This is a genomic window from Amycolatopsis sp. CA-128772 (assembly GCF_002904295.1).
Lineage (GTDB): Bacteria > Actinomycetota > Actinomycetes > Mycobacteriales > Pseudonocardiaceae > Amycolatopsis.
The window spans coordinates 1-55,843 of sequence record NZ_PPHG01000082.1; the positions used below are offsets into that span (position 1 = coordinate 1).

At 70.9% G+C, this 55,843-nt stretch carries 53 protein-coding genes, 1 tRNA gene and 3 pseudogenes (1 of these 57 cut by a window edge); 22 read left to right on the forward strand and 35 right to left on the reverse strand.

Annotation, left to right across the window (positions count from 1 at the left end; translation table 11 throughout):
* From C2L59_RS34460 to C2L59_RS34475, 4 genes are all read right to left on the reverse strand, one after another.
* A partial coding sequence (locus tag C2L59_RS34460; protein WP_103350973.1) for an IS110 family transposase occupies positions 1–869 on the reverse strand: 869 nt, incomplete at its 3' end.
* A gap of 293 nt (positions 870–1,162) precedes the next feature.
* Positions 1,163–2,929, reverse strand: coding sequence for a gamma-glutamyltransferase family protein (locus C2L59_RS34465; RefSeq protein ID WP_103353730.1), 1,767 nt, complete (start codon positions 2,927–2,929; stop codon positions 1,163–1,165).
* A 30-nt stretch (positions 2,930–2,959) separates the two neighbouring features.
* Positions 2,960–3,343 (reverse strand): VOC family protein, encoded by a 384-nt coding sequence (locus tag C2L59_RS34470; protein WP_233223838.1) that lies wholly within the window; start codon positions 3,341–3,343, stop codon positions 2,960–2,962.
* 133 nt (positions 3,344–3,476) lie between these two features.
* Positions 3,477–4,781 (reverse strand): UDP-glucose/GDP-mannose dehydrogenase family protein, encoded by a 1,305-nt coding sequence (locus C2L59_RS34475; protein WP_103353732.1) that lies wholly within the window; start codon positions 4,779–4,781, stop codon positions 3,477–3,479.
* A gap of 145 nt (positions 4,782–4,926) precedes the next feature.
* On the opposite strand from C2L59_RS34475, the gene C2L59_RS34480 reads away from it, so the two are divergent.
* Complete coding sequence (locus tag C2L59_RS34480) at positions 4,927–5,685, forward strand: SDR family NAD(P)-dependent oxidoreductase (RefSeq protein WP_103353733.1); 759 nt, start codon at positions 4,927–4,929, stop codon at positions 5,683–5,685.
* A gap of 45 nt (positions 5,686–5,730) precedes the next feature.
* On the opposite strand, the gene C2L59_RS34485 is transcribed toward C2L59_RS34480, so the two are convergent.
* The 3 genes from C2L59_RS34485 to C2L59_RS34495 form a co-directional block, all read right to left on the reverse strand.
* Positions 5,731–6,378: a class I SAM-dependent methyltransferase gene (locus C2L59_RS34485; protein ID WP_103353734.1), complete on the reverse strand. Its 648-nt coding sequence runs from the start codon at positions 6,376–6,378 to the stop codon at positions 5,731–5,733.
* A 132-nt stretch (positions 6,379–6,510) separates the two neighbouring features.
* A complete protein-coding gene (locus C2L59_RS34490; protein ID WP_103353735.1) occupies positions 6,511–7,140 on the reverse strand; it encodes a PadR family transcriptional regulator in 630 nt (209 codons plus the stop codon).
* Positions 7,141–7,222: 82 nt separating this feature from the next.
* Positions 7,223–8,863 (reverse strand): TM0106 family RecB-like putative nuclease, encoded by a 1,641-nt coding sequence (locus C2L59_RS34495; RefSeq protein WP_199199396.1) that lies wholly within the window; start codon positions 8,861–8,863, stop codon positions 7,223–7,225.
* A 90-nt stretch (positions 8,864–8,953) separates the two neighbouring features.
* On the opposite strand from C2L59_RS34495, the gene C2L59_RS34500 reads away from it, so the two are divergent.
* Positions 8,954–9,415, forward strand: a complete 462-nt coding sequence (locus C2L59_RS34500) for a DUF6474 family protein (RefSeq protein ID WP_103353737.1) — start codon at positions 8,954–8,956, stop codon at positions 9,413–9,415.
* Between the two features lie 165 nt (positions 9,416–9,580).
* Here the strand turns inward: C2L59_RS34500 and C2L59_RS34505 are convergent, their stop codons facing one another.
* The 4 genes from C2L59_RS34505 to C2L59_RS34520 are packed head-to-tail and all read right to left on the reverse strand — an operon-like array spanning position 9,581 to position 13,122.
* Entirely contained in the window at positions 9,581–10,540 is a 960-nt protein-coding gene (locus C2L59_RS34505; RefSeq protein WP_103353738.1) for a glycine betaine ABC transporter substrate-binding protein, read from the reverse strand.
* The gene (locus C2L59_RS34510) at positions 10,537–11,319 is read right to left on the reverse strand and encodes an ABC transporter permease (RefSeq protein ID WP_103353739.1); all 783 of its coding nucleotides are present in this window, start codon (positions 11,317–11,319) and stop codon (positions 10,537–10,539) included. The genes C2L59_RS34505 and C2L59_RS34510 overlap by 4 nt, the downstream gene beginning before the upstream one ends.
* Positions 11,316–12,482, reverse strand: a complete 1,167-nt coding sequence (locus C2L59_RS34515) for an ABC transporter ATP-binding protein (RefSeq protein ID WP_103353740.1) — start codon at positions 12,480–12,482, stop codon at positions 11,316–11,318. The genes C2L59_RS34510 and C2L59_RS34515 overlap by 4 nt, the downstream gene beginning before the upstream one ends.
* Complete coding sequence (locus C2L59_RS34520) at positions 12,475–13,122, reverse strand: ABC transporter permease (RefSeq protein ID WP_103353741.1); 648 nt, start codon at positions 13,120–13,122, stop codon at positions 12,475–12,477. The genes C2L59_RS34515 and C2L59_RS34520 overlap by 8 nt, the downstream gene beginning before the upstream one ends.
* A gap of 293 nt (positions 13,123–13,415) precedes the next feature.
* Here C2L59_RS34520 and C2L59_RS34525 point away from each other — a divergent pair, with 293 nt between their 5' ends.
* The 4 genes from C2L59_RS34525 (at position 13,416) to C2L59_RS34540 (ending at position 16,419) form a co-directional block, all read left to right on the forward strand.
* A complete protein-coding gene (locus C2L59_RS34525) occupies positions 13,416–13,910 on the forward strand; it encodes a hypothetical protein (protein ID WP_103353742.1) in 495 nt (164 codons plus the stop codon).
* Positions 13,911–13,981: 71 nt separating this feature from the next.
* Positions 13,982–14,740: a YcnI family protein gene (locus tag C2L59_RS34530; protein WP_103353743.1), complete on the forward strand. Its 759-nt coding sequence runs from the start codon at positions 13,982–13,984 to the stop codon at positions 14,738–14,740.
* A gap of 102 nt (positions 14,741–14,842) precedes the next feature.
* On the forward strand, positions 14,843–15,391 hold the full coding sequence (locus C2L59_RS34535) for a copper resistance CopC family protein (protein ID WP_199199405.1): 549 nt from the start codon (positions 14,843–14,845) through the stop codon (positions 15,389–15,391).
* The gene (locus tag C2L59_RS34540; RefSeq protein WP_103353745.1) at positions 15,391–16,419 is read left to right on the forward strand and encodes a copper resistance D family protein; all 1,029 of its coding nucleotides are present in this window, start codon (positions 15,391–15,393) and stop codon (positions 16,417–16,419) included. The genes C2L59_RS34535 and C2L59_RS34540 overlap by 1 nt, the downstream gene beginning before the upstream one ends.
* A 210-nt stretch (positions 16,420–16,629) precedes the next feature.
* Here the strand turns inward: C2L59_RS34540 and C2L59_RS34545 are convergent, their stop codons facing one another.
* Together C2L59_RS34545 and C2L59_RS34550 are read right to left on the reverse strand one after the other, a co-directional pair.
* The gene (locus C2L59_RS34545) at positions 16,630–17,517 is read right to left on the reverse strand and encodes a phosphotransferase family protein (protein WP_103353746.1); all 888 of its coding nucleotides are present in this window, start codon (positions 17,515–17,517) and stop codon (positions 16,630–16,632) included.
* 22 nt (positions 17,518–17,539) lie between these two features.
* Entirely contained in the window at positions 17,540–18,925 is a 1,386-nt protein-coding gene (locus C2L59_RS34550) for a helix-turn-helix transcriptional regulator (RefSeq protein WP_103353747.1), read from the reverse strand.
* A 318-nt stretch (positions 18,926–19,243) separates the two neighbouring features.
* On the opposite strand from C2L59_RS34550, the gene C2L59_RS34555 reads away from it, so the two are divergent.
* Positions 19,244–19,588, forward strand: a complete 345-nt coding sequence (locus tag C2L59_RS34555) for a hypothetical protein (RefSeq protein WP_103353748.1) — start codon at positions 19,244–19,246, stop codon at positions 19,586–19,588.
* Between the two features lie 12 nt (positions 19,589–19,600).
* Entirely contained in the window at positions 19,601–20,017 is a 417-nt protein-coding gene (locus C2L59_RS34560; protein WP_103353749.1) for a hypothetical protein, read from the forward strand.
* 409 nt (positions 20,018–20,426) lie between these two features.
* Here the strand turns inward: C2L59_RS34560 and C2L59_RS34565 are convergent, their stop codons facing one another.
* Together C2L59_RS34565 and C2L59_RS34570 are read right to left on the reverse strand one after the other, a co-directional pair.
* Positions 20,427–21,686 (reverse strand): MFS transporter, encoded by a 1,260-nt coding sequence (locus C2L59_RS34565; protein WP_103353750.1) that lies wholly within the window; start codon positions 21,684–21,686, stop codon positions 20,427–20,429.
* A complete protein-coding gene (locus tag C2L59_RS34570) occupies positions 21,679–22,995 on the reverse strand; it encodes a GH1 family beta-glucosidase (RefSeq protein ID WP_103353751.1) in 1,317 nt (438 codons plus the stop codon). The genes C2L59_RS34565 and C2L59_RS34570 overlap by 8 nt, the downstream gene beginning before the upstream one ends.
* 130 nt (positions 22,996–23,125) lie before the next feature.
* Here C2L59_RS34570 and C2L59_RS34575 point away from each other — a divergent pair, with 130 nt between their 5' ends.
* The 3 genes and pseudogenes from C2L59_RS34575 to C2L59_RS50485 all read left to right on the forward strand — a co-directional run.
* Positions 23,126–23,773, forward strand: a complete 648-nt coding sequence (locus C2L59_RS34575) for a TetR/AcrR family transcriptional regulator (RefSeq protein ID WP_103353752.1) — start codon at positions 23,126–23,128, stop codon at positions 23,771–23,773.
* 151 nt (positions 23,774–23,924) lie between these two features.
* Positions 23,925–24,005 (forward strand): annotated as a pseudogene (locus C2L59_RS49460) (leucine zipper domain-containing protein); the annotation flags it as partial.
* A gap of 62 nt (positions 24,006–24,067) precedes the next feature.
* A pseudogene (locus C2L59_RS50485) lies at positions 24,068–24,236 on the forward strand (IS481 family transposase); the annotation flags it as partial.
* 153 nt (positions 24,237–24,389) lie between these two features.
* On the opposite strand, the pseudogene C2L59_RS34585 reads toward C2L59_RS50485, so the two are convergent.
* Both C2L59_RS34585 and C2L59_RS34595 read right to left on the reverse strand, forming a co-directional pair.
* Positions 24,390–25,000 (reverse strand): annotated as a pseudogene (locus C2L59_RS34585) (transposase).
* 698 nt (positions 25,001–25,698) lie between these two features.
* On the reverse strand, positions 25,699–26,883 hold the full coding sequence (locus C2L59_RS34595; RefSeq protein ID WP_103353753.1) for an amino acid deaminase/aldolase: 1,185 nt from the start codon (positions 26,881–26,883) through the stop codon (positions 25,699–25,701).
* Positions 26,884–26,967: 84 nt separating this feature from the next.
* On the opposite strand from C2L59_RS34595, the gene C2L59_RS34600 reads away from it, so the two are divergent.
* Entirely contained in the window at positions 26,968–28,263 is a 1,296-nt protein-coding gene (locus C2L59_RS34600; protein ID WP_103353754.1) for a D-arabinono-1,4-lactone oxidase, read from the forward strand.
* On the opposite strand, the gene C2L59_RS34605 is transcribed toward C2L59_RS34600, so the two are convergent.
* Genes C2L59_RS34605 through C2L59_RS34615 form a run of 3 tightly spaced genes read right to left on the reverse strand, consistent with a single transcriptional unit; the run spans position 28,260 to position 30,544 of the window.
* On the reverse strand, positions 28,260–29,210 hold the full coding sequence (locus C2L59_RS34605; RefSeq protein ID WP_103353755.1) for a ribose-phosphate pyrophosphokinase: 951 nt from the start codon (positions 29,208–29,210) through the stop codon (positions 28,260–28,262). The genes C2L59_RS34600 and C2L59_RS34605 overlap by 4 nt on opposite strands.
* Positions 29,207–29,857 (reverse strand): SDR family oxidoreductase, encoded by a 651-nt coding sequence (locus tag C2L59_RS34610; RefSeq protein WP_103353756.1) that lies wholly within the window; start codon positions 29,855–29,857, stop codon positions 29,207–29,209. Before C2L59_RS34610 ends, C2L59_RS34605 begins: the two co-directional genes overlap by 4 nt.
* A gap of 33 nt (positions 29,858–29,890) precedes the next feature.
* Positions 29,891–30,544 carry a hypothetical protein gene (locus C2L59_RS34615; protein WP_103353757.1) on the reverse strand — a complete coding sequence of 218 codons (654 nt, stop codon included), beginning with the start codon at positions 30,542–30,544 and terminating at the stop codon, positions 29,891–29,893.
* 434 nt (positions 30,545–30,978) lie between these two features.
* On the opposite strand from C2L59_RS34615, the gene C2L59_RS34620 reads away from it, so the two are divergent.
* Positions 30,979–32,049: a CoA ester lyase gene (locus C2L59_RS34620; RefSeq protein WP_103353758.1), complete on the forward strand. Its 1,071-nt coding sequence runs from the start codon at positions 30,979–30,981 to the stop codon at positions 32,047–32,049.
* Entirely contained in the window at positions 32,046–32,897 is an 852-nt protein-coding gene (locus C2L59_RS34625) for a CoA ester lyase (RefSeq protein ID WP_103353759.1), read from the forward strand. The genes C2L59_RS34620 and C2L59_RS34625 overlap by 4 nt, the downstream gene beginning before the upstream one ends.
* Positions 32,898–32,933: 36 nt before the next feature.
* Here C2L59_RS34625 and C2L59_RS34630 read toward each other — a convergent pair whose 3' ends face one another.
* The 10 genes from C2L59_RS34630 to C2L59_RS34675 form a co-directional block, all read right to left on the reverse strand.
* Complete coding sequence (locus tag C2L59_RS34630; protein WP_103353760.1) at positions 32,934–33,785, reverse strand: CU044_5270 family protein; 852 nt, start codon at positions 33,783–33,785, stop codon at positions 32,934–32,936.
* Entirely contained in the window at positions 33,778–34,293 is a 516-nt protein-coding gene (locus C2L59_RS34635) for an RNA polymerase sigma factor (protein ID WP_103353761.1), read from the reverse strand. Before C2L59_RS34635 ends, C2L59_RS34630 begins: the two co-directional genes overlap by 8 nt.
* Positions 34,294–34,355: 62 nt before the next feature.
* Entirely contained in the window at positions 34,356–35,741 is a 1,386-nt protein-coding gene (locus C2L59_RS34640; RefSeq protein WP_103353762.1) for an amidase, read from the reverse strand.
* 10 nt (positions 35,742–35,751) lie between these two features.
* Entirely contained in the window at positions 35,752–36,507 is a 756-nt protein-coding gene (locus C2L59_RS34645) for an SDR family NAD(P)-dependent oxidoreductase (protein ID WP_103353763.1), read from the reverse strand.
* Complete coding sequence (locus tag C2L59_RS34650; protein WP_103353764.1) at positions 36,504–37,916, reverse strand: aldehyde dehydrogenase family protein; 1,413 nt, start codon at positions 37,914–37,916, stop codon at positions 36,504–36,506. The genes C2L59_RS34645 and C2L59_RS34650 overlap by 4 nt, the downstream gene beginning before the upstream one ends.
* Positions 37,909–38,679, reverse strand: a complete 771-nt coding sequence (locus C2L59_RS34655; protein WP_103353765.1) for an ABC transporter ATP-binding protein — start codon at positions 38,677–38,679, stop codon at positions 37,909–37,911. Before C2L59_RS34655 ends, C2L59_RS34650 begins: the two co-directional genes overlap by 8 nt.
* Positions 38,676–39,407: an ABC transporter ATP-binding protein gene (locus C2L59_RS34660; protein ID WP_103353766.1), complete on the reverse strand. Its 732-nt coding sequence runs from the start codon at positions 39,405–39,407 to the stop codon at positions 38,676–38,678. The genes C2L59_RS34655 and C2L59_RS34660 overlap by 4 nt, the downstream gene beginning before the upstream one ends.
* The gene (locus C2L59_RS34665; RefSeq protein ID WP_199199397.1) at positions 39,404–40,210 is read right to left on the reverse strand and encodes an ABC transporter permease; all 807 of its coding nucleotides are present in this window, start codon (positions 40,208–40,210) and stop codon (positions 39,404–39,406) included. The genes C2L59_RS34660 and C2L59_RS34665 overlap by 4 nt, the downstream gene beginning before the upstream one ends.
* Positions 40,210–41,154 (reverse strand): ABC transporter permease, encoded by a 945-nt coding sequence (locus C2L59_RS34670; RefSeq protein ID WP_103353768.1) that lies wholly within the window; start codon positions 41,152–41,154, stop codon positions 40,210–40,212. The genes C2L59_RS34665 and C2L59_RS34670 overlap by 1 nt, the downstream gene beginning before the upstream one ends.
* A complete protein-coding gene (locus C2L59_RS34675; RefSeq protein ID WP_199199398.1) occupies positions 41,151–42,641 on the reverse strand; it encodes an ABC transporter substrate-binding protein in 1,491 nt (496 codons plus the stop codon). Before C2L59_RS34675 ends, C2L59_RS34670 begins: the two co-directional genes overlap by 4 nt.
* 66 nt (positions 42,642–42,707) lie before the next feature.
* Between C2L59_RS34675 and C2L59_RS34680 the strand changes: the two genes are divergently transcribed.
* Both C2L59_RS34680 and C2L59_RS34685 read left to right on the forward strand, forming a co-directional pair.
* Complete coding sequence (locus tag C2L59_RS34680; protein ID WP_103353769.1) at positions 42,708–43,451, forward strand: FadR/GntR family transcriptional regulator; 744 nt, start codon at positions 42,708–42,710, stop codon at positions 43,449–43,451.
* A 54-nt stretch (positions 43,452–43,505) separates the two neighbouring features.
* Entirely contained in the window at positions 43,506–44,546 is a 1,041-nt protein-coding gene (locus C2L59_RS34685; RefSeq protein ID WP_103353770.1) for a patatin-like phospholipase family protein, read from the forward strand.
* Here the strand turns inward: C2L59_RS34685 and C2L59_RS34690 are convergent.
* The 4 genes from C2L59_RS34690 to C2L59_RS34705 all read right to left on the reverse strand — a co-directional run bounded on the left by C2L59_RS34690 (position 44,532) and on the right by C2L59_RS34705 (position 50,224).
* Entirely contained in the window at positions 44,532–45,113 is a 582-nt protein-coding gene (locus C2L59_RS34690) for a class F sortase (RefSeq protein ID WP_103353771.1), read from the reverse strand. The genes C2L59_RS34685 and C2L59_RS34690 overlap by 15 nt on opposite strands.
* Positions 45,110–45,844, reverse strand: a complete 735-nt coding sequence (locus C2L59_RS34695; protein WP_233223839.1) for a hypothetical protein — start codon at positions 45,842–45,844, stop codon at positions 45,110–45,112. The genes C2L59_RS34690 and C2L59_RS34695 overlap by 4 nt, the downstream gene beginning before the upstream one ends.
* 61 nt (positions 45,845–45,905) lie before the next feature.
* Positions 45,906–46,946 (reverse strand): PLP-dependent aspartate aminotransferase family protein, encoded by a 1,041-nt coding sequence (locus C2L59_RS34700; protein WP_103353772.1) that lies wholly within the window; start codon positions 46,944–46,946, stop codon positions 45,906–45,908.
* 59 nt (positions 46,947–47,005) lie between these two features.
* A complete protein-coding gene (locus tag C2L59_RS34705) occupies positions 47,006–50,224 on the reverse strand; it encodes a penicillin acylase family protein (RefSeq protein ID WP_199199399.1) in 3,219 nt (1,072 codons plus the stop codon).
* A gap of 141 nt (positions 50,225–50,365) precedes the next feature.
* Here C2L59_RS34705 and C2L59_RS34710 point away from each other — a divergent pair, with 141 nt between their 5' ends.
* Positions 50,366–50,740 carry an FKBP-type peptidyl-prolyl cis-trans isomerase gene (locus C2L59_RS34710; protein ID WP_103353774.1) on the forward strand — a complete coding sequence of 125 codons (375 nt, stop codon included), beginning with the start codon at positions 50,366–50,368 and terminating at the stop codon, positions 50,738–50,740.
* 116 nt (positions 50,741–50,856) lie between these two features.
* On the forward strand, positions 50,857–51,588 hold the full coding sequence (locus tag C2L59_RS34715) for a trypsin-like serine protease (protein WP_103353775.1): 732 nt from the start codon (positions 50,857–50,859) through the stop codon (positions 51,586–51,588).
* Between the two features lie 189 nt (positions 51,589–51,777).
* Here C2L59_RS34715 and C2L59_RS34720 read toward each other — a convergent pair.
* Positions 51,778–51,860, reverse strand: a tRNA-Leu gene (locus C2L59_RS34720).
* Positions 51,861–51,990: 130 nt separating this feature from the next.
* Between C2L59_RS34720 and C2L59_RS34725 the strand changes: the two genes are divergently transcribed.
* The 4 genes from C2L59_RS34725 to C2L59_RS34740 form a co-directional block, all read left to right on the forward strand.
* Entirely contained in the window at positions 51,991–53,238 is a 1,248-nt protein-coding gene (locus tag C2L59_RS34725) for a DUF3662 and FHA domain-containing protein (RefSeq protein WP_103353776.1), read from the forward strand.
* A gap of 100 nt (positions 53,239–53,338) precedes the next feature.
* Positions 53,339–53,800 carry an FHA domain-containing protein gene (locus C2L59_RS34730; RefSeq protein ID WP_003079002.1) on the forward strand — a complete coding sequence of 154 codons (462 nt, stop codon included), beginning with the start codon at positions 53,339–53,341 and terminating at the stop codon, positions 53,798–53,800.
* Positions 53,797–55,194, forward strand: a complete 1,398-nt coding sequence (locus C2L59_RS34735) for a PP2C family serine/threonine-protein phosphatase (RefSeq protein ID WP_103353777.1) — start codon at positions 53,797–53,799, stop codon at positions 55,192–55,194. Before C2L59_RS34730 ends, C2L59_RS34735 begins: the two co-directional genes overlap by 4 nt.
* Positions 55,194–55,843: the beginning of an FtsW/RodA/SpoVE family cell cycle protein gene (locus C2L59_RS34740; protein ID WP_103353778.1), read on the forward strand. 838 nt of this gene lie beyond the right edge of the window; the window shows 650 of its 1,488 coding nt (coding positions 1–650); the start codon lies at positions 55,194–55,196; its stop codon lies beyond the right edge, outside the window. The genes C2L59_RS34735 and C2L59_RS34740 overlap by 1 nt, the downstream gene beginning before the upstream one ends.

Consider the following 55,843-nt stretch of genomic DNA (forward strand, 5'->3'; position numbering starts at 1 on the left):
TCGAGCAGGATGCGGGCTGCGGTCCTGACGCCGATGCCGGGCATCGAGGTCAGGACCCCGGCAAGAGGGTGCGCATCGAGTATCCCCTCGACCTGCTCAGCAACCTGTTTCCGTTGCAGGAGAACTGTTTTGAGGCTGTCGGCCAGCCGAGGCAAGACCGTGTCCGCGGCGGCGGTGCCCGGAACGGTGACGGTCTGCTCGCCCAGCGCGGTCATGATCGCCTCGACCAGCCGCTCGCCGATGCGCGGAGCGTGGGCCTTGGCGATCGCGGTGAGCTTGCGGCGGCCGGCCTTGGCGATGCCGGCCGGGCCTCCGCAGCGAGACAGGATTTCCAGCACGGCCGGGTGGCTGATCCGCGGGCCGATGGCGTGTTCGAGGGCGGGGTGGATGCCGGTGAGCAGCCCGCGGATGCGGTTGCTGATCCGGGTGGCTTCGCCGGCCAGGTCATCGTCGAACCCGACCAGCACCTCCAGCTCCGCCAGCGCCTCATCGCCGACATCAACGGGCCGCAGCGTGTGCGGCAGGGAGCGGGCCGCGTCGGCGATGACGAACGCGTCGCGGGCGTCGGTCTTCGCCCGGCCGGGGTAGAGGTCGGCGATGCGGCGCATCGCCAGGCCGGGCAGGTAGGCGACCTGGTGCCCGGCGGCGCAGGCGACCGCGACCGGCAACGCGCCGATGGTGGCGGGCTGGTCGACCACGACCAGCAGCGTTCCGTGCGCGGCGAGCTTGTCGAACAGGGCCTTCAGTTTGGGTTCGGTGTTGGGCAGCGGCGCGTCGTGCAGCCGGTTGCCGTCCGGGTCGAGACCGACCGCGTGATGGGCGTCCTTGCCGACGTCCAGGCCGAGAAACACGCCGAAAGTGCTGCTCATCCACCATGCCGTTCGTTCGCCGCGAGTGGTCACCGGGTTGGGCATCGATGGCCGGCACCCACGCCTGCGACGAGACCTACCCAGCGGTGGCCATGTCCCTATCAGCGGTCCCTCGGTGCCACCAGACCCGGTGACACCACCCCCCGGATCATGGGTTCGACTGGGGGCGTTAGTCATGCCGGGTCTGGTGACCACAGCTCCTTGATCAGAAACTACGAAAAAGGTAACTGTGATTCTGGGGTGGCAGCCCGGCCTGGTCTGGTTGCTGCCAGGCTCGGCGCCGACTGCTCCGGTTAGCGACCTGCCGCGTAGCCCTGCATCCCGCGTGCGTTCGCCGCCGCCCGCAGGACCCCGTCCGCGCGGGAAACCGCGGACAGGCGGCCCAGCGCCCAGTCGCCCGCGTCCACCACCGAGTGGCCGCGGGCGCGGAGTGCGTCCACAGTGGACGCACCGAGGCGGGACTCCACCACCAGCTCGCGCGGGTTCCAGGACCGCGGGTAGAACGAGCTCGGGAACGCCGTCGTGTGCCAGGCCGGTGCGTCGATCGACTCCTGGAGGTTGAGGCCGCCGTAGACGTGGGCCAGCCAGAAGCACAGCTGCCACTGGTCCTGCTGGTCGCCGCCCGGGGTGCCGAACGCCAATGCCGGGACGCCGTCGCGCAGGGCCAGCGACGGGGACAGCGTGATGCGCGGGCGCTTGCCCGGGGCCAGGGAGTTCGGCAAGCCCTGCTCCAGCCAGAACATCTGGCCGCGGGAATCCAGGCAGAAACCCAGGGAAGGGATCGTCGGGCTCGACTGCAGCCAGCCGCCCGACGGCGTCAGGGACACCAGGTTGCCCGCCGCGTCGACGACGTCCAGGTGGACCGTGTCGCCGCGGGTTTGGCCCTGGGGGCCCACCGTCGGCTCGCCCGTGGCGCCGCCGCCCGCTTCGATGCCCTGCAGGGAGCCCAGGATGGCCGGGAGACGCGCCGGGCCGCGGGCGTCGCCGGGGCGGAGCTCAGCCGAAGCCGACTCACCGATCAGCGCGCGGCGGGCGTCGGTGTATGACGGCGAAAGCAGCACGTCCAGGGGGACGTCGGTGTCGCCGTACCAGGCCTCCCGGTCCGCGAAGGCCAGCTTCGCCGCTTCGGTCGCCAGGTGCACCGTGCGCTCCGACGGGATTCCGTCCACATAGGACAGCTCGGTGCCGAAGCCGTGCAGCAGGAGCGCCTGTTGCAGCAGCGCCGGGCCCTGGGTCCAGCCGCCCATCTTCACCAGGCGCCAGTCGCCGACGTCGACGGATGCGGGGGTCTCGTACGTCGCCGACCACGACGCCAGGTCCTCGCCGGTCAGCAGGCCCGCGTGGTCGCGGCCCGAATCGTCGCGGAACGCGCGACGGCTGAACGCGTCGATCGCTTCCGCCACGAAACCCTGCGACCAGGCCCGACGTCCGGCGTCGATCTGCGCCTCGCGGCCCGATACCGACTCCGCCTCCCGCAGGAGACGCTCCCACGTGTCGGCCAGCGCCGGGTTGCGGTGCAGGCCGGCCGCGGGCTTGCCGTCCGGCATCCAGAGCGCCGCCGACGTCGGCCAGTGCTCGGTGAACAGGCGGGCCACCGCGCTGATCGTGTCGCCGACGCGCGACACCAGCGGGACGCCGTTGCGCGCGTAGCCGATCGCGTACGACAGCACCGTGCGAAGTGGCTTCGTGCCGTAGTCGCGAAGCAGCAGGAGCCAGGCGTCCCAGGCGCCCGGGACGGTCGCCGGGAGCAGGCCGCTGCCGGGGATCAGGTCCAGGCCCAGCGAAGCGAAGTGCGCGGACGTGGCCCCCGCGGGCGACGGGCCCTGTCCGGCCAGCGCCCGCGGGGCCGGGTCGTCCGCCGTCACGAAGAGGCCCGGCACCTGGCCCGCCGGGCCGCACAGGTGCGGCTCGGCGACCTGCAGGACGAAGCCGGCCGCGACCGCCGCGTCGAACGCGTTGCCGCCGTCCTCCAGCACCGCCATCCCGGTGGCCGAAGCCAGCCAGTGCGTCGATGCCACCATCCCGAAGGTGCCGGTCAGCTCCGGCCTCGTCGTGAACATGCCCCGATAGTACGCATTGCTAAGGAACTTTCACCAGGACGACGGCCGCTTCCGGTCCGGCTCGTACGGCTGCGTGATGATTTCCATCCCGTTGCCGCCGGGATCGAGGAAATAGACACCCCGGCCGCCGTGGTTGTGGTTGGTTTCGCCGATCTGCTTTCCCATCGGATCGGCGTGGTAGGTCACGCCCGTTCCGACGAGCCGCGCGAACACGGCGTCGAAGTCGTCTTCCGGAATGAGGAAGCAGTAGTGCTGCAGGCGAAGGTCCTTCTCGGGCACGCTCGCGAAGTCCAGCCGGACGCCGTTGCGCGTCTCGACGGGGATGAACGGGCCCCATTCTTCGCCGACTTCGAGGCCGAGCAGGTTCGCCAGGAATTCGGCGGATTCCCGGTTGTTCCGGGACGGGACGATCAAGTGGTTCAATTCAACGGAAACGGATACCGACACGATTGAAATGCCTCCGGGGCACTCCCGCCACCTCCATGTCTCACCCAGCCGGTGACCGACACGCGATGCCGTACCGATCACCCTAGCGGGCCGCGGAAGATCAGGAAACCTTGATTCGCGCCGCCGCCCGCGGCCGCCCGACGCCCTGCCAGGACAGCCCGGCGGCCACGATCACCCGCGGGTCGAGCAGGTTGCGCGTGTCGACGACGTCGATGCCGTCCATCAGCTCGGCCATCGCGGCCCAGTCGAGGTGCTTGAACTCGGCCCACTCGGTCAGCACGACGACGGCGTCCGCGTCCTTCGCGACCTGGTAGGCGTCGTCGACGACGGTCATCCCGGGGATCTCGCCGTCGACCGCCGGGTCGTAGGCGGTCAGCTCCGCGCCCAGCGCGCCCAGCACCGAGGACACGGCGAGCGCGGGCGAGTCGCGCAGGTCGTTCGTGCCCGCCTTGAACGCCAGGCCCAGCACGCCGATCCGGGCGCCGGCCAGCGTCCCGCCGACCGCGCCGGCGATCTTCGCGACGATCCGGTCGCGCTGGGCGATGTTCTCGTCGATGGCCGAGGTCAGCATGGTGAAGTCGTAGTTCACCGATTCGGCCACCTTGACCAGCGCGCTGGTGTCCTTCGGCAGGCAGGAGCCGCCCCAGCCGGGGCCGGGCTTGAGGAACGTCCGCCCGATGCGCCGGTCGTACCCCATGCCCTCGGTGACGAGGTCGATGTCCGCCCCGAGCCGTTCGCACAGCTCGGCGATCGAGTTGACGTAGGACAGCTTCAGCGCGAGGTAGCAGTTGGCGGCGTACTTGACCAGCTCCGCGCTCGCCGCGTCGGCGACGACGACCGGCGCGTCCAGCTCGGCGTACAGCTCGCCGACCCGGCGCGCGGCGGCGAGGTCGTCCGAGCCGACGACGATCCGGTCCGGCCCCAGGAAGTCGGCGACCGCGGTGCCTTCGCGGAGGAACTCGGGGTTCGACACCACCGGCACGTCGGTCCGGCCGACCAGCGCCTGGATCCGCTTCGACGTGCCGACCGGCACGGTCGACTTGGTGACCAGCGCGCAGCCGGCGGGCAGGACGTCGCCGATCTCGGCCGTCACCGCCTCGACCGCGCGCAGGTCCGCGGAGCCGCCCGCCCCCATCGGCGTCGGCACGCAGAGGAACACCGCCTGCGCGTCGCGGACGGCGTCCCGCGCGCCGACGACGAACCGGAGGCGCCCCGCCGCGAGCCCGCGGTTCACCAGGTCGTCGAGCCCCGGTTCGAGGATGTCGACGCGGCCCGCGGCCAGCCGCGAGACCTTCGCGCGGTCGACGTCCACGCAGGTGACGAAATGCCCGAGGCCGGCCAGGCAGGCCCCCGTGGTCAAGCCGACGTATCCGGTTCCTACCACCACGATCCGAGCTGGCGTCATGGTGCTGAAGGTGACAGCCGGACGTGACCACCGCGCTAACGGAACCGGTCGCGCCCGGGAGCGGTGAGCGAAGACACGAACCGGCCGCATGCGAACGAGCGTTAACCTGTCCCAGCGAATCGGAGCAGCGAAGGGAACGGCAGAGATGCAGATCAACGGCACCGCGGCGCTCGTCACCGGGGGCGCGTCCGGCCTCGGCGGCGCGACGGCGAAGGCCCTCGCGGCCAAGGGCGCGCGGGTGTTCGCGCTGGACCTGGCGTCGTCCATCGATAAGGCCGAGCAGCTCGACGGCATCACCTACGTCGAGGCCGACGTCACCGACGTCGACCAGGTCGAGGCCGCCGTCGCGCAGGCCGCCGGCTCCGGCGTGCCGCTGCGGACCGTGGTGAACTGCGCCGGCATCGGGCCGTCCGCGCGGATCCTGTCCAAGAAGGGCCGCCACGACCTCGCGCTGTACGCGAAGGTCATCCAGATCAACCTGGTCGGCACCTTCAACGTGCTGACCATCGCCTCCGAGGCGATCGCGAAGACCGAGCCCCTCGCGGACGACGCTCGCGGCGTCATCATCAACACCGCCTCGATCGCCGCGTACGACGGCCAGATCGGGCAGGTCGCCTACTCCTCGTCCAAGGGCGGCGTCGTCGGCATGACCCTCCCCGCGGCCCGTGACCTGGCCTCACACGGCATCCGCGTGCTGACCATCGCGCCGGGCATCGTCGACACCCCGATGCTCGCCACGGTCAGCGACGACTTCCGCGCGTCGCTCGCGGCCGGCGTCCCGTTCCCGAAGCGGCTCGCCCGGCCGGACGAGTACGCGCAGCTCGCGCTGTCCCTGATCGACCACGACTACCTGAACGGCGAGGTCGTCCGCATGGACGGCTCGCTCCGGATGGCCCCCCGCTGATCCCGACGGGCGGCACTTTAACGTGAGAGTGCCGCCCTCTGCCGGTCAGCGGGTGAGGCGGACCTCCAGGCCGATGCCGTCGGTGGTGACCGAGCAGCCGCCGAACGCGCTTGCCGCAGCCAGCTCCTCGAACTGCGCCGGCGTGAACGCGCGGCGCCGCAGCCAGGTGAGCGCCTGCCGGGTGGTGAAGCCGGCGACGACACCGACGTTCATCCCGGCCACCACGCGGTCGATGTCCGCGCCGGTGGCTTGATGGTTGAGGTCGTGGATCACCGCGTAGCCGCCCGGGCGCAGCAACCGGTGCATCTCGTTCAGCGCGCTCACCGGTTGCCGGAAGTTCTTGAACGCGGCCTGGCAGACCAGGAAGTCGAACGACTCGTCGGCGAACGGCGCGTGCGTGATGTCGCCCTGGCGGAAGTCGATGTCCGGGCCGTTTTCCCGGGCGATCTCCACCATCGTGTGACTGATGTCGAGCCCGGTGACGCGGTAGCCGCGCTTCGCCAGCTCCACGGCGAAGAAGCCGGGCCCGGGCGCGACCTCCAGGACTTCGGCGCCCTCCGGCCAGCCGGCGGTGACCTCGGCCGCCTGTCGCCGGTACTGCGCGAGCTGGGCTTCGGTCCCGCGGTTCTTGGCGTACCAGCGGGCCTGGAACCCCTCCATTTCGGGCACTCGGTGCTTGCGGGTCGTCTCCATGGATCTCCTCCTCGGTTGGACCGAACCGAAGAGCGCACCCGGTTTATCCTTGCGGTGCCACCTCGTGGCCGGGCGTGCTCGGTTCGGGGTCGAGGACCCCGGGCGGTGTGCCAGCACCTCCCGGGGTCCGTGCTATTTCTCCACGAGCTTCCCGAAGTCGTCAGGAAGCTCGCCGGTCTCGTGCCAGCGCCGCCAGGCTGCGATGCCCGGCATGGTGCCGCTGGTCAGTTCGTCGAGGAAGCCGCGCACCCAGCGCGCCTCGGCCTCCGTCATCGCGATGTCGTACTCGACCTCGATCAGGAACATCCGCGGCATCAGCGGCCGCAGCTGATCGAGCCCGGCCCGCTGCTTCTCGGCCCGCTCGTCGAGCTGATCGAGCCGCTCCCGCAGCCGGCTGATTGCCTGGTCGGGGCCCAGGACGCCGATCATCGACAGCCCGGACCGGAACCGCGGGGGTTCCGGGTCGACCGTGCCGACGAGCTCGCGGACCCAGTCCTCGTACTCCTCGCGTCCGGCCGGGGTGATCCGGTAGACGGTCCGCTCGGGGCGTCCGCCGTCCTTCACGCTCTCGACGGCCTCGATGAAGCCGTGTTTCTCCAGGTTGGCGACGACGGTGTAGAGCGAGCCCCACTTGATCGGCAGGTCGGCGTCCTTGCCGCGTTCCTTCAGCACGGCCGCCATCTCGTACGGGTGCATGGGGCGTTCCTGCACGGCGGACAGTACGGCCAGGCCCAGCAGGTTGCCGACCTTCCGCCGCTTCATTTCGTCTCCTCGCGCACGAGTACTCGCAGACGAGTATTACGCAGAACGCGTCAGCAGGCAAGTGTCTTAGCCGACGCAACACTCAGAGGTCGAACATGTACGGCACTTCGGCCTGCGCCCGCGCGTCGATCCACTCGCGCAGCGCCCGCGTCGCGAGGACGTCGTCCTCGTTGTAGCGCAGGAGCCGCTCGCGCTGGTCGTCGTCCGGCTTCTCGCCGTCCATGCCCACGGCGTCGCGGTACCAGCGCATCGACGCCTCGCCGCCCGCCTCCGGGTCGCGCCAGGCGAACCCGGCGACCGGCGCGATCACCTTCAGGCCCTTGCCGTGGGAGCACAGGAACTGGTCGGTGACGCTGCGGAAGAGGTCCACCCACTGCTCGGAATCCACAAAGGACTGGATGTCCTTTTTCGACGGGACGCCGGGGTGGTCGCCGAAGCGCTCCACCGAGCCGAAGAGCCAGCGGTTCTCGGCGAGCGCGTTGTAGCAGTAGGCGCGGAAGGTCAGGCCGGCCGCTTCGGTGCGCTCGCGGACGTCGGAGAGCCAGGCCCAGAACTCGGCGAAGGAGCGGGCCTCGTCGTCGGTGGGCAGCGGGTCCCACGTCGCGAAGGCGCGGTAACCCTGCTCGACACCGATGTCGGCGCCGGTCAGCAGGCAGCCCCAGAGGTACGCGCCGGCGTCGCCGAAGCTCTCCATGTCGACGTCGACCTCGACGTCGGCGCGCGGCACCTCGACCCGGCCGACCCGGCGCACCAGCGTGAGGTCGGCGAGCCAGGCGCGGGCGAGGACGACGGCATCCGGGAAGGTGACGCCCGTCCAGTTCACCGCCGGCGGCTCGCCCGCCGGGTCGAGCGCGGCCAGCTTGTCCACAGTGGACACGCCGGCCCGGCGCAGCTCGACGGCGTCTTCGCCGCGGACGACGAGGCTGACGTCCCGGGTCTCGGTGAGCACGACCTCGCACGTCGGCCACCACGGGCAGCGGCGGCACTCCAGCACGCGCGACGGCTCGGCGAGCGGCTCCTCGCCGTTCGCGGCCGCGGTGGCGATGGCCAGCCGGTCGGCGAACCGGGCCTGGTACTCGGTGAGCGCGCTGCGCCCGCCCGGCCAGGTGCCCGCGGCGAGGTCGTGCCAGACGACGACGTCGGCGTCGAGCCCGATCACACCGCCGAGCACGAGGCTCTCGTCGGCCTGCCCGAGCGTCTGCAGCATGCGGCGGATGTGCACGAGCCGGAGCTGGTCACGCGGCTGCGAGCGGATCTTGCGGCCTTCGTCGGCCTTCCGGTGCCCCGGGTCGAGGTCGGTCAGCCCGGTGACGATGGCGCCGGCGCCGCGGTCGGTGATGCGGTGGCGCACGACGAGCACCGGGACGTACCCGCGGCCGCTGCGGACCAGCAGGTCGATGCCGCCCCGCCGGTGCCCGGCCGTGTCGACCGGCAGCAGCGCACCCCAGATGTAGCGCGCGCCGTCGGCGAAGGCCTGCAGCGTCTGCTCGACGCGCTCGTGGGCGGGCAGGTCGCGGCCGATCTTCACCCACTGGTCGTCGTTGGCGGCCATCAGCCGGGCGACGATGTCCTCGCGGTGTGCGGTGGCGTCGTCGATCCGCTGCTGCGCGGTGGGGTCGGGCGGGGAAAGCGGCACCTCGCGCATGGCGGGGTCGTGTTCGAGGTGCACCCGGCGACGGCAGCGGCTGACCGCACCCGCGTCGAGTACCACCTCGGTGTTCATGGAGATCACTCTAGATTCCCACCGCCGAGCCGACATGCCCGCCACCCGGGCGACCAGTAAGTTCGACGTCGACACGTCGCAGGAGGTGCCATGGCGCGCAAGGCCAAGGTCGAGGGTGAAGCCAGGTTCACCCCTAAGAGGGCGAAGAACGCGGTCGCGGTGGCGAAGGTGCTCGGCCCGGCGGTGATCCCGGTGGTGGCGCCGCTGGCGGTCCGCGCCGCGGGCGCGGCCCGGGAGGCGTATGACCGCTACCAGGCGCGCAAGCTGGGCGTCTCGCTCGACAGACTGGGCGAGTACACCGGCCGCGGCGCGGCCCTGCACGCCCGCATCGCGGGAGTGGCCGAGGGCTGCCAGGACCTGCAGAAGTCGGAGAAGGCGTCCGACGCGGACCGGGAGTTCGCGAAGGGGGCACTCGGGACACTGGAGCAGCTGTCGGCTTCGGTCCGGGCGGCGGAGCGGATGCCGGCGGCACGGCGGAAGTCGGTACACCGCGCGGTGGCCGGCGAACTGGAGCGGCTGGAGGGCCAGCTGCTGCACCGGCTCGGGATCTGACGGCGGCGGCCCCCAGCGCTTTCGCAGCGGGGGCCGCTCCGGCCGGCACGGCGAAAACTGTCGGTGCCGGCCCCAACTCTTTCGCAGCGGGGGCCGCTCCGGCCGGCACGGCGAAAACTGTCGGTGCCGGCCGGTAGCGTCGAAAACGGGGGGCGCCCCCGCGGGCTACTGGATGAAGCCCTTCTTCACCATCCAGTCGTGCGCCACCTTCCCCGCGTCCTGGCCGTCGACGTCGACCTGCTTGCACAGCTCGACCATCTGCTCGTTGTCGATCGCCGCGCTCACCTTCTCCAGCGGCCCGCGGACCTCCGGGTGCTGCTTCAGCCACTCCGTGCGCAGCGTCGCCACCGCGTTGTACTGGGGGAACGCCTTCTTGTCGTCCTCCAGCACCCTAAGGTTCAGCCCCGAAATCCGGCCGTCCGTGGTGAAGACCTCGCCGACCGGGCAGGTTCCGCTCGCCACCGCCGAGTAGATCGTGCCGATGCCGAAGTTCTTCACCGTCGGCTTCTGGAAGCCGTACGCCTTGACCGCGGCCGGGAAGCCGTCCTGGCGGCTGGTGAACTCCGTCTCCAGGCAGAACACCGCCTGGTCCGGCTTCTGCTTGATGAACGCCGCCAGGTCGGACGTCGTCTTCAGGTTGTTCTTCGCCCCGTACGCCTCCGTCACCGCGAACGCGTACTGGTCGTTCAGCGGCGAGTAGTTGAGCCAGGTGACGCCGAACTTCTCCTCGTCCGCCTTGGCCGTCGCCTCGTACTGGGCCTTCTCGCCGCCCGGGACCGGGAGCTCGTTGCCCTGGTAGTTGATCCAGCCCGTGCCCGTGTACTCCCACGTCACGTCCGTCTGGCCGGACAGCAGCGCCTGCCGGGACGAGTTCGACCCCTTGATGTCGGACAGGTCGACGACGTCCGCGCCGGCCGCCGTCAGGGCCATCTCGGCCATGTACGCCAGGATGATGTTCTCGGTGAAGTCCTTCGACCCCACCGTCACCTTCAGGCCCTGCAGGGACGGGATCGGCTGGATCGAGCCCGCTTTGATGTCGTACGGGACCGCCTGGTTGACCGTCAGCCCGCAGGACGACAGCGTCACGCCCAGCAGCGCCACGACGGCCAGTCGCCGGAGTTTCATCGCAGCCCCTTCGGTCCGAAGTACTGTTCGGCGACCGCGCCCAGCCAGTCCACCAGCAGCGCCAGCGCGACCGCCAGCACCGAGCCGGTGACCAGCACCGGTGTCAGGTTCAGCTTGTAGCCGGTGTCGATGAGCAGGCCGAACCCGCCCGCGTTGACGAACATGCCGAACGTCGCCGTGCCGACCGCCAGGACCAGCGAGGTGCGCAGGCCGGCCAGGATCAGCGGGACGGCCAGCGGCAGCTCGACGCGCCAGAGCACCGCGCCCGCCGACATGCCGATGCCGCGGCCCGCGTCGATCAGGGCCGGGTCGACCTGCTGGATGCCGACCATCGTGTTCCGCAGCACCGGCAGCAGCGAGTAGAACGCCAGCGGCAGCGCCGCCACCCAGATCCCGCCGGTCGCGCCGGTGATGATGAACCACAGCACCAGCACGCCCAGTGCGGGCGCGGCCTGGCCGATGTTGGCGATGGCCAGGAAGATCGGCGCCAGGAAGCGCGCCCACGGCCGGGTCACCAGGATCCCCAGCGGCACCGCCACCAGCACCACGATCGCGGTCACCACCAGCGTCATCAGCAGGTGGTCCCACAACGCCGTGAACAGCGACGACGCGTTGAGCGTCTCCTTCTCCGTCGCGGTCAGCCCGCTGGAGAACACCGACACCAGCGTCACCGCGACGATCACCAGCACCACGACCGGCTGGGCGAACAGCCGGACGCGTTCCGCCCGCCGCGAACCGGAGTCGGTGCTGTAGCCGGTGTCGACGGCGGCCGTCGTCATGCGGACACCTCTTCACCGTTCGTGTGTTCGTCGCGCAGCTGCTGGATGGTCGCGATCACGGTGTCCAGCTGGATGGTGCCCGCGTATTCGCCGCGCGCGCCGGTGACCGGCACCGAGCCGCCCTCGGCGAGCATCGCCTCGAGCGCGTCCTGCAGCGTCGACTGCAGGCTGACGACGTCCCGCAGCGGCTTGCCCAGGTCGGCCAGCGACGTCGCGGACGTCAGCTCGCGGACGTGCACCCACCGCGTCGGGCGGCGGCGCGCGTCCAGCACCAGCGCGAAGTGCTTGCGCGAGGACTGCAGCTTCTCCCGCACCGAGGCGGGCGACTCGTCGACGGTCACCGTGAGCGCGTCCTGCTGGAGCTCGACGTCCCGGACGCGCAGCAGGGTCAGCTGCTTCAGCGACGCGCCCGCGCCCACGAAACCCGCGACCGTGTCGTCCGCCGGGTTCGCCAGGATCGCTTCGGGCGTGTCGTACTGCAGGATCGTCGACTGGTTGCCGAGCACCGCGATCTTGTCGCCGAGCTTCACGGCCTCGTCGAAGTCGTGCGTGACGAACACGATCGTCTTCTTCAGCTCGCTCTGCAGGCGCAGCAGCTCGTCCTGCAGGTTGCCGCGGGTGATCGGGTCGACCGCGCCGAACGGCTCGTCCATCAGCAGCACCGGCGGGTCCGCGGCGAGCGCCCTGGCCACGCCGACGCGCTGCTGCTGGCCGCCCGAGAGCTGGCGCGGGAAGCGGTCGCGGAAGTCGGCCGGGTCCAGCCCGACCAGGTCCATCATCTCCTCGACCCGGTCGTTGACCTTCTTCTTGTCCCAGCCGAGCAGGCCCGGCACCACCGCGATGTTCTGCGCGACGGTGAAGTGCGGGAACAGCCCGGCCTGTTGAATGGCGTAGCCGATCCGGCGGCGCAGCGTGTCGACGTCCAGCTTCAGCGCGTCCTCGCCGCCGATGGTGATCTTGCCGGACGTCGGCTGGACCAGGCGGTTGATCATCCGCATGGTGGTCGTCTTGCCGCAGCCGGACGGGCCGACGAACACCACGATCTTCCCCGCGGGCACGACCATCGAGAAGTCGTTCACGGCGGCTTCGCGGGTGCCGGGGTACCGCTTGGTCACGTGCTCCAGCTCGATTTCGACGCCGGAGACTTCCTCGTTCTCAGCCACGGACACCCCTCGAGACGGTGAAGCGCTTGATCAGGACGTAGACGCCGTCGAGCAGCAGGGCGAGGATGACGACCCCGACCGTGCCGGTGACGGCTTGGTTGAGGGAGTTCGTGCTCCCCGCGTTGGTGAGCCCGGAGAAGACCTCGGCGCCGAAGCCGGGGCCCTTCGCGTAGGCGGCGATGACCGCGATGCCCATCAGCATCTGGGTGGCCACCCGCATGCCGGTGAGGATCGCCGGCCAGGCCAGCCGCAGCTCGACCCGGGTGAGCACGCCGAAGCGGCTCATCCCGATGCCGCGGGCGGCGTCGGTGACCGCCGGGTCGACGCCGTCGAGCCCGACGATGGTGTTCCGGACGATCGGCAGCAGGCCGTAGAGCACCAGCGCGATCACGGCCGTCGTCGGACCGAGCCCGGAAATCGGGATCAGCAGGCCCAGGAGGGCGAACGACGGAACCGTCAGGATCGTGCTCGCCAGCGCCGTGGCCACCGCCGAACCGATCGGGCTGCGGTACACCGCGACCCCGATCAGCACGCCGAGGACCGCGGCGAGGATGGTGCACTGCACGACCATGCTGGTGTGCAGGTAGGCCTCCAGCCACAGTTTGCTCGCCCGGTCGGAGATGTAGTCGAAGAGGTTCATCCGTGTCGCTCTCCCGCCCTTCGCGCCGGCCCTTCACCCGAACGGGCTAGTTCCTGACCGACGGCTCAGTACCCACGGCACCGCCGGCCCAAACCTCCGGCTTTGCGCCCACCGTGGCCCAGCTCGGCGGGATCGGCAACAAATCACCTGAACCACAGCGCCGGGCGGGCCGTGAACTCCTTGTGTGCTCATTACCCGGGATCACACGTTCGCGCCGGAGCAGGTCCCTTAGGCTGCTCGGCATGAGCGTTCCGGCACGGCGACCAGCCGTGCTGGGTGTTACCCGTGGGGCGTTGCTCGCCGTGAGTGCCGCGGTGCTTTCCGTGACCGCCCACCGGCTCGCCGACGGCGGCCTGCCCGACCCGGCGATGACCGCGCTGCTCACCGGCCTGTTCGGCTGGACGGCGGCCGCGCTCGCCCGCAAGGCCCGCGGCCCGGTCGCCACCATCACGCTGCTGGGGATCGCCCAGCTGGTGATGCACCTGCTGCTCACCACGCTGGCCGGCCACCACGACATGTACGCGATGCCCGGCCGCACCGGGCTCGGCATGATCGGCGCGCACGCGGTGGCGACCGTCGTCACGGCGCTGCTGCTCGCCCGCGCGGACACGATGCTGCTGACCGTGCTGGCCGTGCTGCGCGCCTTCCTGCCGCGGCTGCTGACCCCGTTGCCGGTGCCGTCCGCGCGGCCCGCCCTCGTCCCGGCCCGCGTGGCCGGTCCGGACCACCTCGTCGGCGTCGACCTGCGCCGGATCCGCGGGCGGCGCGGCCCGCCCGTCCACTCCTGAAACCCAGCTCGTCCCCGAACCAGCGGACCCCGGGTCCGCTGCCCCTTCTTGAGTTCATCAGGAGTGAACCCATGTCCCAGCACGTCTTCAAGCGCGCCGGTTTCCTCGCCGCCACCGTCGGTGTCGCCGGCCTCCTCGGCGCGGGCGTCGCGTCCGCGCACGTCACCGCGAACGTCTACGGCCCGCAGCCCACGAAGGGCGGCTACGCGGCGGTCGTGTTCCGCGTGCCGAGCGAGGAGAAGGACCCGATCACCACCACGAAGGTCGCCGTCGACTTCAAGGCGGACTACGGCATCGGCTCGGTGCGCACCAAGCCGGTCCCCGGCTGGACCGCCCAGGTGACCAAGTCCAAGCTGCCCACCCCGATCACCAAGGACAACGGCACCCAGATCACCGAAGCCGTCACGGCGGTGACCTGGACCGCGCAGCCGGGTAGCGAGCTCAAGGCCACCGACTACCAGGAGTTCTCGGTCAGCTTCGGCCCCCTGCCGACCAACGTGGACCAGGTCGAGTTCCCGGCCCACCAGACCTACAGTGACGGCAAGGTCGTCGACTGGAACCAGCCGACGCCGGCGAACGGCGAGGAGCCGGAGCACCCGGCCCCGGCCGTCAAGCTGGCCGCGAAGGCCGAGGGCGACGAGCACGGCATGGCCGCGAACACCGCGGCGACCACCGGTGAGCACACCGAGGCCGCCTCGGCCACGTCGGACAGCACGGCCCGCTGGCTCGGCGGGGCCGGCCTGCTCGTCGGCGCCATCGGCCTCGGCGTCGGAGCCGGCGCGACCATCCGGGCCCGCAAGGCCACGGCGAAGTCGGGAGGCAACAGCTAAATGCGCAGTGTGCCTATCGTTGCCAATCCGACCGGCAGTCACGGCGGAAACCCTCGCCTGGCGTGGATCGGCCGCGGACCGTGTCCGCCTGCTTTCGGCCGGATTGGCAAGGCCCTCGTCGCGCTGGCGTTGACCGCGGTGGCCGTGCTCGGCACGGCCACCCCGGCGCTGGCCCACAACGTGCTGATCTCCTCGGACCCGGCGAACGGCTCGTCCGTCGCCGCCGGCCCGGCCAAGATCAGCCTGACGTTCGACCAGTACGTGCAGGGTGCGGACGTCAACCAGATCGCGGTGACCGGACCCGGTGGCGGCCAGTGGGCCGAGGGCCCGATCGGCGTGGTGAACAACGTCATCAGCGCGCCGCTGCGGCCGCTCGGGCCGGCCGGCAAGTACACCGTCGGCTACCGGGTGCTCTCCGCGGACGGCCACCCGGTGACCGGTGAGCTCACCTTCACCCTGACCACCGCGGGCACCGGCACGCCGGCGACCGTCGACGCGGCCCGGTCGCCGGGCGGCTCCGCCCAGGCGTCCACCGAGCCGGCGTCGAGCGGGGTGCCGATCTGGGTCTGGATCGCCGGCGCCGTCGTGCTGCTGGCGATCGGCCTCACCGTGGCCCTGCGCGCCGGCGGCAAAGTCGAAGAGAAGAACTGATGACCCAGGCCGAGACCACCGCGAAACCCCGCTACTCGGCGTTCCTCTGCGTCGTGACGGCGGGCCTGCTGGGCGCCCTCATCGGCGTCGCGCTCACCGCCACCGCCCCGGTCCCCGGCGTGGTGCAGCCCGGCGCGGTGGTCTCGGCCGGCATCCCGATCGTGCGGGTCCTGCTCGACCTCGCCGCGGTCACGACCATCGGGCTCGCCCTGCTGTCCGTGCTCGTCGGCTACGACCGGCCGAAGCTCACCGAGCCGGTCATGCGGCTGGCCCGCCCGGCCGGCGTCGCGGCCGCGCTCGTCTGGGCCACCGCGGCGGTGGTCGCGCTGATCCTGCAGACCGCGGAGTTCAAGCCGGGCGCCTCGACGCTCTCGCCGTCCGACATCGGCCAGTACATCGCCGCCGTCGGCGCCGGGAAGGCGCTGGTCATCGTCGCCGCGCTCGCGCTCGTCCACGCCGGGCTCGGCGCGCTGGCGCTGCGCTTCGGCGAGAAGGTGCCCGCCGAGGTCCGGGTCGGGCTCGGCCTGTTCGCGCTGCTGCCGCTGCCGGTCACCGGGCACGCGTCGAACTGGAGCTACCACGACTACACGATGATCTCGATGGAGCTGCACGTGATGAGCGCCGTCGCCTGGACCGGCGGCCTCGGCGCGATGACCGTGCTGCTGGTGGCGAACCGGACGCTGCTCGCGCACGCGCTGCCCCGGTTCTCGAAGCTCGCGACGCTCTGCCTGGTCATCTCCGCGGCCACCGGGGTGTTCAACGGCCTGGCGGAGATCTCCCTCAACCCGACCATCACCTTCTGGGCGGCGATCTTCACCACGCCGTACGGGCAGCTGCTCATCCTGAAGACGGCGTGCACTGGCATCATCGCCCTCCTCGGCGCGAACGTCCGCTGGAGGCTGATGCCGCGGATCATCCGCCACGACCGCACGGCGCTCGCCGCCTGGGCGACGCTCGAGCTGACGGTCATGGGATTGGCGTTCGGCTTCGCCGTCGTGCTGACGCGGGCGCCGGTCGTCGCTTCCTGACCGGCGTCCCCGCTGGTAGCGACCGGGATGCGTCACGGCGAGTAGCTGCAACTTGCGCATTGGACTAACGCGTAGACCATTGGGGGCGACCCGTCGGACCGAACTTTCTACCCTGAGCGGACCGCTTTTCGGATGCGACGAACGGTCATCTGCAGTCGGCGAATGCACGTGCAGCCTGTGGTTTCGATCACACCAAGTGACAGATGACGGTCAGCGGTAACGCGTCCACCGCGTGTCGGTCCGCGCGTTGCGGAAGTCGTCCAGGCGCCGGTACAGCTCCGGGCGCACCTGCGGCCGGCTGCGCAGGATCGGCAGCACGCTCGTGGTGAGCTTCAGCTCGCGGATGCCCCTCAGCACGGCGAACCCGGGCCAGGACGTCACGTCGAAGCCGTAGGCCGCGGCGAACGTGCGGTAGCGCACCGGAGGGTCGCCGAACCGTTCGCGGCCGACCGCGAGCGGCGTCAGGTCCCATTCCGGCGGTCCCACGCACGACGAATCGAAGTCGCAGAGCACCGGCCCCTCCGGGCCCGGGATGACGTTGCCGGGGTACGCGTCGCCGTGGACCAGGCTCCTGGGCAGCGGAAACTCCAGCTCGGCCAGCTCGGCTTCGAGCTCGGCGCAGCGGTCGAGGAGGAACTCGCGGTCGGCGTCGTCCAGCTCCTCGGCGTCGGACACCCGGGCGCGGACCGCGGCGAACGGTGCCCATTCGGCGAGGTCCTCCGGCGCCGGCAAGGCGTGCACCCGGCGCAGCAGGCGGGCCAGGTCGGTGGACGTCGCCGGGCGGCCGATGCTCGGCACCTGGTGCCACACGGTCACCAGGTGCCCGCCGACCTCCAGGGGCTGCTCGACGTCGCCGAGGAGGCGGATCGCGGGGACGCCGTGGCGTTCGAAGTGCCGGGCCACCTGCACGACGGTGCCGACCCGGTGCCGCAGCTGCGTCGAGCCGACGATCCGGATCACGACCGGGGCCGTGACCAGGGCGTAGACCGCGTTGTTGGTGAACCTCAGCAACCGCGCGCCCGCCGGGTCGAGACCTAGCTGCGCGCAGGTTTCCGCCAGCACGCCACGCAGCTTCCCGGAGGTGAACCGGCCGTCCAAGACCGCGCCGGCCCTTTCGGCGTTATGCGGCGTAGAAAGCGTGGAGGCGGTCGGCGAGGTCACGGGCGTCGGCGTTGTTGCGGCGGCGCTCGGCCTCCTCCTGCAGAGGCCGCATCCGGTCCTTGACCCGCTCGGACTTGATGCCCTCGGCGCAGTCGATGGCCTTGCCGCCGACCTTGGCGCCGTGGTCGAGGTCGCCGTCCAGCAGGTGGTTGGTGGCCAGCGCGCTCAGCATGAACGTCTTGGAGCGGGCCATCTCGTCGTCGTAGGACTCGACGGCCCGGTTCAGCGCGGGGATCGCGTACTTGGTGTGCTCGGCGTTCTTCTGCGCGAGGACCGTGTGGACGGTGCCCACCATGGCGTAGACGTCGGTCTCGGTGAAGAACTTCACCCACGACTCGGCCTCGGCCAGGTTGGCGCGCTCGAACTCGTCCTTGCTCCGGCCGAGCAGCTTCACCGCCTGCTCTTCGTTGCCCATCATCGCGTAGGCCCAGGCCTCGTTCGCGCAGAGCACGGAGACGGCCAGCTCGGAACCGCTTTCCTGGGCGGCGATCTGGCCCAGCTGGAACAGCTTCAGCGCGTCGTTCGGGGCGTCCTGGTGCAGGTAGACGCGGCCCATGCGGTAAAGCACGTTCGCCACCAACGGGTGATTTTCGCCCTGCTTGGCCAGGTCCAATGCGTTCGCGAAGTGGCCGCGGGCGGAGTCCATCAGCCCGGTGTCGAAGGAGGTCCAGCCGGCCAGCGAATGGAGGTCGGCGAGCGCCACGTACAGCCGGTTCTTGACCATTTCGGTGCCGTGCGCCTCGAGCATCTGCTGACCCCAGGACAGCTGCGCCACCACGGCGTCGCGACAGAACCCGCCGCCGTACTGGTAGTCCAGCGCCCGGAGCGCCCGCGTCGCGGCTTCCACCTGGCGCACGTCGGTCATGCCGATGCGCCCGGGCGCCGGCGTCCTGGCCGGTCCGGCCGCCCACGTGCCCGATTCCGGGCCGAACACCGCCGCCCCCATCGTGACCTGGGCGGCGTGCGCGAGGAACCTCCGTCGCTTCACGGACTCGTCCTCCTCAGCCTGCTGGCCGTCGGCGGAGCCGACGACCCGGATCGCCGTGGCCTCGTCGTAGGCGAGGCCCATGTACCCACGGGGGACGCCCAGGCCGTCGGCGATCCTCGTGAGCACGTCGTAGGCCATGACCTGGCGACCCTTGAGGATCTCCGACACCTCGGACTGGGATTGGCCGGTCATCGCGGCGATCTGGCGCTGCGAGACACCGTGCTTGCGCAGGAGCCGGTAGACGGCGCTGATCTCGCGCGACGCGAGAGCCGTTCTCATCTCCGGCTGCTCCCACGCGTCAGCGGGAACTGCGTGGCTCTGCCGGGCTTCGGCACTGCCACCGTTACTGGCGTCCATCGCGCCCCCTCCACTGTCCGGTCGGGCGTCTGTGAAACAGCGTAGGCAAACCTGCGGAACCGTGTGAACAGCCGAACTGGTGCCCTGATCGGTCGGGGCGAAGTCCGTTGACCGCTTACCGTGGAACCGGCCCCAGTCACCGCTGTGACGCCGGTTTCACCTTCTATCGCACCCGGTTTCACCTCACTGTAGTTGTCAGATCTCCGTCACCGGCCGCACACCGGTAGCGATCACGGAGAGCTACGGAAACCGCAGCGTTGTGACAAGGCGATGTTGCAGAAGGCATCTTCGGAGACTTTCGACAGAGCGGAGAAGGGCGTGGAGTTCGTGGACTCGTTCGCAGGGGGACATGCCGGCATGGCCACCCGCGCCGTGCGGCCGGCGGTCGCGACGGTCTCTCCCGTCTCCGCCGTCCGCCCCGTCACCCCCGCCGCCGCGGTGGACCCCCGCACCGCGAGCGTCCGCCACTACGAAGGCGGTCAGCTCGTCTGGCGCGTCCAGTGCGGCGACCTCATCAGCCGCGAGCGGGCGGTCACGGTGTTCGTCGAAGACAACCAGGTGGTACTGGTCTCGCCTCCCGGCGAGACCGCGCGGCTGACGTCCGGCCAGCTCGGACAGCTGCGCGCCGCGCTCAACGAAGCCGCCAAGATGGCGGAAAGGTGACGGTGAGCTGACATGGATCAGGTACTCGGGCAGGTCCTCCGCAACGCGGTCTGGGAGCGCCTCGACATGCTGACCGACCTGGCGAACCGCGCCGACGCCCAGTCGCTCGTCTCGGTGGCGCGCTCCGAACTGCCCCGCTTGACGGAGGCGTGGCGCGCGATGCTGAAGATGCACGAGCCCGACGAGCGCGGCGACTGCCCGACCTGCTCGACCCGGTGGCACCGCTGCAAGGCGCCGTGCTCGGTCTGGCAGGTCGCTCACGAGCACCTCGTGGCCGGCGGCCTCGCCCCGCAGCAACAGTCCGCGACGGACAGCCGGCTGCAGGGCCGCCGCAAGAGCCCTGTCACGACCCACCCGGCGCCGCCCACCGCGGCCGAGACCACCGGTCGCCACGCGCTGGTGAATCCGCGCCGAGCGGTCACGGCCTGACCCCCTGACAGGCGAGCCGCGGCCGGCCGATCGCCCCATCGGACCCGCACCTGCACTCGCCTCGGCCGAGGACTGTTTCGCCCGCACCCCCGAGCAGCGCGAACCAGTCCTCGGCCACCGCCCCGGTCCCCGCCGCGATTAATCGAAAAAAATACGCGTTAGCCCTAGCCCAGGCCGTAATCGCAGGCTAGATTGATCATCGAAGACAGCGTGAGATCACGGGTCTGGTCCCGCTGTCACTCCGCCTCTGAGCGGCCCCCGAATTCCGCGGGCCGGTGCCGTTGCACTCCCCTCCCCCGACCGGCACCGGCCCGCGGTTCCACGTCCGCTCCAATGTGGCGTTGGGTGCGTCAGATGCACCCAATGTGGCGTTCGGTGCGTCAGATGCACCGAACGCCACATTGGGGCGCTAGCGAACCGCCTTCACGCGCAGCACGAGCACCGCGGCCAGCAGCGTCGCGACCGCCGAAGCCGCGAAGAGGCCGGAGTAGCCGCCGAGGTAGGCGAGCACCAGTGGCGTCACCAGCGGGGCGACCACCTGCGGCAGCGAGTTCGCGATGTTGATGATCCCGAAGTCCTTGGCCCGGTTCTGCGCCGCCGGGAGCACCTGCGTCAGCATCGCCAGGGCCACCGCCATGTACGCCCCGAACCCGACGCCGAGCAGCGGCGACGCGGCGAGCGCCACCGGCCAGCTCTGCCAGCGGACGAGCAACAAAGCGGCCAGTGCCATCACGCCGGACGCCGCGAGGACGTACGGCTTGCGCCGTCCGGTCTTGTCGGAGAGGTGCCCGGCGAGCACCGCGCCGGCGACGAGCGCGACGCCGTACAGGCCCATCATGATCAGCAGGCCGTTTTCCGGGTCGGGGTAGTGCACCGCGTCCTGGAGGAAGAACAGCAGGTAGAGCGTCCCGAACGCGTTGCCGAGGTTGATCATGAAGTGGCAGCTCCACGCCCACGCGAAGTCGGGGTGCTTCCGGGGCGAAACCCAGAAGTCGCGGAGCACCCGGCGCAGCGACCACGGCGGGCGGAACTCCAGCGGCAACCGCGCGTCCGGCGTCCGGAGGACGAAGAACGCGGCACCGATCACCACGATCCCGGCGCAGACCGAGTAGGCCGGCGGCAGCCCGGCGATGCCGAGCACGACGACCACCACGACCGCGCCCAGCACCGTGCCGAGCATCTGCGCGATGCCGACCAGACCGCCGACCACCGCCAGCTGCTGGACCGGCACCCGGTCGGGCAGCGCGGCCATGAGCGCGGCGAGCATGCCGTTGAGGCCGCCCTGCACCAGGCACCAGCCGACGATCATCACGGCGACCGTCGGCGCGAAGGCCAGCACCACGAGCCCGGCGGCGGCGACGAGCGCGCCGCCGACGGTCCACGGGTGCCGCCGGCCGAACCGGCCGCAGGTCCGGTCGGACAGCAGCCCGATCGCGGGGTTGGCCACCAGCGCCACCGCGGCGCCGAAACCCATCACCAACCCGAGGACGGTTTCCTTGTTCACCTGGTCGAGCAGCTCGGCCTGCTTGGGCAGCAGCACCTGGATCGGCGCGTAGACACCCAGCCAGAGCGCGATGTTCGCGAAGAACAGCAGGCTCATCCAGCCGGGCCGCACCCGCACGACGGGTTCGGCGAGCGCCTCCGGGATGGCCTGGGTCGCTTCACTCATTCCGCACCAGCTTCCGGTACCAGTGGAACGAGTCCTTCGGCGTCCGCCGCAGGCTCTCGTAGTCGACGTGCACCAGGCCGAAGCGCGGCGCGTAACCCTTGGACCATTCGAAATTGTCCATCAGGGACCAGCAGAAGTAGCCGCGGACGTCGACCCCGGCGTCCATCGCCTCGCGCAGCGCGACGAGGTGGCTGTGCAGGAAGTCGATCCGCTCGGGGTCGTGCACCCCGCCGTCTTCGGCGACTTCGTCGGCGAAGCTGCAGCCGTTCTCGGTGATCTGGATCGGCGGCAGCCGGTCGCGGTAGCGGTGGTGGAAGTCGAGCAGCAGCTCGCGCAGGGCGTGCGGGACGATCGGCGAAGCGTTCGTCGTCATCGGGTAGCCCTCGATGTCGCGCAGCTCGAAGGGCAGCGGGTTGCCCGGCCCGGGTTGCGCGACACCTTGCGGCTCGTAGTAGTTGACGCCGTAGAAGTCGAGCGGCTGCGCGATCGTCGGCAGGTCGTCGGCGAACCCGGCGGGGAGGTGTTCGTGGAGCTGTTCGGGGTAGGTGCCGAGCAGCATGGGGTCGGCGTAGAGCCGGTTGAGCAGGGCGTCCAGGTATTTCGCCGCGTCCTGGGCGTCGTCGTCCGCGGGCCAGATGGGCGAGTGGTTGTTGGCGGTGCCGATGTTCGTCGCCCCGGCCGCGCGCAGGGCCTGGACGGCGAGGCCGTGCGCGAGGTTCTGGTGGTGCGCGGTCGGGATGGCGTCGAGCAGGAGCGTCTGGCCGGGCGCGTACTCGCCGATGCCGTAGCCGAAGATCGACATGACCATGGGCTCGTTGAGCGGAATCCACAGTTTCACCCGATCGGCGAAGCGCTCTCCGAGGATCTGGGCGTACTCCGCGAAGCGCTCAGCGGTAGCCCGGGAGAGCCAGCCGCCCTCGTCTTCGACGGCTTGCGGGGTGTCCCAGTGGTAGAGCGTGACGGCGGGAGCGATGCCGGCTTCGCAAACGGCGTCGATGAGCTTGTCGTAGAAGCCGAGCCCTTCGGGGTTCGGCGCGCCCTTGCCGGTGGGCTGGATGCGGGGCCAGGCGATGGACATCCGGTAGGCGCCGACACCGAGCTCGGCCATCAGCGCGATGTCTTCGGGGTAGCGGTGGTAGTGGTCGGCGGCTACGTTGGCTTGTTCACCGCGGGCGATCTTGCCTTCGGTCGCGGTGAACGTGTCCCAGATGGACGGTCCGCGCCCACCTTCGCTGGTGGCGCCTTCGATCTGGAACGCGGATGTCGAGACACCCCAGAGGAAGTCGGGCGGGAAGATCGGGTTCTGCACCGGCTGCTGACCCCTTCGTCAGGCCACCCGTACGGGTGAACATGAAAAGTTCTCATATACTAGGTCTTCACTCGTCCGTGGGGAAGCCCGTCGGCACGATAAAGTCGCAGATCAGACGAGGAGGAGCGCCGTGTCCGACATCCAGGCCGCGAAGGTGCCGGCGGAAGCCACCCCCTTACGCCGCCAGCCGGTCCAGCAGCGAAGCGCGAAGAGGGTCGAGCAGATGCTCGACGCGAGCGCGGCGTTGATCGACGAGCTCGGTTACGACGCGCTGACGACGACGCTGATCGCGAAGCGAGCCGGGGTCGCCGTGGGTTCGCTGTACCAGTTCTTCCCGGACAAGCGAGCGGTGGTGCAAGCGCTTACGGCTCGCAATCTGGAGCGCTTCGTGGGCGCGGTGAACGAGCGCCTGAAGCAGCTGGGCCCGGAGCACTGGTGGGACATCGTGGACTCGATCCTCGACATTTACCTGGAGATGCACCGAACGGTCCCGGGCTTCTCGAAGGTCCACTTCGGCGACATCATCGACCGCCAGCTGCTCGATGAGACGCGCGACAACAACGCGGTGATCGTGGACTCGCTGACGGATCTGGTGTCGACGCAGGTGGATCGGCCGGTGGAGGACCTGCGGTTCGCGATCGGGATCGCCAACGAGGTCGCGGACGCGCTGCTGAAGCTGGCTTTCCGGAAGGAGCCCAGCGGGGACGAGAAGATCGTCGCTGAGGCGAAGTACGTGGTGAAGGGGTATCTGGCGGCTCGGTTCGGGGAGCAGTCCTAGCTGTTGCGGGCATGACGTTGGTGCCGCGGACGAGGGCCTGAGTCCAGGGACGGGTCTTTCGGCGGCAGGATGAGAAGGGCGACCCACTCGTCCGCCCGAGCTATCTGTCGAGGGCCGCTGCCGGCTCGTCGCACGTTGCCAGACCCGCCCGATCGCCCACGTCGCCGCCGAGAAGGGCATCCCCCGCCAATGTGCATCCAAGTGGGTCAACCGCTACCGCCGCCACGGCGAGACCGGCCTGCTTGACCACCCGAGCGTCCCGCACCACCAACCCACCACCACCCCGCCGAGGTATTCGCTCGCCACGGCATCACCCACATCCACCGCCTCGTCGCCGACAACGGCGCCTGCTACCGCGCCCACGATTTCACCACCGTTCCACGCGGAGCCCGCCACCAGCGGATCACGCCCTGCACCACACGCCACAACGGCGAAGTCGAGCGCTACAACCGGATCCTGGCCGAAGCATCCCGCTACGCCCACGCCTGGATCAGCGAAGTCCATCGCACGGTCTGGAACATCCACTCCAATGACCATCGACCTCCCACCGCCGCCGCAGATCAGCCACCAGCGTCCAGGAGGGCTATCCCGTGATCGGTGTTTCCGGCGTTGTTGATCAGTAGGTTTCGGCTCCCGGCCATCGGTCACCGAACGTGATGGCGAACGCGTTCATCACCGGCTTCCAGCGCATCGTCCATCGGGCGCGGCCCGTCCCGGCCGGGTCCAGGCTGCGGGCCACAAGGTACAGGCACTTCATCGCGGCCTGCTCGGTCGGGAAATGCCCGCGCGCGAATCGCCCGGCGATATCGGGCGTTCAATGATTTGATGTCTCGTTTCACCGCGTCCCAGTTCCGCCGTGACGCCAGCCGGAACGTGTTCTGGATGAGGTGGACGATGCAGGATTGGACAATGGTCTACGGCCACACTTTCGCCGACCTCGCCCGCGGCGTCGGAGATCACCGTTTTCGGCCGGGTGCCGTTGCGCACCTTCGTCGACTCGCGGTCCGGGCCGACCTGGTGCTTCTCGTGCCCGAGGTGCTCGGTCATTTCTCCGATGAACGCGGTTTCGAGCACGTTCTTGGTGAACAGCTTCAGCAACCCGTCCGGGCCGGTCAACGCCAGCCCGCTGACCTTCGCCTCGGCCACCATCGCCGCCGCAGCGGCCTGCTCCGGCGGCAGCTCCCGCGCCGACGTGGACTCACTCTGCGTGGACTCACAAGCTCCGATGTCATCACTCAGGGCCCATCCCACCGGACCTCAGCCCGGCGTGTCGGGCCGGAAACACCGATCTTGGAACAGTCCCCGCCCAGGCTCCGCACCGGCGTCGCCAACGTCATGGCCTCATGCCTTTAGCTGTCCACAGAAGTTGTCCACAGGTATGCACAGCTGTGGACAACTCGGCGGTTTCGGGGTGGGTTGTCGGTGGGGGCCGATAGACTGGATGTGGGGGTTCCCCCAGGGAAGGGTGGGCGCGCGCGTGGCCCGCCGAACTGCGCATTCGGGACAGCATTGCGTCTGCTCACCGCCATCCACCTTGCTCCGGAACACGCGCTCGGCCTGCGATTCGGGCGCGCTCGCAGCAGCGAAGGAGCCGGCGGCTGACCTCAACCACACCGACAGTCATCTCGAGGAAGGGACGAGCGTGCTGACCGAACCGCGCGACGGCTCCGCCCCGGCGACCTCTACGAGGACTGCTCGTTCCACCCAGTCCTGTGCACCTACGTCGACGAGGACGAAATCGGGGGCATCTCGCTGATCGACGCCAGTTCTCCGCGGGCTTGCTCGCTGAGCGGCCGCGCCGTCATCAAGCTTTCGATCGACGACGTGATCGCGGCGAACGCCGACTGGCCCGCTTACCTCGCCCGCCGCAAGGCCGAGTTCGACGCCTGAAGCCGCGGCCGACGCGTCGGAACAAGCCGCAAGCGTCAGCCGAAGTTCTGGTGCTCGCCCCGGTAGGTCGGGACCGTTCGTTCCACCTGGTCGCCGTGGATCAGGTGGTAGTGCGTGAACCTCTCCGCCAGCTCGCCCGCCTTTGCGTGCCGCAGCCACACGCGGTCCCCCAGTTTCAGGTTGCGGGCTGCTCGGCCCGTCACCGGTGTCTGGACCTCTCCCGCTCCCTCGAAGCCCAAGAACTTCAGGCCCGCCGGCAGGTACGGCTGGGGCTGGCGCGATGGCCCCGTTGGGCCCGAAGCGATGTAGCCGCCCGAAAACAGGGTGGCGATCTTGCGGGTCGGGCGGCGGACCACCGGAAGGGCGAACAACGCCGCCGGGCGGGGCTGGAAGCGGGAGTAACCGTCGAACAGCGTGGGGCCGATCAGGCCCGAGCCCGCCGCTATCTCCGTCACCACCGCGTCCGCGCCCGTGGACTCCAGGCTGCCCGTTCCACCTCCGTTGACGAACTCCAGGTCCGTCACCTCGCGGACCGCGCGGACCACCTCGCCGCGGCGGCGGGCCAGCTCGGCCGCCGATCGGCGCTGCATCCAGGCGACCAGTGCCTGGTTGAGGCGGCGGCCCGCCGCGTCGCCGAGGCCCGCGATCTGGCCTTCGTACGCCATCACGCCCACGAGGCGGAAGCCCGGGCGGGTGCCGATCTGACGTGCGAACGCCGACGCCTGCTTCGGGGTGAACACCGGTGAGCGCCGGGTGCCGACGTGGATTCCGGGCAGCGGGCGCCAGGAGGCGTCGAGCTCCAGGCACACGCGGATCTCCGGGTGGCCGTGGCCGAGCGCCGCGTCCACCAGGTCGAGGTGAGCGACCGAGTCCACCATGATCGCGATCGACGCGCGGGCCCGGTCGGACGCGGCCAGGCGGCGGAGGGCTTCGTGGTCGGCCGTCGGGTAGGCGACGACGATGTCATCGGTCGTGCCCTGCTCGACGTGCCAGACCGCTTCCGCCAGCGAGTAGCACATCAGGCCCTCGAAACCCGGCATCGCCAGTGCGCGCTCCAGCAGCGCGCGGCAGCGGACCGACTTGCTGACGACGCGGATCGGTTTGCCCGCCGCGCGGCGGCGGAGGTCGTCGGCGTTCGCGTCGAAGGCAGCCAGGTCGACCACCGCCAAGGGCGGATCGAGGTCTTTGGTCGCCAAGTCGTACACCGTCGCACTGGTCACGAGGTCTAAAGTACGACACGACGGCTTGAAACGCGAATACTATTCACTTACTGTTTCGGGCACTCGACGATGAAGGGTGCGCGCATGACCCGGTGGACCAACTGGGCGGGCACGGCGTCCGCCTCGCCGCAACACGTTCACCAGCCGCGCAACGCGGCTGAGATCGCAGCGGCCGTCGAGAGCGTGGCCAGGGCCGGCCGGACCGTGCGCCCCTGGGGCAGCGGGCACTCCTTCACCGCGATCGCCGTCGCCGACTCCGATGCCCTCGACCTGCGGAACTGGACCGGCATCGAGCGTGTCGACCTGGAAACCGGGCACGTCACCGTCCGCTCGGGCACCACGATCAAGCAGCTCAACGCCGAACTCGACGTGCTCGGGCTGGCCATGACCAACCTCGGGGACATCGACGCGCAGACCATCGCCGGCGCGATTTCCACCGGGACCCACGGCACCGGCGCGAAGCTCGGCGGCATCGCCACGCAGATCGCCGCGCTCGAGCTCGTGCTCGCCGACGGCTCGGTCGTCACCTGCTCGGCCCAGGAAAAGCCCGACCTCTTCGCCGCCGCCCGCGTCGGCCTCGGCGCGCTCGGCGTGATCACCACCGTGACCCTGCGCTGTGAAAAGTCGTTCTTCCTGCGCGCGCAGGAACGGCCCGAGCCGCTGGAGCAGGTCCTCGAGGGCTTCCACGACTTCGCCGCCGAGAACGACCACTTCGAGTTCTACTGGTTCCCCTACGGTAAGAACGCGCTGGTCAAGCGCAACAACCGCTGCGACAGCGCGCAGCCGCTGAGCAAGGTCCGCGAGTTCGTCGACTACCAGATCATGGAGAACGTCGCCTTCGGCGGGCTCTGCCGCACCGGGCGGCTGATGCCGAGGCTGGTGCCGTCGCTCGGCAGCTTCGCCTCGAACGTCCTGAGCGCCCGCGAGTACAGCGACCTCTCGCACCGGGTCTTCGTCACCGCGCGCAACGTCCGGTTCACCGAAACGGAATACGCTGTTCCACGTGAATCAGTGCTGGACGTGCTCGCCGAACTACGCGCCGTGGTGCCCACGCTGAAGGACCCGGTGATGTTCCCGGTCGAGGTGCGGGTCGCCGCCGCCGACGACATCTGGCTGTCGACCGCGCAGGGCCGCGACTCCGCCTACATCGCCATCCACCAGTTCGTCGGCATGCCGTACCGCGAGTACTTCAGCGCGTTCGAGAAGATCGCCGGCGCGGTCGGCGGCCGCCCGCACTGGGGCAAGATGCACGACCTCGACGCCGGCGTCCTCCGCTCGCGCTACCCGCACTTCGACGACTTCCTGCGCGTGCGCAAGGAAACCGACCCCAACGGCGTCTTCACGAACACCTACCTGGACCGGGTGCTCGGGCCGGCCTAGAACAACGCCGACACCGATTCGCCGTTGTGGATCCGGCGGATCGCCTCGGCCATCGCCGGCGCGATCGAGAGGATCTTCAGCTTTTCGGTGCGCTCCTCTTCGGGCACCGGGACCGTGTTGGTGCAGACGATCTCCAGCACCTCGGGCCGGCTGCCGATGCGCTCGATGGCCTTCGCCGCGAACAGGCCGTGCGTGCAGGCGACGCGGATCGACCGGGGGCGCAGCTCGGCCAGGCGGTCCAGCAGCTCCAGCACCGTGCTGCCCTTGGCGATCTCGTCGTCGAGCACGATCACGTCCCGGTCGGTGATCTCGCCGATCACCGACGTGATCTGGACGCGGTCGTCCGGGAAGCGTTCCTTCGCGCCCGCCGCCACCTGGACGCCGAGGAGCCGCGCGAAGTGCGACGCCTCCTTCGCGTTGCCCAGATCGGGTGAGACGACGGTGGCTCGCGAGAGGTCGTACTGGCGGAAGTGCTTGGCCAGCTCCTGCAGCGCGTGGAGGTGGTCGACCGGGACGCTGAAGAAGCCGTGGACCTGCGGCGAGTGCAGGGTCATCGCCAGCACGCGGCTCGCGCCCGCCGTCACCAGCAGGTCGGCGACCAGGCGGCCGCCGATCGAGATGCGCGGGGCGTCCTTCTTGTCCGAGCGGGCGTACGAGTAGTGCGGCATCACGGCGGTGATGCGGGACGCCGAGGCGCCGCGGGCCGCGTCGAGCATCAGCAGCAACTCGACCAGGTGCTCCTGCACCGGCTTGACCAGCGGCTGGATGATGAAGACGTCCCGTTCGCGGCAGTTCGCCTGCAGCTGCACCTCGAGGCAGTCGTTGGCGAACCGCTGGATCTCGACCGGCCGCAGCGGTACGCCGAGGTGCTGGCAGATCTCCTCGGCCAGCTCGGGGTGCGCGCTGCCGCTGAAAACGGCGATTTCTCTCGATGCCTGGGTGATCACAGCGCCGCGATCGCTTCGCCGATGGCTTCCTCACCCGAGATCAGGGTCAGGGTGCGGTGCACCGAAGCGGGCGTCTCGAGCAGGCCGATGATGACCGCGGCGACGTCGTCGCGCGGGATCGGGCCGCGGCCGGTCTGCTCGGCCAGCAGGACCAGGCCGGTGCCGCGGTCGTCGGTGAGCGATCCCGGCCGGAGGATCGTCCAGTCGAGGTCGCGCGCCTTGAGGTCGTCTTCCGCCGCGCGCTTGGCGCGCAGGTAGTGCCGGAATTCCTCGGTGACGTCGGGGTTCTCCGGGTTGTCGGCCCCGATCGAGCCCACCTGGAGGTGCCGCCGGACGCCGGCCCGCTCGGCCGCTTCGGCGAACAGCGCCGCCGCGCCGCGGTCCACAGTGTCCTTGCGGGCCGTGCCGCTGCCCGGCCCGGCGCCCGCGGAGAACACCGCGGCGTCGGCGCCCTTCAGCACCTCGGCGACGGCGTCCACATCGGAATTCTCGAGGTCGAGCACGACGGCTTGGGCGCCGACGGCTTCGAGGTCCGCCGCGTGGGCGGGGTTCCGGATGATCCCGACCGCTTCGTCACCGCGCGCGGCGAGCAGCCGCTCGAGCCGCAGCGCGATCTGACCGTGTCCACCAGCAATGACGACTCGCATGGTTTCGACCCTAGTGGGGTTCGAAGGAGACCGTCAGTCGAGCGACGCGGGGACCTCGGCGGTGCGGAGCAGGTGGTCGTAGACCAGCTCGTTGACCAGGCGGGAGACCGGGTCCTCGGCCAGCACGACGCGCTCGGTGCGGCCCTCGAGGTCGAGGTCGACGACCGCGTTCGGGTCGGCGGTCACGACAGCGAGGCCGTACGCGCGGGCGCGCGGCAGGCAGTTGCCGACGTAGTCCTCGGTGAGCACCGTCGGCGACGGGAGGACCATCGCGGCCTCGCCGTAGCGGGCGAACGGAACCGCGGAGGCCATCGCGGTGCGCCAGTGGCGCGCGACGGCCAGGACGCCGACGATTTCGGCGGCCGGGGCGGGGGCGGTTCCGGCCAGCTCCGGCCAGGTCCAGGTGTCGACGGTGGCGCGGTCGGCCACCGGGCCGGCACCCATCGCGATGCGTTCGGCGTGCACGTCGGTGCGAAGCTTGGCGACCACGCAGACCTTGCGGCCCAGGATCGTGATCTCGGGGAGGACGACGCCGTTCCAGCCCAGCTGGGCGGCCGCGGTGCGGGCGAGCTCGTCGACGCTCGCGGGGAGCTCGATCGGCGGCACCACGCGGCTCGGCATCGACCGGCTGCGCTTCGCGCCACCGGCGACCGTCGAGCGCTCGGTGTTCTGAGGTGTAGCCGCCACGAGTCCGCCTCCTTCTAGCCTGCACCGCTTCGTGACCGGGGGAAACCGGCACCTCACTTGTCTAACAGCGCGGCGGCGCGGCGTCGCCGGGTAGCGCGAGTGGCTGCGATCGGCGGCGCCCAGCGGTCGATGACCGGTCGGTAGGCGGTCATCGGACTTCGGTCGAACGGTGCGGCCAACCGAGTGAGAGCGAGGTGAGTGGCATTACCGTCCGGCGGCAACCGACTACCCCGAGCAGAACCGGCCAAACGGGAATCACCCGGCGGCGACTAGCCCGTTCGGCGCAAACCGCCGGGGATCCACTGTGGACGCAGGCCGCTGAGCTGCGGTTGTCCGCCGTCACCCGGCCGGCGGTGAGCTACGCCGCAGCGCCTCACGCGCGCCCGGGGACTAAAGTTACCCACCAGTTACTTAGCCGCCGCCTTGGAGGACCGATGCGCTCCCCGAAGGACTTCTTCGCCCCGCTCGCCCTGGGCGCACCCGCCCCCGTGCGGGAAATCCCGGTGACGCCGTCCCGGATGATCCACTTCTTCGACCCGGGCAACGACAAAATGGCGGCCAAGGTGCCGGACATCACGAAGAAGGTCGACGTCCTGCTCGGCAACCTCGAGGACGCCGTCCGCGCGGACCGCAAGGAGGCCGCGCGCGCCGGCCTGGTCGCGATCGCCAAGGCGAACGACTTCGGGAAGACGCAGCTGTGGACGCGCGTCAACAGCCTGGACTCGCCGTGGGTGCTCGACGACCTGGTCACGCTGGTCACCGAGATCGGCGACAAGCTCGACGTGATCATGGTGCCGAAGGTCGAAGGCGCGCAGGACATCCACTACGTCGACCGGTTGCTGGCCCAGCTCGAAGCGCGCGCCGGCCTGACGAAGCCGTTGCTGGTGCACGCGATCCTCGAGACGGCGAGCGGCGTGGCCAATGTGGAGGAGATCGCCGGCGCCAGCCCGCGCATGCAGGGCATCTCGCTCGGCCCGGCCGACCTGGCCGCGAGCCGCCGGATGAAGACGACCCGCGTCGGCGGCGGGCACCCGGGTTACCTGGTGCGCACCGACCCGGCCGGCGAGGATCTGAACGCCGGCCGGACGACGTACCAGCAGGACCTCTGGCACTACACGGTCGCGCGGATGGTGGACGCCTGCGCGATGCACGGGATCCTGCCGTACTACGGGCCGTTCGGGGACATCCGCGACGTCGTGGCCTGTGAGGACCAGTTCCGCAACGCGTTCCTGCTGGGCTGCGTCGGCGCGTGGAGCCTGCACCCGGTGCAGATCGACATCGCGAAGAAGGTGTTCTCGCCTTCGCCGTCCGATGTGGCCTGGGCGCGCCGGGTGATCGCCGAGATGGGTGACGGCACGGGCGCGGTGATGATCGACGGGAAGATGCAGGACGACGCGTCGGTGAAGCAGTGCCGCGTGGTCGCCGAACTGGCGGACGCCCTCGCGGCCGACGACCCCGAACTCGCCGCGGCCTACGACGCGGCCACCAAGGAGGCCCGCGGATGACCGCGCCCCGACGCTCTGTCCTCTACATGCCCGGCGCGAACGAGCGCGCGCTGGAGAAGGCCAAGACGATTCCGGCGGACGCGCTGATCCTCGACCTGGAGGACGCGGTCTCCCCCGACGCCAAGGAAGCCGCGCGCGACCGCGTCTGCGCGGCGGTCGGCGACTACGGCACCAAGGAAGTGACGATCCGGGTCAACGGCCTGGACACCCAATGGCACGACGCCGACCTGCGCGCGGCGGCGTCGGCGGGCCCCGCCGCGGTGGTCGTGCCGAAGGTCAATTCGGCGGCCGAGGTGCACAACATCGAGCGCGCGCTGGAGCTGGGCGGCGCACCGGACCACACGAAGATCTGGGCCATGGTCGAGACGCCGGTCGCGATGCTGCACGCGGAGGAGATCGCGGCGGCGTCCGAGCGGCTGACCGTGCTGGTGATGGGCACGAACGACCTGGCCAAAGAGCTGCACGCGGAGTTCGTCCCGGGCCGTGGGCCGCTGCTGGGCGGGCTGTCGCTGTGCCTGCTGGCCGCGCGCGCGACCGGCAAGGTGATCCTCGACGGCGTCTACAACGACGTGAAGGACCTCGAGGGTTTCGAAGCCGAGTGCGAGCAGGGGCGGCAGTACGGCTTCGACGGCAAGACGCTGATCCACCCGGCCCAGGTGGAGCCCTGCAACCGGATCTTCGCCCCGTCGGAGGCGGAGATCGACCGGTCACGGCGGATCATCGAAGCCTTCGAGGAAGCGCAGGCGTCCGGCAAGGGCGTGGTCACGGTGGACGGCCGGATGATCGAGAACCTGCACGTCGACAACGCGCGGCGGGTGCTGGCGCTGGCCGAGGCCGTCAAGAACTGACCCGGGTGGCCGGCCGCGGGCCCGGCCACCCGGTGCTCACTTCGGCAGGTCGTCCGTCCACCCGGCACTGACCGCGTACGTGTCGCCGTCCGCGTTCGTGGCCGGGGTGCCGTCGTCCTTCAAGAACACCGAGGACCCGGCCACCTTGCCGGTCTTCGGGTCGACGACCAGGCGGCCGCCGCCCGGCAGCTCGACGCCTTCGCCGCCCGGGACGGTGCCGAGCGCGTGGACGCCCGGGTAGCCGGCGATCGCGCGGAACGCCGCCGCCCGGACCGCCGGTGGCGACGGCACGGTGGACACCAGCGTGACCAGCGACTCCAGCACCGCCATGTCTCGCTGCTTCGCGGGGTATTCGTTGTGGGCCAACCCCTTCGCGATCCAGTCCCGAAGGGCCGCGGGTTCGGTGGGCAGGGCCAGGATCTGGCTGATCGTGACCTCGGCGCCGGTCAGCCGGACCGGCCGGGGCCGGCTCGCCGGAACGGCCTTGCCGCCGGTCTTCCCGGTGCGGTACCACTCGTGCCCGTCGGTGGTGGTCCAGTACTCCCAGGACTCCTTGCCCACCTTCGTCGTCGTGTGCCAGTACCTGCCCGCGCCGACCTGGGTCCGCTCGGCGACCGTCGCCGCCGCGAGCAGGATCTGGCGGCCCGGGTCGACCGGGGCCACGGCCTGTGGCTGTGGAGCGGGAGCCGGGGTGCCGGGCAGGGTCGCCACCACCACGGCGACCGCCGCCGCGGCCGCGACCAGGCCGGCGCCGATCGCCAGTGGGCGCACCCGGCGGCGGGGTGCCGCGAGCATCCGGTTCTGCAGCCGGTGCCGGCTGCGGTCGACGACGTCCGGGGACGGCTCGTCCGGCAGCAGGGCCGTGCGCAGGATTTCGAGGTCAGTCATCGGTGGCCTCCGGGGCGAGGATGGGGGTGAGCTTCTTGCGGGCACGCGTCAGCCGGGAGCCGACCGTGCCCGGGGAGATGCCGAGCGCCTCGGCCACTTCCGCGTAGCCGAGGTCGGCGAGGGCCACGAGCAGCAGGGCGTCCCGCTCGCCCGGGGTGAGCCGGGCCAGCGCGATGCCCAGCTGCCCGGCCGCGACGACGCGGTTCTCGGGTCCCTCGGCGGGCCGGGGCGTGTCGAGCCGCGAAAGGGCCCGGTAGTGGCGGGCTTCCTTGCGGCGGTGGCGCGAGACGAGGTTCGTCGCGATGCCGAAGAGCCAGGCCCGCAGGTCGCCGCGGGTGGCGTCGAACGTCTCGCGGCGGTCGTAGGCGACGAGGAACGTCTCCGCGGCGACGTCCTCCGCGGCCTGTGCACCGAGCCGGCCGGCGATGTAGCGGTAGATCGCCGGGAAGTGGCGGTCGTGCACCTCGGTGAACTGGTCGACGCCAGTCGCCGGGGCTGCCTCTGTCATGGGGTTCCTTCCCGTCGGCGGCAGCTTCACCACCACTTCGCCGCGGGAGCGGAACTTCTTCCCTATCCGATCGGCCAGGGGCGCTGCGGCGGCCGGAGCCGCTCGTACGCCGCGGCCACCCGCAGGACGCCGAGGTCGTCGAAGCGGCGGCCGGCGATCTGGAGGCCGATCGGGCGGCCGTCGTCGGTGTAGCCGCAGTTCAGCGAGACCGCGGGCTGGCCGGACATGTTGTACGGCACGGTGAACGCGATGTGCTCGAACGGGCGGGCCGGGTCGTTCGTCGGGGACGCCCACTCCGCGGGCGGCGCCGCGACCGGCGCGACCGGGGACAGCACGACGTCGAACGCCGAGGTCGCGCGCAAGGCCGCCACGCTCATCGCGTCGATCTGGGCGAAGCCGCGGTAGACGTCCACGCCGGACGCGTCCGCGCCGCCCGCCGCCCAGTCCGCGATGTACGGCAGGACCTTCGCGCGGCGCTCGGGCGGCAGGCCCGCCATGTCCGACCACGCCCGCGTCCGCCAGAACACGTCCAGGCCCTCGAGCATGGACCGGGCCAGGAACGGCTCGACCGGCTCGACGACCGCGCCCGCGGCTTCGAAGGCGCGGGCGGCCGCGGTGACGGCGTCGCGGATCACCGGGTCCACCGGCAGTCCCGGCCCGGATTCCAGCTGCAGCCCGACGCGCAGCCCGGCCGGCGAACGGTCCAGGGACGACCAGTCGAGCTCCGACGGCGGCAGGCACAGGTGGTCACGCTCGTCCGGGCGCGAGAGCACGCCCATCAGCAACGCCGTGTCCGCGACCGTGCGGGTCATCGGGCCGGCGACGCGGCCGAGGAACGGCGGGTTCACCGGCACCCGCCCGAAGCTCGGCTTCAGCCCGACCAGGCCGCACCACCCCGCGGGCAGCCGGATCGAGCCGCCGATGTCCGTGCCGACGTGCAGCGGGCCGTATCCCGCCGCGGCCGCCGCGCCGGCCCCCGCGCTCGAGCCGCCGGGCGTGGCCGCGAGCTGCCACGGGTTGCGGGCCGTGGGGTGGAAGCTCGACAGCCCGGACGTCAGCATCCCGTAGTCCGGCATGGTCGTCTTGGCCAGCAGGACACCGCCGGCCTCGCGGACCCGGGCGGCCGCCGGGGCGTCGTCCGGCGCCGGGGTGAGCGCCGTGGCCGCGGTGCCCAGCGGGACCGGCGTGCCGCGGGTCGCGATGTTCTCCTTCAGCGTCAAAGGCACGCCGTCGATCACGCCCAGCGGTTCGCCCGACGCCCAGCGTGCTTCGGACGCCTTCGCGGCATCGAGAGCGCTTGAAGGGTCGTACGCGTACAACGCGTGCAGCTCCGGCTCTCGCGCGTCGATGCGTGCGAGAACGGCTTCGGTCACCTCGACCGGCGAGAGCGTCTTCGCGCGGTACTGCGTGACGAGCTCGACGGCGGTCAGGTCGGGCAGCTCGGTCATGAGCGCTCCTTCACGAGGCAGGCGGTTCGAAGCGGCCGTCGACGGCGGTCCAGCCACCGTCCACGGCGAGCACTGAGCCGGTCACGAACGACGAAGCGTCCGAAGCGAGGTACACGACCGCGCCGGCGAGCTCGTCCGGACGCGCCCAGCGTCCCAACGCGCCCTTCGCCGCATACGCCTCGTACCACTCCGGGTTCGCCTTGATCTGCGCGGTCAGCGGGGTCTCGACGACGCCGGGCGCGATCGCGTTGACCCGGACGCCGGCCGGCCCGAATTCCGCGGCCGCGGTCCGGAACAGCTGGACGAGCCCGGCTTTCGTCGCCGCGTACGGCCCCTGTCCCGGCTCGACGGTCGTGCCGCGGATCGACGAGAACCCGATGATGCTCCCCCGCCCGCGCGCGACCATCCCGGCGCCGAAGGCGCGGACGACCTCGAACGTCACGCCGAGGTTCAGCGCGACGACCCGGTCGAACTCCTCGCGCGTGTAGTCGAGCAGCCGCTTGCGGACGTTCGTCGCCGCGGTCAGCACCACGACGTCGAGCGGGCCGAGGTCGGCCGCGGCCCGGTCGGCGGCGCCCGGGGCGAGGAGGTCGAGCTCGTAAGCTTCGCCGACGCCGGCCTCGCGGGCGGCTTCGAGGTCGCGGTCGGCGCACACGACGTCGGCGCCGTGCGCGGCCAGCGCCCGCGCGGCTTCGCGGCCGATGCCGCCCGCGCCGAGCACGACGGCCCGCCGTCCGTCCAGCCGGAACAACGTCGAATAGGTCACGGGCGCAGCACCGCCATCCTCGTCACGGTCAGCTCTTCGACGGCGAACCGCGGCCCTTCGCGGCCGATGCCGGAGTCCTTCACCCCGCCGTAGGGCATGGTGTCCGAGCGGAAGCCGGGCACCTCGTTGACGACGACCCCGCCGACCTCCAGCTCGTCGAGCGCGCGGAACGCCGTGTTCAGGGACGTGCTGTAGACGCTGGCGTGGAGGCCGTAGCGGGACGCGTTCACCGCCGCGAAGGCTTCGTCCACATCGGACACCGTGCGCACGCAGACGACCGGGCCGAAGATCTCCTCGTCCCACGCTTCGACGCCGTCCGGGACGTCGAGCAGGACGGCCGGCCGCAGCACCGTGCCGTCGACGCCGCCGCCGACCTGACGGGCGCCGGCCTTCTCGATCCACGCGGCGACGCGCTCGGTCGAAGCCGGGTCGATCAGCGCGGACACCCGCGTCTCCTCGTCGCGTGGATCGCCGGCGACGACCTCGTCGAGCCGGGCCAGCAGCCGTTCGGTGAACTCCGCGGCCACCGACGCGACGACCAGCACCCGCTGCACCGAGATGCACGCCTGGCCGGACGCGTAGAACCCGCCGCGCAGCACGGCGTCCACGGCGGCGTCCAGGTCGGCGTCGCCGGCGACGACCAGGGCCGCGTTCGAACCCAGCTCCAGCAACGTCTTCGTGGGCGCCGCGTCGCGGGCGATCCGGTGCCCGACCGCGGCCGAGCCGGTGAACGACACCGCGCCGATCCGGCGGTCCGTCGTCAGGGCCGCGCCCACGGCGGCGTCGCCGGTGACCAGCTGGACCATCGCCGCGATCGGCGCCACCGACCGGACCAGGTGCACCAGCCACAGCGTGGCCAGCGGCGTCTGCGGCGCCGGCTTGACGATCACCGGGCAGCCGGCAGCGATCGCGGGCGCGATCTTGTGCGAGGCCAGCAGCAGCGGGTAGTTGAAGCCCGCGATGCCGACGACGACGCCGATCGGCTTGCGCTTCCAGAACCCGACCAGGCCGTCACCCGAGGGCAGCAGGTCGAGCGGGACGGTCTCGCCGTGCAGCCGCGACACCTCTTCGGCCGCGGCTTCCCAGGTGACGATGGTGCGCGCGACCTCGACGCGGCAGTCGACCAGCGGCTTGCCGGTCTCCAGCACGAGCAGGTCCTCGAATTCGGAGCGACGTGAACGCACCGCAGCGGCGACGTCGTTCAGCAACGCACGCCGAGTCCATGAAGGCAGCGAAGCCACTTCGCGCGCAACGGCGACCGCCTCGTCGACCGCGCGAGCAGCCAGCTCGGGCGTACCGACCGGCGCGTGGCCGATGACGCTCCCGTCGTAGGGGAAAACGATTTCTTCGGTATCCACAGTGGACATCCAGCCGCCGCCGACCGGCAGGCCGTCCGGGTACTCAGCCATCGTCACCTCCGCTCAGCCGGGCCAGTTCCGCGCGCAGGTCCGGCGCGGCGGCCAGCAGTTCCCGCGTGTACTCGTGCCGCGGCGACCCGTAGACCTGGGCAACGTCGCCGAGCTCGACGATCTCGCCGCGGCGCATCACCGCGACCCGGTCGCACACGTGCCGGACCACGCCGAGGTCGTGCGAGACGAAGACCAGCGTCAACGCGAACTGCTCGACCAGCGACGCGAGCAGGTCGAGGATCTGGCCGCGCACGGAGACGTCGAGCGCGCTGACCGGTTCGTCGGCGATCAGCACGCTCGGGTTCGGCGCCAGCGCGCGGGCGATCGAGATCCGCTGCCGCTGGCCGCCGGAGAACTGGTGCGGGTACCGCTGGGCCGCGTCGGCGGGCAGGCCGACGGCGGCCAGCAGCTCGGCGACGCGATCGGGCTCCCGGCGGCCGAGCGGTTCGGCGATGATGTCCCGCACGCGCATGCGCGGGTCGAGCGAGCCCATCGGGTCCTGGAAGACGATCTGCAGCTCCGAGCGCAGGAAGCCGAGCTTGCGTTCCGGCAGGTCGTCGATGCGGCGGCCCTGGAACGAGACCGTGCCGGCGGTCGGCTTGTCGAGCGCGGCCAGCAGCCGGACCAGCGTCGACTTGCCCGAACCGGACTCGCCGACGATGCCGAACCGCTGCCCCGCCTCGACGTCGAAGCTGACTCCGCGCAGCGCGTGCACGTCCCGCCGGGCGTACCGGCGTTCGAGGTCGCGGACTTCGAGCATCATCGCCGGGCCTCCAGGTCCGAGGCGGCCAGCAGCTTGCGCGTGTACTCGTGCTTCGGCTGCGTCAGCACTTCGCGCGTGGAGCCCGCTTCGACGATCTCGCCGTCGAGCATCACCAGGACGCGCTCGCACACCGAAGCCACGACGGCGAGGTCGTGCGTGATGAACAGCAACGCGCTCTCGGCGGGCAGCGACGTCTTGATCAGCGAAAGGATCTGAGCCTGCACGGTGACGTCGAGCGCGGTCGTCGGCTCGTCGCAGATCAGCAGGGACGGCTCGTTGGCCAGCGCCATCGCCAGGACGACCCGCTGCCGCTGGCCGCCGGACAGCTGGTGCGGGTAGGCACGGGCCGTTCCCGCGAGGCCGACGGACGCCAGGAGGTCCTCGGCGCGGTGGCGGCGGCCGTGGATCCGGCCCGGCTCGGTGACCTGGCGGCCGACGCGCATGGCCGGGTTCAACGCCGTCATCGGCTCCTGGAACACCATGGCCAGCTCGTCGCCGCGCAGCCGGGACAGGTCCTTTTCGGACATTCCGAGCAGCTCGCGGCCGTGCAGGGAAACCGAGCCGGACGCGCGCAGCTCCTCGGGCAGCAGGCCCATGATCGCCAGCGCGGTCAACGACTTCCCGGACCCGGACTCGCCGATCAGGCCGACGCGCTCGCCCGCGCCGATCTCGAAGGAAACGTCCCGGACCAGCGAAGAAACGCTGAGGCCGCGTACCGAAAGCGTCATACGCGGGCCGCCAATCGGGGGTCCAGCCGGTCGCGCAGGCCGTCGCCGAGGAGGTTGAAGCCGAGGACGGCGACGGCGATCGCGATGCCCGGCACCAGCGCCAGCCGCGGCTGCACGGTCAGCAGTTCCTGGGATTCCTGCAGCATCCGGCCCCACGACGGCGTCGGCGGCCGCGTGCCGAAGCCAAGGAACGACAGCGCCGCCTCGGCGAGCACGGCGATCGCGAACGACACCGACGCCTGCACGATCAGCAGGCCGGAGATGTTCGGCAGCACGTGCCGCAGCGCGATGTTCAGGCGAGACCGGCCGCCGGCGCGCGCGGCGAGCACGAACTCGGTGCTCATCACCTGCAGCGTCCCGGACCGGGCGATCCGCGCGAACGACGGGATGGTGGCGATGCCGATCGCGACCATCGCGGTCAGCGTGTCCGCGCCGAACACCGCGCCGAACATGATGGCCAGCAGCAGCGCCGGGAACGCGAGCACGAGGTCGTTGACCCGCATGACGAACTCGCCCAGCCACCGCGGCGACATCCCGGCCAGTATCCCCAGCGGCGTGCCGATCACCGCGGCGATGCCGACGGCGACGACCCCGACGTACAGCGTGGTGCGGGCACCGACCATGAGCTGGCTCAGCAGGTCCCGCCCGAACTTGTCGGTCCCGAACCAGTGGGACGCGCCGAAGCCGAGCAGCCGGTGGGTCGCGTCCACCTTCACCGGGTCGAACGGCGTCCACAGGAACGACAGCGCGGCGGCCAGCACGACCAGGCCGACGAGGATCCCGCCCAGCACCAGAGTGCGCATCACGAACCCCGCAATCTCGGGTCGAGCACGGTGTACAGGACGTCGACGACGAAGTTGACCAGCAGCACGCCGGCCACCAGGACCAGCACGATCCCCTGCACGGTCAGCAGATCGCGGGACCCGACGGCGTCCAGCAGCATCGAGCCGAGCCCCGGCAGCACGAACACGCGCTCGACGACGACCGCGCCGATCAGCAGCGTCGCCAGCTGCAGGCCCAGCACCGTCACCACGGGCACCGACGCGTTGCGCAAGCCGTGCCGCACCAGCGCCTGTCCCGGCCGCAGCCCCTTCGCCCGCGCGGTGCGCAGGTAGTCCTGGCCGAGCGTGTCGAGCACCGCCGACCGCACGTAACGCGTGAGCACCGCGCCCTGCACCAAGCCTAGGGACAACGCCGGGAGCACGAGCCCGCGCACGAACTCGCCGAAGTCCTGGTCCGGCGGCGTCCACCCGCCCGAGGGCAGCCAGCGCAGCTGGACCGCGAAGATCTGCACCAGGATGATCCCGGCGAGGAACGCGGGGATCGCGACGCCGATCTGCGACAGCCCGGACACACCGGCGCCCGCCGCTTTCCGGTGCTTGACCGCGGCGAACGTCCCGGCCGGCACGGCGATCACCAGCGCCACCAGCATGCCCGCGCCGACCAGCCACAGCGTGACGCCGAGGCGGTCGAGCAGCTGCGGGCCGATCGCGTCCCGCGTCACGTACGAGCGGCCGAAGTCGCCGTGCAGCACGCCGGAGATCCAGTCGGAGTACTGCGTGACCAGCGGGCGGTCGATGCCGAATTCCGCGCGCGTCTTGGCCAGCAGCTCCGGCGTCGCGTTGACGCCGAGCGCGACCTGCGCCGGATCGCCCGGCAGCACGGCCATGAAGAGGAACACCACGATCGACGCGGCCAGCACGCTGACCACGAAGATCGCCACCCGGCGCAGCACCCTGGCCGTCATCGCGGCGCCAGCCCGGTGAGGTCGAACGACTCGCTGACCTGGTTCGGCACGAACCCGCCGACCTTGGCCTTCGCGACGATCACGTTGGGGAACAGGAACAGCCAGTCCGCGGCGGCGTCGGTGTTCAGCTGCCGCGCCACCTGCTTCATTTCCGCGACCTGCTGCTCCGGCGTCCCGCTGTCGGCCTCGGCGAGCAGCTGCTGGACCCGCTTGCTGTCGTAGCCCCAGTAGTACTTCGGCTTCCCGAACGTCGTGATGTCGCGGGCCTCGACGTGCTGGATGATCGACAGGTCGTAGTCGTGGTCGGTGAACACCTGCTTGAGCCAGACCGCCGGGAAGTCGAGCGGCTCGATCGTGGTCCGCACGCCGACGTCGGCCAGCTGCGACTGGACGACCTGCGCGGCCGACACCGCGTACGGCAGGTTCGGGATCCGCAGCCGCAGGTTCAGGTTCGTCGCGCCGGACTCCGACAGCAACGCCTCGGCCCGCCCGGGGTCGAAGGGGTGGACGTTCGAAAGGTCCTCGTACCAGGGGTCGGTCGGCGGGACCATGCTGCCGATCAACGTCCCGCGGCCGGCCCACGCCGTGTCCAGCAACGCCTTCCGGTCGATCGCGTACGTCAGCGCCTGGCGTACGCGGACGTCGTTCAGCGGGGCGCGCGCGTTGTTCATGGCCAGCGTGACCTCGCTGTTCGAGGTGCCCTGGACGACCTGGAACCGGTCGTCGGCCTGGAACTGCGGGATCGAGTCGGGCGCGGTGACCGCGGAGATGACGTCGATGCCGTTGCTGAACAAGGCGTTGTTCAGGGCCGTCGGGTCCTTGATGTACTTGAGGACGACCGTCGGGTACGCCGGCTTCCGGCCCCAGTACGCGGGGTTCGCCTTCAGCACCACGGAGTCGCCGCGCTTGCGCGCCGCCACGACGTAGGGCCCGGTGCCGACCGGCTTGTTCGCCAGGTCGGTGACGCCGGTCGGGCTGAACATCGCGCCGAGCCGGCTGGTCAGGCTGAACAGCCAGCCGTTGGACGGCTTGGCCAGCACGACCCGCGCGTGGTCCGGCGCGACGACGTCGACGTGGTCGACGACGTCCATTGTGGACTTGATCGAGATCGTCCAGTCCGTCTTCACGCGCAGCAGCGAGAACCTGACGTCCTCGGCGGTGAAGGGCGCGCCGTTGCTGAACTTGACGCCCTGCCGCAGCCGGAAGTCGTACGTGCGCCGGTCCGGGCTGATCGTCCACGACTGCGCGAGCAGCGGCACCACCCGGCCCTGCGCGTCGAGCCGCACCAGGCCCTCGTAGACGTTGTAGAGCAGCGCCTGCGGAATCGCGGCGCCGTCGGTGCGGGTGAAGTCGAAGTTCGCCGGTTCGGCCGTGAAGCCGACAGAAAGCGTACCCGGACCTGCGGAAACGCTCGCCGACGAGCCGGCCGAGCAGCCGGTCACCACGAGCAGCAGCGCCGCTGCCACCGCGGGAATCCGGGCTTTCATTCGGCCTCCAGGTAAGTACACTGGTCTGACCAGTAGCCTGCACCGAGCGGACGACGAGGTCAAGGGATGCGGTTCGAACCGGTGGCTCCGGTCCGCGCGTACGAGCGGGTCGTCGAGCAGATCGAGCAGGCCGTGGTCAGCGGCGCGCTCAAGCCGGGCGAACGCCTGCCGAGCGAGCGCGAGCTGATGACGCAGTTCGGCGTCGGCCGCTCCACCGTCCGCGAGGCCCTGCGCGTGCTGCAGGCGGCCGAGATGATCCGGTCGCGGCCCGGCGACCCGCGTGGCCCCGAGGTGCTGGCCGCCTCCCCCGCCGCGTTGCACCGCTCGATGCACCGGCTCGCCCGCGCCGAACACGTCGGGCTCGCCGAACTCCTGCAGTTCCGGATGATCCTCGACGGCTCGGCGCACCTGCTCGCCGCCGAGCTCCGCACCGAAGCCGACCTGACCGGCCTCGACGCGGCCCTGGAGTCGATGCGCGAAGGCGTTTCACGCGGGTACGCCGAGTTCAGCCGCGCCGACGTCGCCTTCCACGAGGTGATCGCACGCATCTCCCGCAACCCGCTGCTGGTGGTCAGCGAAGAAGTCGTGCGCGGGGTCGTGCTGGAACTGATCGAGGACAAGCTCGAGCACGCCAGCAACCGGACGTCGCTGATGCGCGCCTGGCTCGCGCACCACGCCGAGGTGCTCGACGCGATCCGCGCGGCCGACGGCAGCGGCGCGGCCCGGCTCGCCAAGCAGGCGTTGTACGACAACTACGCCGAATACGTCCCGTCCGGGCAACGCCCGCTCCTGGCGCCCTTGCTGCGGTAACGGCGGCCGCACGGCCCGCGACTCCCCTTACACTCGCACGAGTTGGGGGTGGCCATGGATTCCACGAAACGGGCCGGCGTCGGCCTGGCCCTGTCCGGCGGCGGCTACCGGGCGATGCTCTTCCACGCCGGCGCCCTCTGGCGGCTGAACGAACTCGGCTGGCTGCCGAAGCTGACCACCGTCTCCGGCGTGTCCGGCGGTTCGATCGCCGCGGGCGTGCTGGCGCACGCGTGGAGCAAGCTGTGGTTCGGCGAGGACGGTGTCGCGGAGAACTTCGGCAAGGAGGTCGTGCAGCCGCTCCGGAAGCTGGCCCGCACCACCCTCGACATCCCGGTCACGCTGAAGGCGATGTGCATCCCGTGGCGCAGCGCGGGCGAGGAACTGGCGCTGCGCTACGCGAAGCACCTCTTCGGCGACTGCTGCCTCGCCGACCTCGACCCGGCCGGCCCCCGGTTCGTGTTCACCGCGACCAACCTGCAGGACGGCACGCTGTGGTGGTTCTCCCGGGAGGCCGGCCCGAACGGGCGGGTGCGGCTGGCCACCGCGGTCGCCGCCTCCTCGGCCTTCCCGCCGATGCTGTCCCCGGTCGTGGTCCCCGACCCGCTCGGGTCCGGGCGCAAGATCGTGCTCAGCGACGCGGGCGTGTACGACAACCTGGGCCTCGACCCGATCGAGAACCAGCACGCCGTCGTGCTGGTCAGCGACGCGGGCAAGAAGATGAAGACCGAGGAGAACCCGCACCGCAGCTGGCCGCTGCAGCTGCTGCGCGTGCTGACCGTGATGGACAACCAGGTCCGAAGCCTTCGCACCGGCTCGCTGCTGAAGGCGTTCAAGGACCACCAGTTCGCCGGGACGTACTGGGCGACCTACAGCGACATCGAGAACTTCGAGCTGCCGGACGCGCTGCCCGCGCCGGTCGCGCGGACGCACGCGCTGGCCGAGACGAAGACGCGCCTGTGCAGGACCCCCGAGAACGTGCAGGAGCAGCTGATCAACTGGGGGTACGCCGCCTGCGACGCCGGCATGCGCAAGTGGGTCGACCCGGCCGCGGTCCCGCCGAAGGACTTCCCGTACCCCGGCTCAGGCGTTGGCTAGGTTCGCGTAGACGACGATGTTGTCCTTGTAGCTGTGTTCGGCGTGGTCGAACGCGCCACCGCAGGTGATCAGCCGCAGTTCCGGCTTGTCGCTGTTGCCGTACACGGCGTCGCGCGGGAACGTGTCCTTCGGGACCTGCGTGACCCGGTCGACGACGAACTTCAGCTTCTTCCCGTCGCTGCGGTCGACGTCGACCTCGTCGCCGGGCGCGAGGTCCTTGAGCTTGTAGAAGATGCCGGGTTTCTTGTCGCCGTCGACGTGCCCGAGCACGATCGCCGGGCCGACGTCCCCGGGCACCGGTGAGAGCTTGTACCAGGCGGCCTGCATCGGCGTGTGCACCGACGGGACGGAGATCGTGCCGTCGGTCTTGACCGCCACCGCGAGCAGGCTGGACTCGGCGCCGATCTTCGGGATCTTCACCGACGTCGGCCGCAGGCCCTTGAACGGCACGGTCACCGGCACCGAGGACGGCACCGGCGGCGCGGCCTTCGGCTGCTCCGGCGTGCTGCAGGCGGCCAGCGTCAGGACGAGGGCGAGGGCCGCCGCCCCCGCCCGGCGGACGCTCACCGGGCCGTGCCGCCGAAGCCCGTCTCGACCCCGCCCTTGGGCGCGACCTTGACCTGGGCTTTCGGGGCGGAGTTGCCGGCGGGTGCCGTGCTGGAGGTCGCCGTGGTGCTCGGCGCGGTGCTCGACGGGACCGCGCTGCTGCTGCTGGTGGCCGTGGTCGTCACCGGCGGCCGCTCCTGCTCGAAGTCGACCGTGCCGTTGCCCTCGACGCCGGCGCAGGTCCAGCTGAACTTGGCGGTGGTCGTGCCGGCCGGGGCGTCGACCACGCGCACGGAGTAGTTCCACAGGCGGCCGTCAGCCTCGTCCTGGTCCGGGCCGCCGGTGACGCTCAGGTACTGGGTCGCGACGGCACCCGGCCGGCCGGCCGCGCACGCGATGACCAGGACGCCTTCGCCGCCGAGGCCGACGAAGCCGTGTCCGACGTTGTCCTGGTAGTCGTCCTTCGGCGGTTCGCTGGTCTCCGGCGCCGAAGTGGTGGTCCGGGCCGTGGTCGTCGTGACGCCGGAGGTCGCCGGCGCGGTGGTCTTCGTGGTCGTGGCCGGCGCCGTGCTCGACGTGGTCGTGGTGGCCGGCGCGGTCGTGGTCGCGGATTCCGACGTGGTCGTCGTGGTCGTGGTCGTCACCGGGGCGGACGTGTCCGTCTCCTGCGCCAGGGCGGCCGGCGCGGCGGCGAAGGTGATCAGCGCACCCGCGGACACGATCCCCGCGACCCGGCTCAGCGTTCTACCCACGATGACTCCCAACGGCGGTTGACCTGCGATGTCGCGACTATCGACGATTCACCCGTCCGCGTTACTCCGAGAGGGCGAACGCCAGGTCGCGCCACAGGTCATCGGGGTCCTCGAGACCGACGCTGAACCGGATCAGCCCGGGCGGGACGCGCTCCTCGCCGGCCAGCCACGCCCGCCGCTCGACCAGGCTCTCCACGCCGCCGAGGCTGGTGGCCGAGCGGATCAGCCGGACCGAGGCGCAGAACCGGTCCGCCGTCTCGGCGTCCGCCAGGTCGAAGGCGACCATCATCCCGAAGCCCGGGTAGCGCACGCGCCGCACCGCGGGGTGCTCGCCGAGCCGCGCGGCCAGCAGCGCGGCGGTGCGGGACTGCTCCGCGAGCCGGACCGGCATGGTCCGCAGCCCCCGGAGGGCGAGCCACGCTTCGAGCGCGCCGGGCGTCGACCCGACCCGCGTCCGCGCGCCGCGCAGCTCGGCCGCGACGGCCGGGTCCTTGGCCACGGTGATGCCCAGCAGCAGGTCGCTGTGCCCGCCGATGGCCTTGGTCGCGCTGTGCACGACGACGTCGGCGCCCAGTTCGAGCGGCCGCTGCTGCAACGGCGTCGCGAAGGTGTTGTCGACGACGACCCGGCCGCGCGCGGCGGCGGCGATCGGCTCGATCGCCATCACGTCGAGGGTCGGGTTGGTCGGTGACTCCAGCCAGACCAGGTCGGACGTCGCCGCCTCGGCGACCCAGGCGGCGGTGTCGGTCGGCTCCAGCTCGGTGACGGCGAGCTTGCCGAGCTTCTGCGCGTGGGCCAGCACCCCGCGCGTCACGGCGTAGCTGAACGTCGGCACGACGACCCGCGACCCGACCGGCAGCAGGTCCAGGACGGCGGACAGGGTGGCCACCCCGGACGCGAACGCCGTCGCCTCCCCGCCTTCGAGCGCCCCGACGGCTTCCTCGAGGGCGTGCCAGGTCGGCGTCCCGTCCCCGCGGGCGTACACGAAATCGCCACCGGCCTGGTAGGTGCTGGTGGCGACGAGCGGGGTGTTCAGCGGCTCACCGGGTCCGGCCGGCCGGCCGGCGGCGATGGCCTTGGTGCGAGGCGTCCAGTCGTCCATGCGCCTCACGATAAGGGGAGGCCGGGGCACTCACGCGTCCGCGAGTGCCCCGGCCAGGCTCAGTGCACGTACACCTCGAACTCGTACAGCGAGTAGCCGTACTTCGTTCCGCGCTGGACGCCCTGCATCTTGACGAACCGGGCCGGGGTGGCGGCGAACGCCAGGTTGTCCTGGCCGCCGTCGCCGTCGGTGACCACGGCCGCGTCCGTCCAGTGGACCGCGTCCGGCGAGAGCTGGATCCGGTAGCTCCTGCCGTACGCCGACTCCCAGTTCAGCATCACCCGCGAGACCTGCTGGACCGAACCGAGGTCGACGGTGATCGCCTGGTCGTCGCTCCAGTCGCTGGCCCACCGGGTCGAGGCGTTCCCGTCGATCGCGTTCGACGCCGGCGCGTTGAAGAAGCCGGTCTCGGCGCTGGTGGCGCTGACCGTCTTCGTCGCCGCCAGGTTCGCGACGTTGTCCCCGCGGTGCGCGGCGTACTCGACGACCTGCTGGAACGTCGGGCGGTTCTGCCAGCTGATCTTGTCCTGCGTGATGCCGCCGAGCGGGTTGTGGATGATCGAATCGGCGCACCACTGGTCGCCGGCCGAGCAGTTCGCGTCACCGGGGTAGACGGTGTTCGCGGACTGGCCGGCGGCCGTGGTCAGCGAGTCGACCAGCGCCTGGCGGCACGCGGTGGCGTCGCCGCCGCCGCAGAACGTCGCCGCGAGCGGGCCGGCCACCGGCTGGCCGAGCACCTGCCGGATGTCCTTGCTGACGTAACCCCACCAGCCGTACTGGAACGAGGAGCCCTTGTGCGGCTGGCCGGTGTGCTGGCCGTTGCCGTTCTGCCAGCCGGACGGGCTCTCGTTGATGCCCAGCACGCCGGTCATCGCGTTGTAGGCGGCGTCGCCCATGCCGGGCTTGAACTCGGCCTGCACCAGCAGCGGCCACCAGGCGTCGAAGATGCGGATCGCGTCGGCGTCCGCGTACGCCTTGCTGCCGGGCGAAGTTTCCTTGCGCAGGTGGCCGTTCGAGAGCCACGTCTTGAGCTTCGCCTCGGCGTCCGCCGCCGCACCCGTGGTCGGTGTCTTGTCGAGCACCTGCAGCAGCAGCGGCAGGACGCGCTCGGCCCGCAGGTCGGCCAGCGCGGCGTCCGCCATCGCCTGGGTCAGGTTGACCCGGGTGACCTTGGTGCCGCTGGAGATCAGCTGCTTCACCCGAGAGTCGAGCAGGTCGACGCGGTGCACGGCCGACTTGTCCGCCCCGGCCGCGGCGTAGCCGTTGGCCTGCGCGTTGTTCCAGCTGACGTAGTAGTCCTGGTTGACCGACTGCGGGTGCTGCGACGCCGGCGTGTAGGTCGCGACGTTGCCCGCCGGGTTCCAGCCCACCCAGTCGTGGCCCTGGTCGCCCCACACCGGCATGTTCGGGTCCACATCGGACTGCCGGGCCGGGTTGGCGCCGGAGTTGAAGTACGCGATGTCCTTCGAGTCGGCGTAGAACCAGTTGAACGTGAAGTTGATGTCGGCCGCGGCCCGCTGGAAGTCCGCCGCGGACTTGACGAAGGTCGGGTCGTTCAGCTCCTGGAAGCCGATCAGCGAGTCGACCTCGTGGAAGTAGGACGAGCGCAGCGCCGCGTACGCCACCGGCTTGCCGCCGACGGTCGCCCGGCTCTGCACCGGCCCGTACTTGGTCCGGTAGCTGCGCAGGGTGTACGAACCCGCCGCCGTCCCGTCGGCCACCGTCGGCTTCCAGGCGTTCTTGACCTCGACGGTCTCCATCGGGACGCACTTGCCCTGGTAGGTGTAGTAGTTCGAGGCCTTCGTCGGGGTGCCGCCGTTCGGGTCGCACAGCTGCAGCGCGTAGGTGTCGACGATGTCCTGCGCCGACGTCGTCGCGCTCCACGAGTAGTCCTGGCCGCGGCCCAGCAGCGTGTACATGCTCAGCCCGGCGAAAGCCGCGCCGCGCGAGCTGATGCCCGGGCCCTGCAGTTCCTGGAGCAGGAGCAGCTGCGGGGCGAAGTAGCCGGTCTGCGGGCCGAACACGGCGACCGGGTGGCCGCTGGCGGTCTTCGCGCCGGAGACGAGCAGCGCGTTGGACATGCCGTGCTTCTCGCTCAGCATGTTCGCCGGCAGCACGCCGTTCTCGAACATCCCGCGGGCGGGCGCCAGCTCGGCGGGCGCGGCGACGTCCACAGTGGACGGCGTCGCGGAGGCGGCCGAGCCGGTCTGGTCGAACACCAGCGGCTGCGGCGTCACCGAGTTCTTGTCCGGCATGGCCCGGCCGGTCGCGTTGGCCGGCGTCTTGCCGTACGGGAAGGTCTGCCCGTCGTGCAGCGTCTTGACCGCCTCGGGGTCGTCCTCCGAGCGCAGGCTCTGCCACACCTTCTCGCCCTGCACGACGCCGTACTTCTCCTGCATGGCGAGCTTCGCGATGGCGTTCTGGACCTCGCCGCCGCCGCCCGCGCCGAACTCGGCGCCGATCAGCGAGGCCAGCGCGACCAGGTCGGTCAGCTTGAACGGGTCGATCGACCCGGCGTTGGTGATCGAGTCGACGTGCCCGGTCAGCACGTACTCGCCCGGGAAGTACCGGCCGTTGTAGGAGTCGGAGATGTACTTGTTGATGCCGTCCACGTAGGCCTGCGCGTCGGCGAGGCCCTGCGCGCCACGCGGGCCGCCGGCGGCCGTGCGGTCGATCTGCGCCTGCAGCTCGGCCTCGGTGTACGGCGCGTTCGCGAAGAACTGCTGCTCGAGCTCGCGGTTGGCCTCGGCGCCGCCGGCGAACGAGGTGACCTGCCCGCGGGCGGCGTGCCGCAGCACGTCCATCAGCCACAACCGGTCCTGCGCGGCCGCGTACCCGGCGCCGAACTCGGTGCCGGCGCGGGTGGTGCCGGTGATGTGCGGGACGCCGAGCGCCTTGTCCCGCACGATCGTGACGTCCGCCCGCGGTTTCGACGTGCTCGCCACCTGGCCGGCCGGGACGCCGAAGGAGGCGTCGTTGAAGTACTGGCTGATCGCACCGGTGGTCAGCGTCTTGTAGCCGCCGGCCAGCGAGGCGTACTTGCCGAGCTGGTCGGCCGAGTGCGCCGGGCGGGTGCCGAGCAGCTTGTGCGCCAGGATTTCCGCGAGGGTGGCGCTGCCCTGCTCGCCGGGCGGCAGGATGTCATTGCACTGCCCGCCGCAGTAGTCGTCGGGTGACAGGGCCGCCTCCGCGGCCGGCGCGGTCACGGCGACCTGGGTGAGCCCGGCCACGAGGGCCCCCAGTGCCGTTACGGTCAGGGCGCGGATGCGTCGTCGCATACCGGGCTCCCCTCAGTCCAGAAGAGTGACGAAGCGCACGCTACCCAGCAGTAGCCCAAGTGTGAAGACTTTTCGCGTTTCTCCCCTCTTTGGGCGTAGTCCGATCGGCGCAGCCCTCGGCGCGTCGGTACGGTGAGGCCCATGACCTTGGAAAAGCCCCTCATCGACCGCCCGGACGGACCCCCTCCGGCCGATCTGGAAATCACCGACCTCACTGTCGGTGACGGCGCGGAGGCCACGAAAGGCAAGACCGTCACCGTGCACTACGTCGGCGTTTCCCACGCGACCGGCGAACAGTTCGACGCGTCCTGGGACCGTGGCGAGCCGCTGCGCTTCGGCCTCGGTGCCGGCCAGGTCATCTCCGGCTGGGACCAGGGTGTCGCGGGGATGAAGATCGGCGGCCGCCGCAAGCTGGTGATCCCGCCGCACCTGGCCTACGGCGACCGCGGCGCGGGCGGCGTGATCAAGCCGGGCGAGACCCTCGTCTTCGTCGTCGACCTGGTCGGCGTGAGCTGACCCTCCGGCCGGGCGTCACCCGATGGACCACCGGGTGACGCCCGGCCAGGGAATTCCCCGCCCGCGGCGGCGGCCCTAACGTCGAACGTCGACCACCGACTCGACGAAGGGGAGAAATGCGCCTGCGCGCCCTGCTCGCCGCTGCTGTCCTGACCATCTCCACCGCTCCCGCCGCCTGGGCCGTCGCCCACGGTTCCGACGTCCCACCGGGGCAGTACGGGTTCGTCGCGAAGCTCGCGATGACGAAGATCCCGCGTCCCGACGGCTCGACGTACAGCAGCTACTGCACGGGCGCGCTGATCGCGCCCGCCTGGGTCGTGACGACCGGCCACTGCTTCCACGACGCCCACCGCGACCGCGTCTCGGGCAAGGTCCCGTACCCGACGACGGTGACGCTGGGCCTGACCGACGAGGAAACGGAGTCGGGCATCGCCCGCAGGGCGACCGAGGTCCTCCAGGCCAAGGAGAACGACGTCGCCCTGATCCGCCTGGACTCCCCGGTGACCGCGGTGACCCCGCTGGCGGTGCACCGCGCGGCCCCGAAGGTCGGCCAGCAGCTGACGCTGGCGGGCTGGGGCAGCCTGACGGGCAAGGACCCCAAGCCGGCGGCGCGGATGCAGCAGGGCACGGTGGCGGTGGCAAAGGTCGACCCGACCACGATCGGCGTCCGCGGAGCGGCCCCGGAGATCACAACGAGCGCGTGCACCTACGACTCGGGAGCCCCGTACTTCACGAACACCGAACTGGTCGCCCTGGAAGCCACGGGCCCGGGCTGCCCCCACGCGGGCATCGAAACAACAAGCCGAGCTGACGTAATCGCAGACTGGATCACCACCCACACGGCCTAACTTCGCCCAGGGCGAACACGTGACCAACCCCACCCACCCGCCGCCCACCCCCCACGGCCTGCCAACCGGACCACGCTGGAAGGCGACGGAAGGCACCGTGGGGGGTCCGGGGGGCTCGGCCCCCCGGGAGACATAGAGCCAACGGGAAAGGGCCCTGATCGCGCCAGCGATCAGGGCCCTTGAACAGCGTGGGCGAGGAGGGAGTTGAACCCTCACGTCCTTTCGGACACACGGACCTGAACCGTGCGCGTCTGCCATTCCGCCACTCGCCCGAGTGCTTCCTTGCGGCAGCGAGGAGAAGACTAGCAGGTCGTTTCGACTGCTTTCACCGGGGGCCGTGTAGGGGCTGGCTCACCCGGATAGGATCAGTGCGGAAGCACACGTGCAAGGAGGTTTTCCCCGGTGGGCCGCGCCGAACGATTCGACAGGCGACTCGAGAACCTGGTGGGGAACACTTTCGCGCGCATGTTCGGTGGCAACGTCGTCACGCAGGAAGTGGCGATCGCCCTGGAGCGGGAGAGTGAGGAGAACGTTCGTGAGCTGGCAGGCGGTCGGCAGCTCGCCCCGAATCACTACATCGTGTCCTTGGGGACGGCTGACCACGAACGCATGGCCGGTGACGAGCAGCGCGTCACCCAGGTCCTCGCCAAGGCGGTGGCGGAACACCTCGCCGCCGAGGGCCTGGACACCTATGGTGACGTCGTCGTATCACTCGAGCGCAACGAGGCGCTGCATACTGGACAGTTCAAGACCCGTTCGTCCGTCGATCCCGACGCCCGCCCCTCAGGCGCCGGTTCACCGCGGTCGGCACGACCCAGCAACGCAGGAGACCCAGCAATGAGCCAGCCCCCCGGCTACGGCCAATACGACCAGGGTGACCCGTACGGCCAGCAGGGCCAGTACGGCTACGGACAGCAGGGTGGCCAGCAGCCCGGGTACGACCAGGGTTACGGCCAGCAGGGTGGATACGACCAGTACGGCCAGCCGCAGCAGGGCGGCGGCTACGACCAGTACGGCCAGCAGCACCAGGGCGGTTACGACCAGGCCGGCTACGCCCAGCCCCAGCAGGGCGGCTACGACCAGGGCGGCTACGGCCAGCCCCAGCAGGGGGGCTACGACCAGGGCGGTTACGCCCAGCCCCAGCAGGGCGGTTACGACCAGGGCGGCTACGCCCAGCCCCAGCAGGGCGGCTACGACCAGGGCGGCTACGGCCAGCCCCAGGGCGGCGGCTACGACCAGTACGGCGGCCAGCAGCAAGGCGGCTACGACCAGTACGGCCAGCAGCAGGCGTACGGCCAGCCCGCCGGTGACCCGTACGCGCAGCAGGGCGGCGGTTACGGCCAGCCCGCGCCCGGGCGCCAGCTCGCGGCGAGCCTGCAGCTGGACGACGGCTCGAACCGCACGTACTCGCTGAAGCAGGGCGGGAACGTCGTGGGCCGCGGCCAGGACGCGGACTTCCGCCTGCCGGACACCGGTGTCTCGCGCCGCCACCTGGAGATCACCTGGGACGGCCAGAGCGCGACGCTCGCCGACATCGGCTCGACCAACGGCACGACCGTGAACGGCACGCCGGTCCAGACCTGGCAGCTCGCCGACGGCGACGTCATCCGGGTGGGTCACTCGTCCCTGGTGTTCCGTACACAGGGCTGACTCGGGACACGGAATACTGTTCCCGCAGAATTGACGTGCGGGGGGACCGCGGCGTACCCGCGTCGCGGCTGCGCGGAAGAGTCGGGAGCGGACACACCAAGTGCCAGAGCTGGTCGTACAACTCACCAGGGTGGGCTTCCTCGTGCTGCTCTGGCTCTTCGTGTTCGCCGCGCTCAGAGTCGTCCGTTCGGACCTCTACGCGGCGTCGGGCATGCGTGTCCAGGTGCCGACCTTCGGCCGCAAGAAAGAGAAGAAGCCGCGCAACAGCAAGTCGCCGCAGCAGCTGCTGGTGACCCACGGCGCGCTGGCCGGGACGCGCATCGCGCTGGACGGCCGGCCGATCCTGATCGGCCGGGCCGACGACTCCACGCTGGTGCTCGACGACGACTACGCGTCGACCCGGCACGCCCGGATCGCCCAGCGCGGCGAGGACTGGTACGTGGAAGATCTGGGCTCGACGAACGGGACCTACCTCGACCGGGCTAAGGTCACTGCACCCCTCCGGGTCCCGCTCGGAGTCCCCATCCGGATCGGCAAGACGGTGATCGAGCTTCGCCCATGACTCTCGTCCTCCGCTACGCAGCCCGCAGCGACCGGGGCCTGGTGCGTTCGAGCAACCAGGACTCCGTGTACGCCGGCCCTCGCCTGCTCGCGCTCGCCGACGGCATGGGTGGGCACGCGGCGGGTGAAGTCGCCAGCAAGGTCGTCATCGCCTCCCTCGCCCCGCTCGACGACGACGAGCCGGGCGACGACCTGCTCGCCCAGCTGCGCGAAGCGGTGGCGAACGGCAACGCCGCGATCGCCGAGCTGGTCTCGCAGGATCCCGACCTGGACGGCATGGGCACCACGCTCACCGCCGTCCTGTTCGCCGGCAACCGGCTGGGGCTGGTGCACGTCGGCGACTCGCGCGCGTACCTGCTGCGCGGCGGCCAGTTCGCGCAGATCACGCGCGACGACAGCTTCGTCAACGAACTGCTGGAGCAGGGCCGGATCACGCCCGAAGAGGCGGCGGTGCACCCGCAGCGGTCGCTGCTGCTGAAGGCGCTGACCGGGCACGAGGTCGAGCCGAGCCTGACCGTGCGCGAAGCCCGTTCCGGTGACCGGTACCTGATCTGCTCCGACGGCCTGTCCGGCATGGTCAGCGACGAGACGCTGGCCGAGGCCGTGCAGATCCCGGACCCGCAGCAGTGCGCGGACCGGATGATCGAGCTGGCGCTCAAGGGCGGCGGCACCGACAACGTCACGGTGATCATCGCCGACGTGGTCGACGTCGACTTCGGCGAGGACGCGCCCATCGTGGGCGGCGCCGCCGGGGACGGCAGCGACGAACGCCACCAGGGCGACTCCCCCGCGGCGCGGGCCAGGGCGCTGACCCAGCCGCCCCCGCAGCCGCGTCCCGAACTGCCGCAGCCGCAGGAAGATCCGAAGGCCCGGCGCCGGAAGCGGTTCCGCTGGCTGGCCGGGGCCCTCGTGGTCCTCGTGGTGCTCGCCGCGGCGGCCATCGCGACCCGCTACTTCGTGCTGAGTCAGTACTATGTCGGCGAGGGAGCGGACGGGGAGGTCGTGATCTACCGCGGCGTCCCCGGCAGCATTCTCGGCATCGACCTGCACGCGTACGAGCAGGGGTCCTGCCCGCCCACCCAGGTGTGCACGGACAAGCTGCGCGTCGGGCAGCTCCAGGAGGACGCCCGGCTGGCGGTGCAGAACGGCGTCAAGAAGGACAGCCTCGATGACGCCCGCAGGTACATCGATGACTTCCTGCAGCTGCGCAAGCGCCTGAACAACTGCGCGCCGGCGGGCGGTCAGCCGTCCACCACGGCGACCCCTCCGGTCACGCCGACGACGACTCCGTCGGCTCCGGCCGGCTCGACTGCCCCGTCGTCGGTGAACCAGCCAGCGGGGAGGGACTGCTCGACGCCGAGTTCGACGGCACCGACGACGGGAGGCGGTAACTGATGGGCCAGCCCGTCGCGCGTTCCGCCGAACCGCTCGCCGCGCAGTTCCAGACGAACCCGCCGCGCGAGGTCCCGACCCGCCGCAACACCGAGCTGGTGCTGCTGGGGTTCGCCACCTTCATCGTCACCATCGCCCTGGTCCTGGTGGAAGCGAATCAGGAGCAGGAACTCACCGCGTCGATCATCTGGCTCGGCCTCGCCTACCTCGGCGTGCTGACCGGCGCGCACCTGGCCGTCCGCAAGTGGGCGCCGTACGCCGACCCGGTGCTACTTCCCTGCGTCGCGCTGCTGAACGGCATCGGGCTGGTGATGATCCACCGGATCGACCTGGCCCTGGCCGAGCGCGCCTCCCAGCAGGGCAAGGACTACACGCCCGCCGTCACCGCGCAGGTCCTGTTCACGGTGATCTCGCTGGTGTTCTTCGTCGTCGTGCTGATCGTGGTCAACGACCACCGCACGCTGACCCGCTACGGCTACACCGCGGGCCTGGCCGGCATCGTCGCGCTGGCGCTGCCCGCGCTGCTGCCGTCAAGCCTGTCCGAGGTCAACGGCGCCAAGGTGTGGCTGAAGCTGCCGTTCTTCTCGATCCAGCCGGGCGAGTTCGCGAAGATCCTGCTGATGATCTTCTTCGCGTCGTTCCTGGTGTCGAA

Excerpts from the sequence above, each read along its gene's own strand:
- C2L59_RS34465 (WP_103353730.1), bottom strand. The coding sequence starts at position 2,929 with ATGTTCACGACGAGGCCGGAGCTGACCGGCACCTTCGGGATGGTGGCA.
- C2L59_RS34475 (WP_103353732.1), bottom strand. The coding sequence starts at position 4,781 with ATGACGCCAGCTCGGATCGTGGTGGTAGGAACCGGATACGTCGGCTTG.
- C2L59_RS34480 (WP_103353733.1), top strand. The coding sequence starts at position 4,927 with ATGCAGATCAACGGCACCGCGGCGCTCGTCACCGGGGGCGCGTCCGGC.
- C2L59_RS34485 (WP_103353734.1), bottom strand. The coding sequence starts at position 6,378 with ATGGAGACGACCCGCAAGCACCGAGTGCCCGAAATGGAGGGGTTCCAG.
- C2L59_RS34490 (WP_103353735.1), bottom strand. The coding sequence starts at position 7,140 with ATGAAGCGGCGGAAGGTCGGCAACCTGCTGGGCCTGGCCGTACTGTCC.
- C2L59_RS34495 (WP_199199396.1), bottom strand. The coding sequence starts at position 8,863 with ATGAACACCGAGGTGGTACTCGACGCGGGTGCGGTCAGCCGCTGCCGT.
- C2L59_RS34500 (WP_103353737.1), top strand. The coding sequence starts at position 8,954 with ATGGCGCGCAAGGCCAAGGTCGAGGGTGAAGCCAGGTTCACCCCTAAG.
- C2L59_RS34505 (WP_103353738.1), bottom strand. The coding sequence starts at position 10,540 with ATGAAACTCCGGCGACTGGCCGTCGTGGCGCTGCTGGGCGTGACGCTG.
- C2L59_RS34510 (WP_103353739.1), bottom strand. The coding sequence starts at position 11,319 with ATGACGACGGCCGCCGTCGACACCGGCTACAGCACCGACTCCGGTTCG.
- C2L59_RS34520 (WP_103353741.1), bottom strand. The coding sequence starts at position 13,122 with ATGAACCTCTTCGACTACATCTCCGACCGGGCGAGCAAACTGTGGCTG.
- C2L59_RS34530 (WP_103353743.1), top strand. The coding sequence starts at position 13,982 with ATGTCCCAGCACGTCTTCAAGCGCGCCGGTTTCCTCGCCGCCACCGTC.
- C2L59_RS34540 (WP_103353745.1), top strand. The coding sequence starts at position 15,391 with ATGACCCAGGCCGAGACCACCGCGAAACCCCGCTACTCGGCGTTCCTC.
- C2L59_RS34550 (WP_103353747.1), bottom strand. The coding sequence starts at position 18,925 with ATGGACGCCAGTAACGGTGGCAGTGCCGAAGCCCGGCAGAGCCACGCA.
- C2L59_RS34560 (WP_103353749.1), top strand. The coding sequence starts at position 19,601 with ATGGATCAGGTACTCGGGCAGGTCCTCCGCAACGCGGTCTGGGAGCGC.
- C2L59_RS34565 (WP_103353750.1), bottom strand. The coding sequence starts at position 21,686 with ATGAGTGAAGCGACCCAGGCCATCCCGGAGGCGCTCGCCGAACCCGTC.
- C2L59_RS34600 (WP_103353754.1), top strand. The coding sequence starts at position 26,968 with ATGACCCGGTGGACCAACTGGGCGGGCACGGCGTCCGCCTCGCCGCAA.
- C2L59_RS34610 (WP_103353756.1), bottom strand. The coding sequence starts at position 29,857 with ATGCGAGTCGTCATTGCTGGTGGACACGGTCAGATCGCGCTGCGGCTC.
- C2L59_RS34620 (WP_103353758.1), top strand. The coding sequence starts at position 30,979 with ATGCGCTCCCCGAAGGACTTCTTCGCCCCGCTCGCCCTGGGCGCACCC.
- C2L59_RS34625 (WP_103353759.1), top strand. The coding sequence starts at position 32,046 with ATGACCGCGCCCCGACGCTCTGTCCTCTACATGCCCGGCGCGAACGAG.
- C2L59_RS34630 (WP_103353760.1), bottom strand. The coding sequence starts at position 33,785 with ATGACTGACCTCGAAATCCTGCGCACGGCCCTGCTGCCGGACGAGCCG.
- C2L59_RS34635 (WP_103353761.1), bottom strand. The coding sequence starts at position 34,293 with ATGACAGAGGCAGCCCCGGCGACTGGCGTCGACCAGTTCACCGAGGTG.
- C2L59_RS34640 (WP_103353762.1), bottom strand. The coding sequence starts at position 35,741 with ATGACCGAGCTGCCCGACCTGACCGCCGTCGAGCTCGTCACGCAGTAC.
- C2L59_RS34650 (WP_103353764.1), bottom strand. The coding sequence starts at position 37,916 with ATGGCTGAGTACCCGGACGGCCTGCCGGTCGGCGGCGGCTGGATGTCC.
- C2L59_RS34655 (WP_103353765.1), bottom strand. The coding sequence starts at position 38,679 with ATGATGCTCGAAGTCCGCGACCTCGAACGCCGGTACGCCCGGCGGGAC.
- C2L59_RS34660 (WP_103353766.1), bottom strand. The coding sequence starts at position 39,407 with ATGACGCTTTCGGTACGCGGCCTCAGCGTTTCTTCGCTGGTCCGGGAC.
- C2L59_RS34665 (WP_199199397.1), bottom strand. The coding sequence starts at position 40,210 with ATGCGCACTCTGGTGCTGGGCGGGATCCTCGTCGGCCTGGTCGTGCTG.
- C2L59_RS34670 (WP_103353768.1), bottom strand. The coding sequence starts at position 41,154 with ATGACGGCCAGGGTGCTGCGCCGGGTGGCGATCTTCGTGGTCAGCGTG.
- C2L59_RS34675 (WP_199199398.1), bottom strand. The coding sequence starts at position 42,641 with ATGAAAGCCCGGATTCCCGCGGTGGCAGCGGCGCTGCTGCTCGTGGTG.
- C2L59_RS34680 (WP_103353769.1), top strand. The coding sequence starts at position 42,708 with ATGCGGTTCGAACCGGTGGCTCCGGTCCGCGCGTACGAGCGGGTCGTC.
- C2L59_RS34685 (WP_103353770.1), top strand. The coding sequence starts at position 43,506 with ATGGATTCCACGAAACGGGCCGGCGTCGGCCTGGCCCTGTCCGGCGGC.
- C2L59_RS34700 (WP_103353772.1), bottom strand. The coding sequence starts at position 46,946 with ATGGACGACTGGACGCCTCGCACCAAGGCCATCGCCGCCGGCCGGCCG.
- C2L59_RS34705 (WP_199199399.1), bottom strand. The coding sequence starts at position 50,224 with ATGCGACGACGCATCCGCGCCCTGACCGTAACGGCACTGGGGGCCCTC.
- C2L59_RS34710 (WP_103353774.1), top strand. The coding sequence starts at position 50,366 with ATGACCTTGGAAAAGCCCCTCATCGACCGCCCGGACGGACCCCCTCCG.
- C2L59_RS34715 (WP_103353775.1), top strand. The coding sequence starts at position 50,857 with ATGCGCCTGCGCGCCCTGCTCGCCGCTGCTGTCCTGACCATCTCCACC.
- C2L59_RS34735 (WP_103353777.1), top strand. The coding sequence starts at position 53,797 with ATGACTCTCGTCCTCCGCTACGCAGCCCGCAGCGACCGGGGCCTGGTG.